Origin of the sequence: Rhodovulum sp. HP10 (assembly GCF_047553435.1) — a bacterium.
Taxonomy (GTDB): Bacteria; Pseudomonadota; Alphaproteobacteria; order Rhodobacterales; family Rhodobacteraceae; genus Rhodovulum.
The window spans coordinates 1,521,169-1,576,286 of record NZ_CP180201.1; the positions used below are offsets into that span (position 1 = coordinate 1,521,169).

Annotated in this window: 54 protein-coding genes and 1 other RNA gene (2 of these 55 only partly in view); 16 read left to right on the top strand and 39 right to left on the bottom strand. The window is 66.6% G+C overall.

Annotation, left to right across the window (positions count from 1 at the left end):
- The 5 genes from ccoG to ccoN form a co-directional block, all read right to left on the bottom strand.
- Window positions 1-1,147 carry the 5' portion of a cytochrome c oxidase accessory protein CcoG gene (gene ccoG / locus ACK8CO_RS06985; RefSeq protein WP_414898653.1) on the bottom strand. It extends 287 nt beyond the left edge of the window, so the window shows 1,147 of its 1,434 coding nt (coding positions 1-1,147); its start codon is at window positions 1,145-1,147; its stop codon lies beyond the left edge, outside the window.
- A gap of 355 nt (window positions 1,148-1,502) precedes the next feature.
- Window positions 1,503-2,390, bottom strand: coding sequence for a cytochrome-c oxidase, cbb3-type subunit III (gene ccoP / locus ACK8CO_RS06990; protein WP_080615163.1), 888 nt, complete (start codon window positions 2,388-2,390; stop codon window positions 1,503-1,505).
- A complete protein-coding gene (locus ACK8CO_RS06995) occupies window positions 2,387-2,593 on the bottom strand; it encodes a cbb3-type cytochrome c oxidase subunit 3 (protein WP_080615162.1) in 207 nt (68 codons plus the stop codon). The genes ccoP and ACK8CO_RS06995 overlap by 4 nt, the downstream gene beginning before the upstream one ends.
- 11 nt (window positions 2,594-2,604) lie before the next feature.
- The gene (ccoO, locus tag ACK8CO_RS07000) at window positions 2,605-3,333 is read right to left on the bottom strand and encodes a cytochrome-c oxidase, cbb3-type subunit II (protein WP_080615161.1); all 729 of its coding nucleotides are present in this window, start codon (window positions 3,331-3,333) and stop codon (window positions 2,605-2,607) included.
- 12 nt (window positions 3,334-3,345) lie between these two features.
- Window positions 3,346-4,947 carry a cytochrome-c oxidase, cbb3-type subunit I gene (gene ccoN / locus ACK8CO_RS07005; protein ID WP_414898654.1) on the bottom strand — a complete coding sequence of 534 codons (1,602 nt, stop codon included), beginning with the start codon at window positions 4,945-4,947 and terminating at the stop codon, window positions 3,346-3,348.
- Between the two features lie 212 nt (window positions 4,948-5,159).
- Between ccoN and ACK8CO_RS07010 the strand changes: the two genes are divergently transcribed.
- Window positions 5,160-5,999, top strand: a complete 840-nt coding sequence (locus ACK8CO_RS07010; protein WP_080615159.1) for a universal stress protein — start codon at window positions 5,160-5,162, stop codon at window positions 5,997-5,999.
- Between the two features lie 54 nt (window positions 6,000-6,053).
- Here ACK8CO_RS07010 and fnrL read toward each other — a convergent pair whose 3' ends face one another.
- Window positions 6,054-6,800, bottom strand: coding sequence for a transcriptional regulator FnrL (gene fnrL / locus ACK8CO_RS07015; RefSeq protein WP_080615158.1), 747 nt, complete (start codon window positions 6,798-6,800; stop codon window positions 6,054-6,056).
- Window positions 6,801-6,862: 62 nt separating this feature from the next.
- Here fnrL and hemN point away from each other — a divergent pair, with 62 nt between their 5' ends.
- Window positions 6,863-8,218, top strand: coding sequence for an oxygen-independent coproporphyrinogen III oxidase (gene hemN / locus ACK8CO_RS07020; protein ID WP_414898655.1), 1,356 nt, complete (start codon window positions 6,863-6,865; stop codon window positions 8,216-8,218).
- 5 nt (window positions 8,219-8,223) lie between these two features.
- Here hemN and ACK8CO_RS07025 read toward each other — a convergent pair whose 3' ends face one another.
- The 8 genes from ACK8CO_RS07025 to ACK8CO_RS07060 all read right to left on the bottom strand — a co-directional run bounded on the left by ACK8CO_RS07025 (window position 8,224) and on the right by ACK8CO_RS07060 (window position 17,205).
- Window positions 8,224-9,834, bottom strand: a complete 1,611-nt coding sequence (locus ACK8CO_RS07025) for an ABC transporter ATP-binding protein (RefSeq protein ID WP_414898656.1) — start codon at window positions 9,832-9,834, stop codon at window positions 8,224-8,226.
- The gene (locus ACK8CO_RS07030) at window positions 9,831-10,940 is read right to left on the bottom strand and encodes an ABC transporter permease (RefSeq protein ID WP_414898657.1); all 1,110 of its coding nucleotides are present in this window, start codon (window positions 10,938-10,940) and stop codon (window positions 9,831-9,833) included. Before ACK8CO_RS07030 ends, ACK8CO_RS07025 begins: the two co-directional genes overlap by 4 nt.
- A gap of 1 nt (window position 10,941) precedes the next feature.
- Window positions 10,942-12,045: a microcin C ABC transporter permease YejB gene (locus ACK8CO_RS07035; RefSeq protein ID WP_414898658.1), complete on the bottom strand. Its 1,104-nt coding sequence runs from the start codon at window positions 12,043-12,045 to the stop codon at window positions 10,942-10,944.
- A gap of 7 nt (window positions 12,046-12,052) precedes the next feature.
- A complete protein-coding gene (locus ACK8CO_RS07040; RefSeq protein ID WP_414898659.1) occupies window positions 12,053-13,993 on the bottom strand; it encodes an extracellular solute-binding protein in 1,941 nt (646 codons plus the stop codon).
- Window positions 13,994-14,118: 125 nt separating this feature from the next.
- Window positions 14,119-14,715, bottom strand: a complete 597-nt coding sequence (gene recR / locus ACK8CO_RS07045; RefSeq protein ID WP_080615152.1) for a recombination mediator RecR — start codon at window positions 14,713-14,715, stop codon at window positions 14,119-14,121.
- Window positions 14,712-15,029, bottom strand: coding sequence for a hypothetical protein (locus ACK8CO_RS07050; RefSeq protein ID WP_414898660.1), 318 nt, complete (start codon window positions 15,027-15,029; stop codon window positions 14,712-14,714). Before ACK8CO_RS07050 ends, recR begins: the two co-directional genes overlap by 4 nt.
- A 44-nt stretch (window positions 15,030-15,073) precedes the next feature.
- On the bottom strand, window positions 15,074-15,418 hold the full coding sequence (locus tag ACK8CO_RS07055; RefSeq protein WP_080615151.1) for a YbaB/EbfC family nucleoid-associated protein: 345 nt from the start codon (window positions 15,416-15,418) through the stop codon (window positions 15,074-15,076).
- A 26-nt stretch (window positions 15,419-15,444) separates the two neighbouring features.
- Window positions 15,445-17,205, bottom strand: a complete 1,761-nt coding sequence (locus tag ACK8CO_RS07060) for a DNA polymerase III subunit gamma/tau (protein ID WP_414898661.1) — start codon at window positions 17,203-17,205, stop codon at window positions 15,445-15,447.
- Window positions 17,206-17,569: 364 nt separating this feature from the next.
- On the opposite strand from ACK8CO_RS07060, the gene ACK8CO_RS07065 reads away from it, so the two are divergent.
- On the top strand, window positions 17,570-17,998 hold the full coding sequence (locus ACK8CO_RS07065; protein WP_060833959.1) for a nuclear transport factor 2 family protein: 429 nt from the start codon (window positions 17,570-17,572) through the stop codon (window positions 17,996-17,998).
- A gap of 500 nt (window positions 17,999-18,498) precedes the next feature.
- Here ACK8CO_RS07065 and ffs read toward each other — a convergent pair.
- Both ffs and ACK8CO_RS07075 read right to left on the bottom strand, forming a co-directional pair.
- An RNA gene (gene ffs / locus ACK8CO_RS07070) (signal recognition particle sRNA small type) lies at window positions 18,499-18,597 on the bottom strand.
- Between the two features lie 73 nt (window positions 18,598-18,670).
- Entirely contained in the window at window positions 18,671-19,504 is an 834-nt protein-coding gene (locus ACK8CO_RS07075) for a prephenate dehydratase (protein ID WP_414898662.1), read from the bottom strand.
- 120 nt (window positions 19,505-19,624) lie between these two features.
- Between ACK8CO_RS07075 and ACK8CO_RS07080 the strand changes: the two genes are divergently transcribed.
- Window positions 19,625-20,131 (top strand): c-type cytochrome, encoded by a 507-nt coding sequence (locus ACK8CO_RS07080; protein WP_080615148.1) that lies wholly within the window; start codon window positions 19,625-19,627, stop codon window positions 20,129-20,131.
- A gap of 95 nt (window positions 20,132-20,226) precedes the next feature.
- Here ACK8CO_RS07080 and ACK8CO_RS07085 read toward each other — a convergent pair whose 3' ends face one another.
- Window positions 20,227-20,991, bottom strand: a complete 765-nt coding sequence (locus ACK8CO_RS07085; protein ID WP_080615147.1) for a DUF1013 domain-containing protein — start codon at window positions 20,989-20,991, stop codon at window positions 20,227-20,229.
- 130 nt (window positions 20,992-21,121) lie between these two features.
- Between ACK8CO_RS07085 and ACK8CO_RS07090 the strand changes: the two genes are divergently transcribed.
- Entirely contained in the window at window positions 21,122-21,787 is a 666-nt protein-coding gene (locus ACK8CO_RS07090) for a ribonuclease T2 family protein (protein WP_414898663.1), read from the top strand.
- Between the two features lie 110 nt (window positions 21,788-21,897).
- On the opposite strand, the gene ACK8CO_RS07095 is transcribed toward ACK8CO_RS07090, so the two are convergent.
- The gene (locus tag ACK8CO_RS07095; protein ID WP_414898664.1) at window positions 21,898-22,887 is read right to left on the bottom strand and encodes an NAD(P)H-quinone oxidoreductase; all 990 of its coding nucleotides are present in this window, start codon (window positions 22,885-22,887) and stop codon (window positions 21,898-21,900) included.
- Window positions 22,884-23,603 carry a COQ9 family protein gene (locus ACK8CO_RS07100; protein ID WP_414898665.1) on the bottom strand — a complete coding sequence of 240 codons (720 nt, stop codon included), beginning with the start codon at window positions 23,601-23,603 and terminating at the stop codon, window positions 22,884-22,886. The genes ACK8CO_RS07095 and ACK8CO_RS07100 overlap by 4 nt, the downstream gene beginning before the upstream one ends.
- A 109-nt stretch (window positions 23,604-23,712) precedes the next feature.
- On the opposite strand from ACK8CO_RS07100, the gene rpsU reads away from it, so the two are divergent.
- Window positions 23,713-23,919: a 30S ribosomal protein S21 gene (gene rpsU / locus ACK8CO_RS07105; protein WP_042458983.1), complete on the top strand. Its 207-nt coding sequence runs from the start codon at window positions 23,713-23,715 to the stop codon at window positions 23,917-23,919.
- 115 nt (window positions 23,920-24,034) lie between these two features.
- Here the strand turns inward: rpsU and ACK8CO_RS07110 are convergent, their stop codons facing one another.
- Both ACK8CO_RS07110 and nudC read right to left on the bottom strand, forming a co-directional pair.
- A complete protein-coding gene (locus ACK8CO_RS07110) occupies window positions 24,035-24,499 on the bottom strand; it encodes an SRPBCC family protein (protein ID WP_080615143.1) in 465 nt (154 codons plus the stop codon).
- Window positions 24,500-24,530: 31 nt separating this feature from the next.
- The gene (gene nudC / locus ACK8CO_RS07115; RefSeq protein WP_414898666.1) at window positions 24,531-25,481 is read right to left on the bottom strand and encodes an NAD(+) diphosphatase; all 951 of its coding nucleotides are present in this window, start codon (window positions 25,479-25,481) and stop codon (window positions 24,531-24,533) included.
- Window positions 25,482-25,726: 245 nt separating this feature from the next.
- Between nudC and ACK8CO_RS07120 the strand changes: the two genes are divergently transcribed.
- Window positions 25,727-27,640 (top strand): bifunctional 2',3'-cyclic-nucleotide 2'-phosphodiesterase/3'-nucleotidase, encoded by a 1,914-nt coding sequence (locus ACK8CO_RS07120; protein WP_414898667.1) that lies wholly within the window; start codon window positions 25,727-25,729, stop codon window positions 27,638-27,640.
- Between the two features lie 315 nt (window positions 27,641-27,955).
- Here ACK8CO_RS07120 and ACK8CO_RS07125 read toward each other — a convergent pair whose 3' ends face one another.
- Both ACK8CO_RS07125 and ACK8CO_RS07130 read right to left on the bottom strand, forming a co-directional pair.
- Window positions 27,956-28,612: a class II aldolase/adducin family protein gene (locus tag ACK8CO_RS07125; protein WP_414898668.1), complete on the bottom strand. Its 657-nt coding sequence runs from the start codon at window positions 28,610-28,612 to the stop codon at window positions 27,956-27,958.
- 27 nt (window positions 28,613-28,639) lie between these two features.
- Window positions 28,640-29,098 (bottom strand): Lrp/AsnC family transcriptional regulator, encoded by a 459-nt coding sequence (locus ACK8CO_RS07130; RefSeq protein ID WP_080615140.1) that lies wholly within the window; start codon window positions 29,096-29,098, stop codon window positions 28,640-28,642.
- A 131-nt stretch (window positions 29,099-29,229) separates the two neighbouring features.
- On the opposite strand from ACK8CO_RS07130, the gene ald reads away from it, so the two are divergent.
- Window positions 29,230-30,348 (top strand): alanine dehydrogenase, encoded by a 1,119-nt coding sequence (ald, locus tag ACK8CO_RS07135; protein WP_080615139.1) that lies wholly within the window; start codon window positions 29,230-29,232, stop codon window positions 30,346-30,348.
- An 802-nt stretch (window positions 30,349-31,150) separates the two neighbouring features.
- Window positions 31,151-32,731, top strand: coding sequence for a gamma-glutamyltransferase family protein (locus tag ACK8CO_RS07140; protein WP_414898669.1), 1,581 nt, complete (start codon window positions 31,151-31,153; stop codon window positions 32,729-32,731).
- 32 nt (window positions 32,732-32,763) lie between these two features.
- On the opposite strand, the gene hspQ is transcribed toward ACK8CO_RS07140, so the two are convergent.
- Entirely contained in the window at window positions 32,764-33,090 is a 327-nt protein-coding gene (hspQ, locus tag ACK8CO_RS07145) for a heat shock protein HspQ (protein ID WP_080615137.1), read from the bottom strand.
- A gap of 84 nt (window positions 33,091-33,174) precedes the next feature.
- On the opposite strand from hspQ, the gene ACK8CO_RS07150 reads away from it, so the two are divergent.
- The gene (locus ACK8CO_RS07150; RefSeq protein ID WP_414898670.1) at window positions 33,175-34,056 is read left to right on the top strand and encodes an AEC family transporter; all 882 of its coding nucleotides are present in this window, start codon (window positions 33,175-33,177) and stop codon (window positions 34,054-34,056) included.
- A gap of 116 nt (window positions 34,057-34,172) precedes the next feature.
- Entirely contained in the window at window positions 34,173-34,745 is a 573-nt protein-coding gene (locus ACK8CO_RS07155; RefSeq protein WP_080615135.1) for a lytic transglycosylase, read from the top strand.
- A gap of 35 nt (window positions 34,746-34,780) precedes the next feature.
- Here ACK8CO_RS07155 and ACK8CO_RS07160 read toward each other — a convergent pair whose 3' ends face one another.
- From ACK8CO_RS07160 to ACK8CO_RS07175, 4 genes are all read right to left on the bottom strand, one after another.
- Window positions 34,781-35,383 carry a LolA family protein gene (locus ACK8CO_RS07160; protein ID WP_080615134.1) on the bottom strand — a complete coding sequence of 201 codons (603 nt, stop codon included), beginning with the start codon at window positions 35,381-35,383 and terminating at the stop codon, window positions 34,781-34,783.
- A gap of 69 nt (window positions 35,384-35,452) precedes the next feature.
- Window positions 35,453-38,245: a DNA translocase FtsK gene (locus tag ACK8CO_RS07165; protein ID WP_414898671.1), complete on the bottom strand. Its 2,793-nt coding sequence runs from the start codon at window positions 38,243-38,245 to the stop codon at window positions 35,453-35,455.
- Between the two features lie 13 nt (window positions 38,246-38,258).
- A complete protein-coding gene (locus ACK8CO_RS07170) occupies window positions 38,259-39,440 on the bottom strand; it encodes an aminotransferase class I/II-fold pyridoxal phosphate-dependent enzyme (RefSeq protein WP_414898672.1) in 1,182 nt (393 codons plus the stop codon).
- 139 nt (window positions 39,441-39,579) lie between these two features.
- On the bottom strand, window positions 39,580-40,911 hold the full coding sequence (locus tag ACK8CO_RS07175) for an amidase (RefSeq protein ID WP_414898673.1): 1,332 nt from the start codon (window positions 40,909-40,911) through the stop codon (window positions 39,580-39,582).
- Window positions 40,912-40,997: 86 nt separating this feature from the next.
- On the opposite strand from ACK8CO_RS07175, the gene ACK8CO_RS07180 reads away from it, so the two are divergent.
- A complete protein-coding gene (locus ACK8CO_RS07180; RefSeq protein ID WP_414898674.1) occupies window positions 40,998-42,224 on the top strand; it encodes an FAD-dependent monooxygenase in 1,227 nt (408 codons plus the stop codon).
- Window positions 42,225-42,325: 101 nt separating this feature from the next.
- Here the strand turns inward: ACK8CO_RS07180 and tspO are convergent, their stop codons facing one another.
- Genes tspO through ACK8CO_RS07195 form a run of 3 tightly spaced genes read right to left on the bottom strand, consistent with a single transcriptional unit; the run spans window position 42,326 to window position 45,424 of the window.
- The gene (gene tspO / locus ACK8CO_RS07185) at window positions 42,326-42,802 is read right to left on the bottom strand and encodes a tryptophan-rich sensory protein TspO (RefSeq protein ID WP_414898675.1); all 477 of its coding nucleotides are present in this window, start codon (window positions 42,800-42,802) and stop codon (window positions 42,326-42,328) included.
- Window positions 42,803-42,810: 8 nt separating this feature from the next.
- On the bottom strand, window positions 42,811-43,866 hold the full coding sequence (gene crtB / locus ACK8CO_RS07190) for a 15-cis-phytoene synthase (RefSeq protein ID WP_080615130.1): 1,056 nt from the start codon (window positions 43,864-43,866) through the stop codon (window positions 42,811-42,813).
- A 1-nt stretch (window position 43,867) separates the two neighbouring features.
- The gene (locus ACK8CO_RS07195) at window positions 43,868-45,424 is read right to left on the bottom strand and encodes a phytoene desaturase (protein WP_414898676.1); all 1,557 of its coding nucleotides are present in this window, start codon (window positions 45,422-45,424) and stop codon (window positions 43,868-43,870) included.
- Between the two features lie 132 nt (window positions 45,425-45,556).
- Between ACK8CO_RS07195 and ACK8CO_RS07200 the strand changes: the two genes are divergently transcribed.
- From ACK8CO_RS07200 to bchO, 4 genes are read left to right on the top strand one after another with little or no spacing between them, the layout of a single operon-like run.
- Window positions 45,557-46,387 carry a hypothetical protein gene (locus ACK8CO_RS07200; RefSeq protein ID WP_080615128.1) on the top strand — a complete coding sequence of 277 codons (831 nt, stop codon included), beginning with the start codon at window positions 45,557-45,559 and terminating at the stop codon, window positions 46,385-46,387.
- On the top strand, window positions 46,384-47,397 hold the full coding sequence (gene bchI, locus ACK8CO_RS07205) for a magnesium chelatase ATPase subunit I (RefSeq protein WP_080615127.1): 1,014 nt from the start codon (window positions 46,384-46,386) through the stop codon (window positions 47,395-47,397). The genes ACK8CO_RS07200 and bchI overlap by 4 nt, the downstream gene beginning before the upstream one ends.
- Window positions 47,390-49,090, top strand: coding sequence for a magnesium chelatase subunit D (locus ACK8CO_RS07210; RefSeq protein WP_414898995.1), 1,701 nt, complete (start codon window positions 47,390-47,392; stop codon window positions 49,088-49,090). Before bchI ends, ACK8CO_RS07210 begins: the two co-directional genes overlap by 8 nt.
- A gap of 10 nt (window positions 49,091-49,100) precedes the next feature.
- Window positions 49,101-49,964: an alpha/beta fold hydrolase BchO gene (gene bchO, locus ACK8CO_RS07215; RefSeq protein ID WP_414898677.1), complete on the top strand. Its 864-nt coding sequence runs from the start codon at window positions 49,101-49,103 to the stop codon at window positions 49,962-49,964.
- 83 nt (window positions 49,965-50,047) lie between these two features.
- Here bchO and ACK8CO_RS07220 read toward each other — a convergent pair whose 3' ends face one another.
- The 8 genes from ACK8CO_RS07220 to ACK8CO_RS07255 form a co-directional block, all read right to left on the bottom strand.
- A complete protein-coding gene (locus tag ACK8CO_RS07220; RefSeq protein ID WP_155773900.1) occupies window positions 50,048-50,491 on the bottom strand; it encodes a c-type cytochrome in 444 nt (147 codons plus the stop codon).
- A gap of 219 nt (window positions 50,492-50,710) precedes the next feature.
- On the bottom strand, window positions 50,711-51,532 hold the full coding sequence (gene puhE, locus ACK8CO_RS07225) for a putative photosynthetic complex assembly protein PuhE (protein ID WP_414898678.1): 822 nt from the start codon (window positions 51,530-51,532) through the stop codon (window positions 50,711-50,713).
- The gene (gene acsF, locus ACK8CO_RS07230; RefSeq protein ID WP_080615124.1) at window positions 51,529-52,644 is read right to left on the bottom strand and encodes a magnesium-protoporphyrin IX monomethyl ester (oxidative) cyclase; all 1,116 of its coding nucleotides are present in this window, start codon (window positions 52,642-52,644) and stop codon (window positions 51,529-51,531) included. Before acsF ends, puhE begins: the two co-directional genes overlap by 4 nt.
- The gene (locus ACK8CO_RS07235; protein WP_080615123.1) at window positions 52,641-52,937 is read right to left on the bottom strand and encodes a hypothetical protein; all 297 of its coding nucleotides are present in this window, start codon (window positions 52,935-52,937) and stop codon (window positions 52,641-52,643) included. The genes acsF and ACK8CO_RS07235 overlap by 4 nt, the downstream gene beginning before the upstream one ends.
- Window positions 52,938-52,988: 51 nt before the next feature.
- Complete coding sequence (gene puhC / locus ACK8CO_RS07240) at window positions 52,989-53,453, bottom strand: photosynthetic complex assembly protein PuhC (RefSeq protein ID WP_080615122.1); 465 nt, start codon at window positions 53,451-53,453, stop codon at window positions 52,989-52,991.
- A 3-nt stretch (window positions 53,454-53,456) separates the two neighbouring features.
- Window positions 53,457-54,089 carry a photosynthetic complex putative assembly protein PuhB gene (gene puhB, locus ACK8CO_RS07245; protein ID WP_080615121.1) on the bottom strand — a complete coding sequence of 211 codons (633 nt, stop codon included), beginning with the start codon at window positions 54,087-54,089 and terminating at the stop codon, window positions 53,457-53,459.
- A gap of 12 nt (window positions 54,090-54,101) precedes the next feature.
- Window positions 54,102-54,884: a photosynthetic reaction center subunit H gene (puhA, locus tag ACK8CO_RS07250; protein ID WP_080615120.1), complete on the bottom strand. Its 783-nt coding sequence runs from the start codon at window positions 54,882-54,884 to the stop codon at window positions 54,102-54,104.
- 18 nt (window positions 54,885-54,902) lie between these two features.
- Window positions 54,903-55,118, bottom strand: the final stretch of a protein-coding gene (locus ACK8CO_RS07255) for a PucC family protein (protein WP_414898679.1). It continues 1,227 nt past the right edge of the window; 216 of the gene's 1,443 nt are visible here — the last part of the coding sequence; the start codon falls outside the window, past its right edge; it ends in the stop codon at window positions 54,903-54,905.

Genomic DNA, 55,118 nt, shown 5'->3' on the forward strand with positions numbered 1-55,118 from the left:
GGATCGAGCCGTCCGACATGGTGACGAAGATCGGGTTTCGGACCGGCGCGACGGTCATGCCGATATCGGGCCGGATGAACAGCGCCACAACAAGCCCCACGCCCACGGCCGACCAGAGCAGCGTGTAGAAGATGGTGCGGACCCGGAAGATATGCCGCCAGACCGCCTTCGCGGGCGTGCCCGCGCGCTCGCGCGCCTCGTCCGACAGCGCCATGTAATCGATCAGGCCGCGCGGCTTGCCGACCTTGTCCATCACGTCATCACAGGCGTCGATGCACAGCCCGCAGGTGATGCAGGCCAGCTGCTGGCCGTCGCGGATGTCGATCCCCATCGGGCAGACATTGACGCAGGCATTGCAATCGATGCAGTCGCCGAGCTGCGCCGCGCCCTCGGCCTTGCGGTGCTTGCCGCGCGGCTCGCCCCGCCATTCGCGATAGCCGATGGTCAGCGTGGCCTCATCCATCATCGCCGCCTGGATACGCGGCCAGGGGCACATGTAGACGCAGACCTGTTCGCGCATGAAGCCGCCCAGGATGAAGGTCGTGAGCGTCAGGACCAGGATCGTCGAATAGGCCACCGCATGGGCCTGAAAGGTGACGAGGTTCCACATCAGGGTCGGCGCGTCGGCGAAATAGAAGACCCAGGCCCCGCCGGTGGCCACGGCGATCGCGAGCCACAGCCCCCATTTGGTCAGCCTGAGCCGCCATTTCCTGACATCCCAGCGCGCGTTCCAGAGCTTGACACGCTTGTTCCGGTCGCCCTCGACCCAACGCTCGACGAGGATGAACAGGTCGGTCCAGACCGTCTGCGGGCAGAAATAGCCGCACCAGACCCGACCCAGCGCCGAGGTGAAGAGAAACAGGCCGAGACCCGCCATGATCAGCAACCCGGCGACGAAGTAGAATTCGTGCGGCCATATCTCGATCGTGAAGAAGAAGAAGCGGCGGTTGGCAAGGTCGATCAGCACCGCCTGATCGGGCAGGTTCGGACCGCGATCCCAACGGATCCAAGGCAGCAGGTAATAGATGCCGAGACAGATGGCGAGAAGCCACCATTTCAGGCTGCGGAACTTCCCCGACACACGTCGCGGAAAGATCGGTTCGCGGGCAGAATAAAGGCGGTCGGGGGTCTGGTCTGTCGAGCTCACGCGCTCTCTCCGTTCGGGCTGCGGGCCGGGGCCTGCGGCGTGCCTCTCGCGGGGTCGCGTCGCGCTCCGGGCCCTCGTTCTGCGATAGCTAGATCCTGTCTGGCCCCAAGGAAAGCGCCGAGGCGTTCACTTCTGGGGCAGATTGCAGTCTGGCAGACGGCGAATCAGACAAGAGGATTCATGAGAACTGGAAAAACTCTAATTCTGTGCGCGGACGCACAGGGCTCTGTCAGGGAACGCGCTGGACGCTTGATCGGGGGTCGGCGACTATAGACACCGGCCCCCGTGGAAACGCGCGAACAGGATGGGGGCCGGTGCCATCGACCGGGGGCCACGGCCCCCGGAAGACGTTTAGTCACTCGCCGCCGCCCAACTGGTGGACATAGACCGCAACGGCCTTGCGCTCCGTCTCGCTGAGACGTTCCTTCCAGGTCGGCATGACCCCGAAGCGCGCTTTCGTCACCGTCTCGGTCAGCGTCGCGACGTCCCCACCGTAAAGCCAGATCGCGTCCGTCAGATTCGGCGCGCCTACGGTGCGGTCGCCGTGGCCGTCCTCGCCATGGCATGCAGCACAGTTATCAAGGAACACCGTTTCACCCTGACTTGCCAATGCGGCATCATGTTCCTGTCCGGAAATTTGCCGGACATATTGCACCACCTCGTCGATTTCCTCGCTGCTCAGCAGCCCGTCGGTGCCGAACGAGGGCATCTGCGACCAACGCGCATCCGGATTGTCCTCGTTCCGCACGCCATGGGTCACGGTGAAGTAGATATCCTCAAGCTTACCGCCCCAGAGCCAGTCATCGTCCAGCAGGCTGGGATAGCCCTGCCCCTGCACGCCGGCCGCGCCCGAGCCGTGGCACTGGGCGCAGTTGGTGCGGAACACCGAAGCGCCGCCCTGCACCGCGTAGTTGTAAAGTGCAGGATCGGCCTCGATCGCCGCCGGATCTTCCATCGAGGCCGCAGCCAGCCGGCTCGAAAGCTCGGCATTGCGGTCTTCGAATTCCTTGATCTCGACCTCGACATTCGCCCGGGTCGAATAGCCCAGAAGCCCGGGTGTCGCCCCGTTCACCAGCGGCCAGGCCGGGTAGAGGATCGAGTAGATCAGGGCATAGGCGACGCAGGCATAGAAGGTCCAGAGCCACCAGCGCGGCAGCGGATTGTTCAGCTCTTCGATGCCATCCCAGCTATGGCCGGTGGTGCCGACCTCGCCGGGCTTGGTGTTGTGATCGCTCGAACTCATGTCCGCGCCTCCTTATGGCACGTCGCACCGTCCTCGGTGCCTGCAGGTTGGTCTTCATACCGGAACGGGATGTTGGCCGTATCGTCGTGGCCCTTGGCGCTGCCCGGGCGGAACGCCCAGACAACCACGCCGATGAAGAACAGGGTGAGTGCCAGCAACATCCAGCTGTCGGCGAATTCGCGCATGAGGGAATAGGTTTCCATTGGCCTCCCCCTCAGCGGCTCGCATCCGGCTCGAAGGTCGAGAAGTCGACCAGCGTGCCCAGCATCTGCAGATAGGCGATCAGCGCATCCATCTCCGAGATGCCCTCATTGCCGTCGAAATTGCGCACCTGCGCCCCCGGATAGCGTTCGAGAAGACCGTCCACGCCATCGGCATAGGGGTCGATCTGAGCGTTGAAGTCCGAAACCGCGTTCTCGATCATCTCGTCGGTATAGGGCACGCCCACTGCACGATGGGTGCGCAGCTTGTCGGCGATATGCTCGGGGTCGAGCATGCGCCGTTCGAGGAAGGCGTATTTGGGCATCACCGATTCCGGCACCACCGATTGCGGATCACGCAGGTGGTGGACATGCCAGGCATCGGAATAGCGCCCGCCGACCCGGGCCAGGTCGGGCCCGGTCCGCTTGGACCCCCACTGGAACGGGTGGTCATACATCGACTCGGCCGCCAGGCTGTAATGGCCGTAGCGTTCCACCTCGTCGCGCATCGGCCGGATCATCTGGCTGTGGCAGACATAGCAGCCTTCGCGCACGTAGATGTCGCGCCCCTCCAGCTCCATCGGCGAGTAGGGGCGCATGCCCTCCACCTTCTCGATGGTGTTCTGCAGGTAGAAGAGCGGGGCGATCTCGACCAGACCGCCCACGGTCACGACAAGGAAGCTGAACACCAGAAGCAGCGATGCGTTCTTCTCAAGGATCTTGTGTTTTTCGAGAATTGCCATTGGCTGCGTTCCTTATTCAGCCGGGGCCGCAACGGGCGCCGGCTGCTTGACGGGCGCGGAGGTCGCGGTCTTCCAGATGTTGTAGCACATGATGACACCGCCAGCGACATAGAGGGCCCCACCGAGGGCGCGGACGATATACATCGGGTGCTTGGCCGCGACGGTGTCGGCGAAGGAGTTCACCAGGAATCCTTGCGCGTCGACTTCGCGCCACATCAGGCCTTCCATGATGCCGGTGACCCACATCGAGGACGCGTAGAGCACGATGCCGATGGTCGCGAGCCAGAAGTGCCAGGACACCAGCGCGGTCGAGTAGAGCCGCTCCTTGTTCCAGAGCCGCGGCGCCAGGAAGTAGAGCGCGCCGAAGGTGATCATGCCGTTCCAGCCCAGCGCGCCGGAATGCACGTGACCGATGGTCCAGTCGGTATAATGCGACAGCGAGTTGACCGCGCGGATCGACATCATCGGACCCTCGAAGGTCGACATGCCGTAGAAGCCGACGGCGACGACCATCATCCGGATGATCGGGTCGGTGCGGATCTTGTCCCAGGCGCCCGACAGCGTCATCAGGCCGTTGATCATGCCGCCCCAGGAGGGCATCCACAGCATGACCGAGAACACCATGCCCAGCGTGCCGGCCCAGTCCGGCAGAGCGGTGTAGTGCAGATGGTGCGGACCGGCCCAGATATACATGAAGATCAGCCCCCAGAAGTGGATGATCGACAGTTTGTAGCTGTAGACGGGACGCTCGGCCTGCTTCGGCACGAAGTAGTACATCATGCCCAGGAAGCCTGCGGTCAGAAGGAAGCCCACCGCGTTATGGCCGTACCACCATTGCGTCATGGCGTCCTGCACGCCCGAGAAGACCTGGACCGATTTCGAGCCCCAGATCGACACCGGAAGGCTGAGATTGTTGACCAGGTGCAGCATCGCCACGGTGACGATGAAACTGAGATAAAACCAGTTGGCGACGTAGATATGCGGCTCTTTCCGCTTGACGACGGTGCCGAGGAAGATCGCCAGATAGACCAGCCAGACGACCGTCAGCCAGATGTCGACATACCATTCGGGTTCGGCATATTCCTTGGACTGGGTCGACCCGAGCACATAGCCGCTCGCAGCCAGCACGATGAAGAGCTGATATCCCCAGAACACGAACCAGGCGAGGTTGCCGCCCCAGAGCCGCGCCGCGCTGGTGCGCTGCACGACATAGAACGAGGTGGCCAGAAGCGCGTTGCCCCCGAAGGCGAAGATCACGGCCGAGGTGTGCAACTGACGCAGCCGGCCGAAATTCATGTACCCGCTGGCCCATTCGAAATTCAGGCCCGGGAAGGCCAACTGGCTGGCAATGAACGTGCCGGCGGCAAAGCCGACCACGCCCCAGAAACAGGTCGCGATGACACCCGCCCGCACGACGTCATCCATGTAGCCGGTCGTGTCGACAACCGGCTTCGGCGCACCGAGTCCCCGCACCGTCCAGGCGGCAAGACCGCCGGCGACGAGCAGGATGATCACCGCGTGCACCATGTATGCCATGTCGCGGGCCATGAACGCGGCAACCGCGGCGAGCACCGCGATCACGCCCAGGGCGGCGATCTTAACGTAGTCCCACATTGAGAGTCCCTTCGTCTTTCGCCGACCGAACCGCCTTCGGCCGACTCCCTCACGATACCGTGACGTATTCTATGGTATGCACGGATATGCTTTGATCCAAATCAATCTCTCTTTAGCTTGTCCAATTCAAGCTTGATCTTGGTCAAAGCCTTGGAAGATCGTGGCGATTTAATGTCGCCGCGACGTCACTACCGACGCGAAGGAGTATTGCGGTGGGCTACAAGACCATCCTAACCATCATTACCGAAACGGACATTGCCGACTCGGCCCTCGAACCGGCGATCACCCTGGCGGCCCGCGAGGAAGCGCATCTCGACATTCTCTGCCTCGGTGTCGACCGAACCCAGACCGGTTATTACTACGCAGGCACCAACGCCTTCATCCAGCAGGAGACCCTGCACAAGGCGCAGGAAGAGGCCTCTGCGATCGAAGCAGCGGTCAAGGCCCGGATGGCCCGCGAAAGCGTCACCTGGAGCAGCGAGGCCGCAGTGGCCCAGATCGCCGGGCTCAGCCATCTGGTCGCGCAGCGGGCGCGGTTCTCCGATCTCGTGATCATGCCCCGCCCCTATGGCGAAGGCCGCGGCATCGAGGATGAGGCGGCAACCGAGGCGGTCCTGTTCGACGGTCATGCGCCGCTTCTGGTGGTTCCGGCCGGGGCCGATACCGCCCATATCGGCCGCAAGATCGTGATCGCCTGGAACCAGAGCCAGGAAGCGATGGCCGCCATCAAGGAAGCCCTGCCGCTGATGCAGGCCGCCGAGGTGGTCAATATCGCGGTGGTCGATCCGCCGAAACACGGCCCCGACCGCTCGGACCCCGGCGGCGCGCTGTCGCAGATGCTGTCGCGCCATGGCGTCAAGACCGAGATCTCGGTGCTGGCCAAGACCATGCCCCGGGTCTCGGACGTGCTGCAGCGTCACGCGACGGATATCGAGGCCGACATGATGATCATGGGCGCCTACGGTCACTCGCGGTTCCGCGAGGCGATCCTGGGCGGCGCGACCCGCGGCATGCTTGAAAAGACCGCGATCCCGGTCCTGATGGCGCACTGAGCCGACGCGGAAAGTACCGGCCTGGGACAGGGTCTCAGGCCGGGTATCAGAATATCACACCGGCATGCCGCCGTCATTGTCGTCGCCGGTCTCGCCCAGCAACATGTCGAAATCGGGAACCGTCACATGGCGCTTGCCTTCCAGCACGATCACCCCGTCGCGCTTCAGCGCCGAGATCTGCCGGCTGACGGTCTCGAGCGTGAGGCCGAGATAGTCGGCCATCGCCTCGCGCGTGAGCGGCAGGTCGAACACGATCCGGCCACGGGTCGGCCCCAGCCGCAGCACGGCGTCGCGCCGGGCGATGATTGCCAGCAGGCTCGCGATCTTCTCGCGCGCGGTCTTGCGGCCCAGAAGCAGCATCCATTCCCGCGCCGCATCCAGTTCGTCCAGCGTCATTTCAAGAAGCCGCTGGCCGATATGCGGCGTGCGGATCATCAGCTCTTCGAACGGCTTGCGCCGGAAGCAGCACATCGTGAGCTGCGTCGTCGCGGTCACGTCATAGGCGGCAAGGTCGCGCCCGGGCCGGCCGACGAAATCGGAAGGCAGCAGAAGCCCCACCATCTGGGTGCGGCCATCCTCCATGGTCTGGGTCAGGGTGGCGATGCCCTCCACGACCGAGCCCACGAAATCCATGCGGTCGCCGGACCAGACCACGCTCTGGCCGGCATCGAAGGTGCGGTAATACTTGATGGCCTCAAGCGCCTCCAGTTCATCGGCTTCGCAGCGCGCACAGACGGCACGATGGCGAATCGGACACTCGAAACACTCGGTATTCACAACGGAGGTGTCGGTAACGGCCATTCCGTTTCCCATTTTGACTTCGATCAAGGAGAGGTTCCTTGGGTAGACTTAACGCTAGTCGAATGAGCACAGAATCGCAACTCACCCGTCTCGGTCTATTCGACGCCAAGGTGCCACGGTACACCAGTTACCCCACGGCACCGCATTTCAACGCGTCGGTAGACGATGGAGACTTCGCCGGCTGGATCGGCCAGATCGAGCCCGGTTCGCAGATTTCCCTGTATCTCCACGTACCGTTCTGCCGCCGGCTGTGCTGGTTCTGCGCTTGCCGGACCCAGGGCACCCGGTCCGACGCGCCGGTCGAAGCGTATCTCGAGACGCTGAAGACCGAACTCGCGATGCTGGGCAAGCGGTTGCCCGAGGGCGTCACGCTGTCGCGCCTGCACTGGGGCGGGGGAACGCCGACGCTGCTGTCGGCCGACATGATGAAACAGCTTACCGAGGCGATCTTCACCGTCGCGCCGATGCACGAGCAGGGCGAGTTCTCGGTCGAGATCGACCCGAACGAGATCGACGAGGCCCGGCTCGACGTGCTGGCCGGGGCAGGCATGAACCGCGCCTCGATCGGCATCCAGGACTTCGACCCGCAGATCCAGTCGGTGATCGGCCGGATCCAGAGCTATGACATCACCCGCGACGCGGTCGATCTGATCCGCTCGAAGGGCATCAGGTCGCTCAACGCCGACATCCTGTACGGCCTGCCGCATCAGTCGAACGAGCGGATCGCGGAATCGGTGCAGAAGCTGATGTCGCTCTCGCCCGACCGGGTCGCGCTTTACGGCTATGCCCATGTGCCCTGGATGGCCCGGCGCCAGTCGATGATCCCGACCGAGGCGCTGCCGACGCCGGAAAGCCGGCTGAAGCTTTACGAGACCGCCAAGGAACTGTTCCTGTGGGACGGCTATCGCGAGATCGGCATCGACCACTTCGCGCGGCCCGAAGACGGGCTGGCCCGGGCGCTGGAGGCCGGCGAGCTGCGCCGGAACTTCCAGGGCTATACCGACGACACCGCCGCGGCGCTGATCGGTCTGGGCGCCTCCTCGATCTCGCGCTTCCCGCAGGGCTATGCGCAGAACCTGTCGGGCACCTCGGATTACACTGCGCGCATCCGCGACGGCCGCTTCGCCACCGGCCGGGGGCATGTGTTCACCGAAGAGGACAAGATGCGTTCGCGCATGATCGAGGCGCTGATGTGCGACTTCCACATCTCGACCGCCGAGATCACCGAGACCTTCGGCATCTCGAAATCCGAGCTGAACGCCATGTTCCAGGAGGTCGCCGACCGCTTCGCCGGGTTCATCGACCTCACCAATGACGGGCTGACGGTGCCGGAACACGGCAAGCCGCTGACCCGGATGATCGCCCGCGGCTTCGACGCCTACGACCTGTCGAAAGCCGGCCACAGCTCGGCGATCTGACGCTTTCAGGCGGCGCCCGGGTCTTCCCCGGGCGCCGCGAAGGCCGCCCGCATCAGGGTGCGCGTATACTCCGTCTTCGGCGCCTCGAAGACCTCGTCAACCTCCCCCGCCTCGACGATCTCGCCCAGCCGCATCACGGCCACCTTGTGCGACATCGCCCGCACCACGCGCAGGTCGTGGCTGATGAAGAGATAGGCCAGATCGTATCTGCGCTGCAGATCGCGCAGCAGGTCTACGATCTGCACCTGCACGGTCATGTCCAGCGCCGAGGTCGGCTCGTCCAGCACCACCATGCGCGGCCGCAGGATCATCGCCCGGGCGATGGCGATGCGCTGGCGCTGCCCGCCCGAGAATTCATGCGGATAGCGATGCATCATGGCAGGATCGAGCCCGACCTCGGTCAGGATCTGCGCCACTTCCTCGCGCGGGCTGCGCCCGGATTGCGCGCCGTGCACGCCCAGCCCCTCGGCCACGATCTGTTCGACCGTCATCCGCGGGCTGAGGCTGCCGAACGGATCCTGGAACACGATCTGCATGTCGCGCCTCAGCGGCCGGATCTGGCGCGATTTCAGCTCGTCGATGGCGCGCCCCAGAAAGACGATCCGCCCCTCGGACGAGATCAGCCGCATGATCGCCAGCGCCAGCGTGGTCTTGCCCGAGCCCGATTCGCCCACGATCCCCAGCGTCTCGCCCGCCCGGACCGCGATATCGGCGCCGTTCACCGCCTTCACATGGCCCGTGGTCCGGCGCATGAAACCGCGCTGGATCGGGAACCAGACCTTCAGCCCTTCGGTCCGCACCACCTCGGGCGCGTCTCGCTTCAGCGGATCGGGGCCGCCCACCGTCGCCGCGGCCAGCAGCTTGCGCGTATAGGGATGCTGCGGCGCGCGGAAGATCTCGGCGGTGGGGCCGGTCTCGACGATCTCGCCATCCTTCATCACGCAGACCCGGTCGGCAATGCGGCGCACCACGTTCAGATCATGGGTGATGAAGAGAAGGCTCATGGTCTCTTCGCGCTTGAGCTCGGCCAGCAGCTCGAGGATCTGCGCCTCGATGGTGACGTCGAGCGCCGTCGTAGGCTCGTCCGCGATCAGCAGGTCGGGGCCGTTGGCCAGCGCCATGGCGATCATCACCCGCTGGCGCTGCCCGCCCGACAACTGGTGCGGATAGGCGCCCAGCCGGCTTTCGGGATCGCGGATACCGACCCGCTCCAGAAGCTCGAGCACCCGCGCGCGGGCGGCGGCACCCGTCAGTCCCTGATGCAGCGCCAGGCTTTCGGTGATCTGCTTTTCCAGCGTGTGCAGCGGATTGAGCGAGGTCATCGGCTCCTGGAAGATAAAGCTGATATCGTTGCCCCGGACCTGCCTCAGCCGCTTCTCGGGCGCCTTGGCGAGTTCTTCGCCCTCATAGATCACCGAACCCGAGACCGTCGCCGCGCCGGGCAGCAATCCCACGGTCGAAAGCGCCGTCACCGACTTGCCCGAGCCGGATTCGCCCACCAGCGCCACCGTCTCGCCGCGCCCGACCTCGAAGCTGACGCCCCTGACCGCGACCTGCTGGCGGCCGTCCTGCTGGAACGAGACGCGCAGATTGTCGACCTTGAGAACCGGGCTCATTGGAAGGTCTTTCGGGGATCGAAGGCATCGCGCACGCCCTCGAAGATGAAGACCAGCAGCGACAGCATGATCGCGAAGGTGAAGAAGGCGGTGAAGGCAAGCCAGGGCGCCTGCAGGTTCTCCTTGGCCTGCAGCGTCATCTCGCCCAGCGAGGGCGCCGAGGCGGGCAGGCCGAACCCGAGGAAATCGAGGCTCGCGAGCGTGCCGATGGTGCCGGTGATGATGAAGGGCAGCATGGTCAGCGTCGCGACCATGGCATTGGGCAGCATGTGGCGGAACATGATCTTCCAGTTGGAGACGCCCAGCGCGCGGGCGGCGCGGACATATTCGAAATTGCGCGCGCGCAGGAACTCGGCCCGCACCACGCCCACCAGGGCGGGCCAGCCGAACAGCGCGGTGAGAAACACCAGCAGCCAGAAGCTTCGCCCCAGCACGGCGAAGAGGATGATGATGATGTAAAGCTGCGGCGTCGAGGTCCAGATCTCGATGAAGCGCTGAAAGATCAGGTCGGTCAGGCCGCCGAAAAAGCCCTGCACCGCCCCTGTCACGACTCCGATGACCGAGGCGATGCCGGTGACCATCAGCGTGAACAGGATCGACAGCCGGAAGCCGTAGATCACCCGGGCCAGCACGTCGCGCGTGGTGTCGTCGGTGCCCAGCCAGTGCTGCGCATCGGGGGCCGAGGGCGCGGTGCCGTCGATATTGTTGACGGTGTCGTAGCTGTAGGGGATCGGCGGCCAGAGCATCCAGCCCTTCTCGATCGTCTCACCGTCGACGACGCCGTCCTGCGCATCTTCGATCACGCCCTCGGGGTCGTCCCAGCAGGCCTCGAGCCCGCCCGAGACGATCAGGCACTGGATCTCGATATCGCGATAGACCGCCTCGGTGCGCAGGTCGCCGCCGAAATCGGTCTCGGGATAGAAGCTGTAGACCGGAAAGAAGCTATCGCCGCGATAATTGACATAGATCGGCTTGTCATTGGCCAGAAGCTCGGCAAAGAGCGACAGCCCGAAGATCACGACGAAGATCATCAGCGACCAGTGGGCGCGGCGGTTGCGCTTGAAGTTGCGCCAGCGCCGCTGGTTCAGGGGTGAAAGCCAGGCCATGTCAGGTCTCCCGGCTTTCGAAATCGATCCGGGGATCGACCAGCACATAGGTCAGGTCGGACAGGATGCCGACCAGCAGACCGATCAGCCCGAAGACGTAAAGCGTGGCGAAGATCACCGGATAGTCGCGCGCCACTGCCGCCTCGAAGCCCAGACGCCCCAGCCCGTCGAGCGAGAAGATCGTCTCGATGATGATCGAGGCGCCGAAGAAGACGCCGATGAACATGCCCGGAAAGCCCGCAATCACGATCAGCATCGCGTTGCGGAAGACATGGCCGTAAAGCACCCGCCCCTCGGACAGGCCCTTGGCCTTGGCGGTGACGACATATTGCTTCTTGATCTCGTCGAGGAAGGAATTCTTGGTCAGAAGCGTCAGCGTGGCAAAGCTGGAAATCGTGGTGGCGACGACCGGCAGAGTGATGTGCCAGAAATAGTCGAGGATCTTCGCAGGCCAGCTGAGCTCGGCCCAGTTCTCCGAGACCAGCCCCCTCAGCGGGAACCATTGCAGGTAGGAGCCGCCCGCGAACAGCACCAGCAGAAGCACCGCGAACAGGAAGCCCGGGATCGCATAGCCGATGATGATCGCCGCCGAGGTCCAGGTATCGAAGGATGTCCCGTCCCGCACCGCCTTGCGGATGCCCAGCGGGATCGAGACCATATAGGCGATCAGCGTCGACCAGAGCCCGAGGCTTATCGAGACCGGCATCTTCTCCAGCACCAGATCGACCACCGAGACCGAGCGGAAATAGCTTTGCCCGAAATCGAACCGGGCATAGTTCCAGATCATCGTCAGGAAGCGTTCCAGCGGCGGCTTGTCGAAGCCGAATTCCTTCTCCAGCTCGGCGATGAAATCGGGCGGCAGGCCGCGCGCGCCGATATATTTGTCGGTCGGGCTGCCGCCGCCACCGCCCCCGCCAAGCGCGGCACCGGTATCGCCGCCGCCGCCGGCAAAGCCCGAAAACACATCGCCCTGGCCCTCGATCTTGGCGATCACCTGTTCGACGGGCCCGCCCGGCACGAACTGGGTCAGGGTGAAGTTGATGATCATGATGCCCAGAAGCGTCGGTACGATCAGCGCGAGACGACGCAGGATATAGGCGCCCATGCCCGGCCTACCTCAACGCGCCAGAGGCATGCAGCCGGTCCGCCGCCGCCTGATCGAACCACCAGAAGTCAAGCTCGCCCACCTGCAGCGGCGGCAGCGTCTCGGGATGGCGGTACATGTCGTAATAGGCGACCCAGCTCTTGTCGTTGAACCAGAGCGGAATGTCGAAATGCTGCGACCGCAGAACCCGGTCGAGCGCATGGACGCGGGTCTTCATGCCCTCGAGCGTATCGGCCGCGACAACCTCGTCGATCAGCCGGTCGACGGCCGGGCTGCGCAGCCGCATCAGGTTGCGCGAGCTGTTATCGGCGGTCTTCGAGCCGAACCATTGCGACAGCCCGCTCGACGGTTCGAACCCCATCACGAAGCCCTGATTGGCAAGATCGAACATCCCGGCGCGCCGCCGTTCGACATATTGCGCGGTATCGACGCGCTCCAGGCGGCCGTTCACGCCCAGCATCCTGAGATTCTCGAGGAAGGGGTTGATGGCGCGGTCAAATTGCGGATCGCGCTGGATGATGACCAGCTCCAGCGGCTGGCCGTCCTTGCGCCTTATGCCATCGTCGCCCGCAACCCAGCCCGCCTCGTCCAGCAGTTTCGAGGCCGCGCGGATGATCCGGCGCGAGGGGCGGTAGGTATCGGCGTCATGATCGGGCGGGCTCGCCACCTCCTCGGTCAGGATCGACGGCTCCAGCAGACCCTCCTCGACCAGCGGCTGCAGGATCGCGGCCTCGTCGGCCCCGGGCGTGCCGGAGGCCGCCAGATCGGTGCCCGACCAGAACGATACCGGCTGGGTGAAATAGCCGTAGAACAGCGTCTTGTTCGACCAGGCGAAGTTGAACATCATCTCGACGGCGCGACGCACCCGGATATCCTGCCACTTGGCGCGGTCGAGGTTGAAGACCCAGCTCAGCCGGGTGCCGACATTGCCGTCGGGAATTGGCTCGCGCAGCACGTCTCCGCGCTCGATGCCCGGGAAGTCATAGCCCGTGGCCCAGGTCTTCGAAGAGTTCTCGGTCCGGAAGGTATAGGCGCCCGACTTGAAGGCCTCGAAGGCGGCATTGCTGTCGGCAAAATACTCGACCCGGATCCGGTCGAAATTGTAGCGCCCGATATTGAAGGGCTGTTCGGCCCCCCAGAAATCGGGATTGCGGCGATAGACGACGCGGCGGTTGTAATCGAAGCTGTCCAGCACATAGGCGCCGGTCGCCATGAAGGGCGTCTTGGTGCTCTGGTCGAGCCGGGCGCCGGTTTCCTCGAACCAGGCCTTCGAGAAGGCCGGGGTGCCGCCCGCCAGCCCGATCCGGTCGCGCATCGGGGTCACGTCGTTGAAGGTGAACTTGATCCGGTGCGGGCCCAGCACCTCGATCGGGCCGAAATAGGCCTCGACCAGACGGCGGTATTCGATGATCCCCTGTTCCAGGAACAGCTTCTGGGTGAAGGCGATGTCCTCGGCCGTCATCGGCGTGCCGTCCTGGAAGGTGACGTCGTCGCGCAGGTTGAAGATCACCCAGGACAGATCCTCGGGATATTCGATCGAGGTGCAGAGATAGCAATACATCGCATAGGGGTCGTCGGCGGTCGAGGTCATCAGGCTTTCGGTGCCGATGGTGTTCAAAGCCGCCGGCACGCCCATGCGCGAATACTGGTTGAAGCTGTCGAAGGTGCCCGGCGCCCAGATCGAGATCTCGCCGCCCTTGGGCGCGTCGGGATTGACGTAATCGAGATGGGCCATGTCGGGGCCGTATTTCGGCGCGCCCAGCGCCGAATAGGCGAAGCTCTCGACGACCTTGCCGCCCGACATGCCGGTCGCGACCTCCTCGGCCGGGGCCCGACCGGCGCCAAAGGTCAGAACCAGCGCCAGAACGGGCGCCAGAAGCGGCCTCGGGACCGGTCGGGCGGCGGCGGCCCGGGCGGCACGGTGCGGATGGCGGCGGGGCGTGGGCATCGGCAAACTCCCTGTCTTCTGCGGTCGGACGGACGCAAGACCTTGCCCTAGCTAATGGCCCCGGCACCGCAGGTTCAAGTTGAGAATACGTGAGAGCGCTGCAATCAACCGGGGCGGGCCGAGGCTCAGAACCCGCGCCGGGCCTTCAGCGCCGCGCTGATCGTGCCATCGTCGAGATAGTCGAGCTCGCCCCCGATCGGCACGCCCTGCGCCAGCGAGCTGAGCCGGATCCCGGTCCCGGCCAGCTCGTCGGCGATGTAATGGGCCGTGGTCTGGCCGTCGACGGTGGCGTTGAGCGCCAGGATCACCTCCGAGATGCCCTCGCGCCCGACCCGTTCGACCAGCTCGGGAATGCGCAGATCGTCGGGCCCGACCGAGTCGAGCGCCGAGAGCGTGCCGCCCAGCACGTGATAGCGACCCCTGAAGGCCCCGCCCCGCTCCATCGCCCAGAGATCAGCCACATCCTCGACGACGCAGATCTCGCCATTGCCGCGAACCGGATCGGCGCAGATCTCGCAGGTATCGGCGGTGGTGATATTGCCGCAGACGGCGCATTCATGCACCGCCTCCCCGACCTTGCGCATGGCCTCGGCCAGCGGCAGCAAGAGGACTGCGCGCTTCTTGACCAGATGCAGCACCGCACGACGGGCCGACCGGGGCCCAAGCCCCGGCAGCCGCGCCATCAGCTCGATCAGCCTGTCGATCTCGTCCGGGCGACTCATTTCCAGGCCATCGGAAACAGATCGGAGTAACAACGCCAAAACAAATCTGGATCCTTCTTGTGCTGAGCTGCTGGCAAAATGTCTCCCCGAATACGCTTTGCGTCGCGGAAATGACCTGCAAGAAAGCAGTAGAACGCGACAAAAAGGAAGATGAGCCCTAGCCCAGCTATACTATTCACCACCTGCGCTGCAGGTCCGCTCGAGCTATGACCAACCCATCCAAAGAGAAGAGAGATCCCCAAGTACGCGCAAATCTGTTCCAGATATGCTTTGCGCGCCTCGGAGATCACCACTTCAGCAATCTCTCCACTCATAAGGAAGCTTGGAGGCATCCTCTGGGCCGTAGAGAAGCATTTAGTCAGACCGGCAGGCCCAGGCCCGGAGGCAGACCCATTTCCTCGGTCAGCTTGCGGGTCTCTTCTCTGGTCTTTTCCATCGCCTTTTCCTGGGCGTCCTTGATCGCCGCCAGGATCAGGTCCTCGACCACTTCCTTCTCGTCGGCATTGAAGATCGACGGATCGATCGACAGCGCGGTCAGCGTGCCCTTGGCGGTCGCCGTGGCCTTCACGAGGCCCGCGCCGCTTTCGCCCTCGACCATCGTGGTCGCCAGCGTTTCCTGAAGCTGGGCCATCTTGCCCTGCATCTCGCCCGCGGCCTTCATCATCTTGGCCATGTCGCCAAGACCGCCCAATCCCTTCAACATGCGTGTCTCCTTCGCCTGTTATGCGTTCAGTCGTCGTCCTCGAACGGGTCCCATTCCTCTTCGACCTCGGGCAGGGCCTCGGCCGCCGCCTCGGCCGCCAGGACCTCGGGCGGCTTTATGTCGATGATTTCGGCCCTGGGAAAGGCGGCAAAAACGGCGCGGACCAGAGGATGCTCGGCGGCCTCGGCGCGACGCGCGGCCTCGGCCGCGTTGCGGACCTCGTCGATGCTGGGCGCGCCGCCCCTGGCCACGACCGAAACCGCCCAGCGCGCGCCGGTCCAGCTCTGCAGCCGCTGCCCCAGCCGCTGCGCCAGATCGGACGGTGCAGAAGGCCCGGGTTCGAACTCGATCCGGCCGGGCGAATAGCTGACCAGCCGCACCCCCGCCTCGACCTCGACCAGAAGCACCATGTCGCGATTGGCGCGGATCAGATCGACCACCGCCTCGAAGCTCGGGTAATGCGCAAGCGTCTGCTCGGGCGCGCGGGCCAGTGCGGTGACGGCACCGCCGCCCGAGGGCGCGGCATGGACCGGGCCGCTCCGGACCTGACCCTGCATCCCGCCGCCGCCATTGTCACCGCCGCCCGAGGGCGCGGGGCCCGAGGGGGCCGGACCGGTGGGAGGGTTCTCCTGCAGCTTCCGGACCAGATCCTCGGGGCTTGGCAGGGTCGAGACATGGGTCAGCCGGATCACCGCCATTTCGGCCGCCATCATCGCGTTGGGCGCCATCGAGACCTCTTCCAGCGCCTTCAGCAGCATCTGCCACATCCGCGTCAGAACCCGCATCGACAGCCGCTCGGCCATGGTCCGGCCGCGGGCACGCTCATCGGGGCCGACGGTCGGATCGTCGGCCGCCTCGGGGGTGATCTTGATGACGCTGAGCCAGTGGCTGATCTCGGCCAGATCGCGCAGCACCGCCAGCGGATCGGCACCATCGGCATATTGCCCGGCCAGTTCGCCCAGCGCGCCGGCCGCATCGCCCGCCATGATCATGTCGAACAGATCGAGCACCCGTCCCCGGTCCGCGAGCCCCAGCATGGCGCGGACCTGATCGACCCCGGTCTCGCCCGCGCCGTGAGAGATCGCCTGATCGAGCAGGCTCATCGCGTCGCGGACCGAACCCTCGGCGGCGCGGGTGATCAGCCCCAGCGCCTCGTCGGTGATCGGCGCGTTCTCGAGCCCCGCGATCTTGCGCAGATGGCCGATCATCACCTCGGGCTCGATCCGGCGCAGGTCGAAGCGCTGGCAGCGCGACAGCACCGTCACCGGCACCTTGCGGATCTCGGTCGTGGCGAAGATGAACTTCACATGGGCGGGGGGTTCCTCGAGCGTCTTCAGCAGCGCGTTGAACGCGCTGGTCGACAGCATGTGAACCTCGTCGATGATGTAGATCTTGTAGCGCGCCGAGGCCGCCCGGTAGGCCACGCTGTCGATGATCTCGCGGATGTCGTTCACGCCGGTGCGCGAGGCCGCGTCCATCTCCATCACGTCGACATGGCGCCCCTCGGCGATGGCCCGGCAATGCTCGCATTCGCCGCAGGGCTCGGTGGTCGGGCCGCCCTGCCCGTCCGGGCCGATGCAGTTCATGCCCTTGGCGATGATCCGGGCCGTCGTCGTCTTGCCGGTGCCCCGGATGCCGGTCATGATGAAGGCCTGCGCGATCCGGTCGGCGGCAAAGGCGTTCTTGAGGGTGCGCACCATCGCATCCTGGCCGATCAGATCGGCGAATGTGGCGGGGCGGTATTTTCGCGCCAGCACCTGATAGGCGGTGCCCTCTGTCTCGGCCATGGATCCCCTCGAAGTCACGTATTCGCGCCACAGGGTAGGCTCTGGCCCCGGCCGCGTCCAGCGGATCACGGAGCCGACCCCGCTCAAGGGGCCGTTGGACGGCATCACATAGCTCTGCCCTTTTAGTCAGAAGCGTTGCCTCTGACCGGGCGACCTACGCCGAAGCGGCCATTCCCTGCGGCTGGCGCGAGCGTCGGCAGTGCGGGACGAAGCTGCCGTTCTCGCTGCAAATCGTCATGTCCGCTTCCGGTCGTTCGAGGGAAAGCAATCGGGAACAGGTTTTGGAGGAACAAAAGCTCTGGGAAAACTGATGACAGCGCGGCTCGTGCTTGTCTGTAGATCGGTCAACACATAGGTTGGTGTCATGAAAGAGATCGACTTGAGTGCGCGACGGCGCGAGATCATCCGTCAATACTTCCGCTACGTCGATACAGGCGACGGTCGTATCCTTGACCTTTACACTGACGATGTAGAGTTGCTGTTCCCCAAGTTTGGTCGAACACGCGGGAAGGACGCGATGCGCACCTTCGGTGCGCGAATGTCTGCAATGCTTGGTAGACTGGAGCATGACATCGAGGGCTTGGCCTTTGTAGAGGCCGGTAATACGATTGTCGTTGAGGGTCGGGAGTGGGGCGAAATGGCAGATGGAACGCCGTTTCCTGATGGCGAAATTTCACAGGGCCTGTTTTGCAACGTCTTCGAATTCGAGGGTGAGCTTATTAAGGCGGTTCGGGTTTACGTGGACCCTGATTTCACAAGCGCGGATCAATCAAGGATCAGTGCTTTGCGCTGATCCTTGAGTATCGCTCCCATTTTTCAAGCGTCTGCGGAAAAGGTCGTTGCGATTACGAATCGCCAGCCTGTCGCCAATCTGGTCCGCAAGCGGACCGGAAGCGCTGCCACCCATAGCAGACCTAGCTTCCTCGCGCAGCGTCAAACGGTAAGGGCTCGCTGCCGACCTTCGCCGCACGCTGCCTGAACGGCAGCTTCGGGCGCTGACGAGCGCCACGCGACCCGTGAGAGGCAAACCTTTCTGACGAGAGAGGTAATCTCGGCGCGGAGCCGAGCTTCCGCATTTCTGTTTTCAAACGATATTTCCCCCGCCTGAGAGGCAGGACTTTGTGCCTCCTGCCAGCTGTCGGCGTTCCTCCCGCTGCCCTCACCGATGGCGCAGGCGATGGGGCACGGCAAGATCCCCCGCAACAGCTTGTCCATCAGCTCAGGCGGGGCAGATACCACATCCGCCACTTGCGACGGAGATCCGAGCGGTACCCGAGATGCGAAGGGAAGAGAAGGTGAGAGGCTGGACAGCGGCCCGAACGGGGCTCGTTACGGCTGCTTCCTTCCGGACCTGACCGGGTTGGCGAGGCGCTCGCCCGCGCCAACCTCTCGGGGCTTTACATAGACGTCACGATGCGGATTCGCAAGCCCCGGGCCGCGGCGGGCCGCCGCAGGAAAGACAGGATCAGCTGCGTTTGCGGTCGGCCGGATAGACGCCCAGGATGTCGACATGCGAGGTGAAGTAGTCGAGCTCCTCGAGCGCGCGGGCGACATGAGGATCGTCGGGATGGCCCTCGATATCGGCATAGAACTGGGTGGCGGTGAAGGAGCCGTCGACCATGTAGCTTTCCAGCTTGGTCATGTTGACGCCATTGGTCGCGAAGCCCCCCATCGCCTTGTAAAGCGCGGCGGGAATGTTGCGCACCCGGAAGACGAAGGTGGTCATCATGCCCAGATCGCCCCGGCGGCTGCGGTCGGGCGCACGTGACATCAGCAGGAAGCGCGTGGTGTTCTTGTCGTGATCCTCGATATGGCGGGCCAGAACGTCGAGCCCGTAGATCTCGGCCGCCAGATCGCCCGCCAGCGCCGCGACCGTGGGATCGCCCGCCTCGGCCACCTGACGGGCCGAACCCGCGGTGTCGGCCGCGGTCACGCGGTGGATGTCATGCGCCTGCAGGAAGTCGCGGCACTGGCCCAGAAGCACGGTATGGCTCATCGCGCGGCGAATATCCGCCAGCGCCGCGCCCTGCACCGCCAGCAGGTTGATATGAACCCGCACGAAGGCCTCGCCGACGATATGCAGACCCGAATCCGGCAGCAGCTGGTGGATGTCGGCGACCCGCCCATAGGTCGAGTTCTCGACCGGCAGCATCGCCATTTCGGCCGCGCCGCTGCGCACCGCCTCGATCACGTCCTCGAAGGTGCGGCAGGGCAGCGCCTCCATGTCGGGACGGGCATCGTGGCAGGCCTGATGCGAATAGGCCCCAGGCTCACCCTGAAACGCGATACGACTGCTCATCGAGGACTTTCCCCTGGACCGGACGACTTAATGGTCATGCAATACCTTCGGGGAATACTGCTTGCCAAGACTGAGGGGAAGCACATAGGAACGTCCCCGGGAAAACATGGGAATATTCTAATGCTGAAGAAGGTGAGCTTCACGAAGCTTCTGGGCTCGGCCTCGGGGGCTCTCTTGGTGTTCGCGCTCGTCGATCGCGCGGGCGGACTTTATTTCTCGAATCCCGGGCTGGACAAGCCGGCCTATGTGGTGATCGAGGAAGAGCCCGCGACCCCGGCCGAACCGGAGCAGGAGCTGACCTTCGAAGAGCGGATGGCCCAGGCCGACGCGGCCGCGGGCAAGCGCGTCTTCAACCAGTGCAAGTCCTGCCACCGTGTCGAAGAGGGCGCGAATGCGGTCGGACCGTCGCTTTACGGCGTGGTCGGGCGTCCGGTCCATAGCGCCGAGGGCTTCTCTTATTCCGACGCCTTCGCCGGGCTCGAGGGCAGCTGGACGGCCGAGCGTATCGACGCCTTCATCACCTCGCCGCGCGATGTGGTTCCGGGCACCGCGATGACCTTTGCCGGGCTCAAGGATCCGCAGGACCGCGCCAATGTGATCGCCTATCTCGAATCCGTGGTCGAGTAGACCGTCCCCGGACGGCCCTGCCCCGGCAGGGCGCCAGAAATGCGAACGGGCGGCCCGCGATGCGGTGCCGCCCGTCTTCATTCGAGCGCTCCGGCTCAGCGGCGCGGATCGTCGTCGTCCTCGTCTTCCTCGTCGTCGCGGTCGGGCAGGTTGAAGAAGCTGTCGGCATCCGGCACCGAGCGGTCCTCTTCCTCGTCCGGATCCGGACGCGTCAGCGAGAAGGTCTCGAGCCCGGAAATCGCGGTCGGCAGCCGCGGCTCGGTGCCCATCTCCAGCGACTGCTCGGTCGAGACCAGCTTGCGGCGCTCGTCATCGGTCATCAGATCGCCCTCGGCGGCCCGTTTGCGGGCGGCTTTCTGCACCGCCGAGTCAAGCTCGGACTGCTTGCAGAGGCCCAGCGCCACCGGATCGATCGGCTGGATGTTCGAGATGTTCCAGTGGGTGCGCTCGCGGATCGACTGGATCGTCGGCTTGGTGGTGCCGACCAGCTTGGCGATCTGGCCATCGCTGAGCTCGGGGTGGAACTTCACCAGCCACAGGATCGAGGCCGGACGGTCCTGCCGCTTGGACAGCGGCGTATAGCGCGGGCCGCGACGCTTTTCCTCGCCGACCGCAGCCGGGTTGAACTTGAGCCGCAGCTTGTAAAGCGGGTCCTTCTCGGCCTTGTCGATTTCGGACTGGTCGAGCTGATTATTCGCGACCGGGTCGAAGCCGCGCACGCCGCCCGCCACGTCGCCATCGGCGATGCCTTGCACTTCAAGCTCGTGCAAGCCGCAGAAATCGGCAATCTGCCGGAAGCTCAGCGTCGTGTTGTCGACCAGCCAGACAGCAGTGGCCTTGGCCATGATCGGTTTGTTCATCGGCCTTCTCCTCTCGTGCGACGATAGCGCTCCCCGGGCCGGGAAACGGCTGCGCCGGATTGGCGCGGTTCCTCGTTTTCGGGGAAGTTTGAGCGTATATAGTGGCCGACGCGCCCGGAGAAAAGAGAAAATGCGCTGTCTGGCCATACTGCTCCTGTCTGCGACCCTGGCCCGCGCCGAGGAGGACGTGGCCGGGCGTTTCGATTATTACCTGCTGTCGCTGAGCTGGGCACCAAGCTGGTGCGCGGCCGGGGAAGCCACCGGGGAAGCCTCTGGGGAAGCTTCCCAGAGCGCATCGCGGCAAAGCCCGCATTGCGCGCCGGGCGGCGGCGCGGGCTGGGTTCTGCACGGGCTCTGGCCGCAATACGAACGCGGCTGGCCAAGCCATTGCCGCAGCACAGAGGCCGATCCGTCGCGCCGCCAGATCGCGCGCCTGGCCCGGCTGACCGGCAGCTCCCGCGCCGCCTGGCATCAATGGAAAAAGCACGGGCGCTGCTCGGGTCTCTCGGCGGGCGACTATGTCGCTGCGGCAGGCCGGGCCAATGCCGCCGTGTCGCGTCCTGTGGCCTTTGGCAGGCTGACCGCCCCGGTCAGGCTTCCGGCCGGGGTGGTGGAAGAGGCCTTCCTGCAGGCCAATCCGGGCCTTCTGCCCGACATGCTGACCGTGACCTGCAAGGCCGGACGCATCCAGGAGGTCCGGATCTGCCTGACCAAAGAGCTGAAACCCCGGCTTTGCGCCCCGGACACGGTCGAGGATTGCGACCTGCGCGACGCGCTGATGCCGCCGCCGCGCTGATGCGCGCGCAGCCGGGGAAACGGCCCTGAAACGCGGCATGACAAGGTCTTTCCCATGGCGGCACGCCCGGGCCTTGCGGGTCCGGGGCGCAGCGGCCCGGGCCTCAGCCCTCAGGCGATCTTCAGGACGATCTTGCCGATATGCGCGCTCTGCTCCATCCGGGCATGGGCAAGCGCGGCCTCGGTCAGGTCGAATTCGCTGTCCATCACCGGGGCGACGCGGCCAGAGGCCAGAAGCGGCCAGACCTTTTCGCGCAGCTCGGCGGCGATCCGAGCCTTGGCAAGATCCGATTGCGGGCGCAGGGTCGATCCGGTGATGGTCAGCCGCCGCATCATCACATGGGCGAAGTTGAGCGTGACCTTGGGCCCCAGCAAAAAGGCGATCTGCACCAGACGGCCCTCATCGGCCAGCGCCCGTACATTGCGCGGCAGATAGTCGCCCCCGACCATGTCGAGAATCAGATCGGCCCCACCCTCGGATTTCAGCACCTCGACGAAATCCTCGGCCCGGTAGTCGATCGCCCGTTCCGCGCCCAGCGCGCGGCAGGCCGCGCATTTCGCCGGGTTACCGGCGGTGGCGAAGACCCGCGCCCCGAAGACAGCGGCAAGCTGGATCGCGGTGGTGCCGATCCCGGACGAGCCGCCATGGACGAGAAACCGCTCGCCCGCCCTCAGCCCACCGCGCATGAAGACATTCGACCAGACGGTGAAGAAGGTCTCGGGCAGGCAGGCGGCCTGTTTCAGCCCCATCCCCTCGGGCACCGGCAGCGCATGGGCCGCGGGCGTCGCGACATAATCGGCATAGCCCCCGCCCGGCAGCAGCGCGCAGACCTTGTCGCCGGGTGCAAGCCCCGTCACCCCCTCGCCCAGCGCCACGACCTCGCCCGCCCCTTCCAGACCGGGCAGATCCGAAGCCTGCGGCGGCGGCGCATAGGAGCCCGCGCGTTGCAGCGCGTCGGGCCGGTTGACCCCGGCATAGGCCAGCCGGATCAGCACCTCGCCCGGCTGCGGCACCGGCACCGGGCGCTCGGTCGGGCGCAGCACCTCGGGGCCGCCGGGCTCGGCGATCTCGACCGCCCGCATCACGGGGGGCAGCATCATGTGCGCCCCGTCACGCGCGCACCCAGCGCGCCGGGAAGCCCGCCCTTGCGCTTCGGCACCTGTGGCGGGCGGATCTGGCGGGCAAGCCAGTTCGGCCCCAGCAGGAAGGGCTTGAGAAGGGGCGACTTGTTGACCTGCGCCTTTACCTTCTCGACCTGCATCACATCGCCGATGCGGCGGTCGAGGAAGGCGCTTGTCTCGGCATGATCGGGGCTTTCATCGCCCAGCCAGTACAGCACGGTCGCGCCATAGACCGCCGCCAGCGAGGCACGCTTGGTGTACCAGTTGACATCCTCCGAGCTGTCGCCGAGCGCCGTCCAGATCCGGTCGGCGGTGCCCCAGACGAGGCGCGAGCCCTCGGCGGCATGAAGCGGCAGCGCAAAGAGCGTGGCGCCCCGGCGCACCGCTTCCTTGTCCTCGGCCGCGTCCAGCCGGCAGCGCACCGCCAGTGCCACCCGGTCGCGGAAGCGCATCGCCGACAGATCGGTTTCGGTCAGGCGGCGCACCATCTCATCGTCGCCGCGCAGATGATAGGCCACCGCCAGATCGACCGCGCCGCGCGGGCAGGCAGCCCGTGCCAGGGCCGGATCGACGCCGGACTCGGCGACCGCGGCGCGGAAGGCAGCCTCGCTCCAGCCATCGAACGGAACGTGGATCAGCGCGGCATCCAGAAGCTCCTGGGTGATGGTGTCCATGCCTCGGGGCGTGTCGGTCATGCTGGGCCTCCTTTCGACGGCCCCTCTATAGACAAGTTCGCCCGCTTTTGCTATACGGACCCTTCCTGCAGAATTCGGAAACTCTAGCAAGAAAGGTGGTGACAACCACATGCAGGTCAGCGTTCGCGACAACAATGTCGACCAGGCGCTTCGGGCTCTGAAGAAGAAACTTCAGCGCGAAGGCGTGTTCCGCGAAATGAAGCTCAAGCAACATTTCGAGAAACCGTCCGAGAAGAAGGCGCGCGAGAAGGCGGAAGCCGTCCGCCGTGCGCGCAAACTGGCGCGGAAGAAGGCCCAGCGCGAAGGTCTTCTCTAAGACCGTCGACAATGGCGAACCGGGGTTTCGGCCCCAGTGCGACGACCCCCGAGGCCCTGCCCGGGGGTTTGTTGTTTCCGGCGGGCCGCTCAGCCCGCAGCCTCAAGTCACCCCCTCAACCCGCCGCCTCGGCCTCGATCCGGCGGGCGAGCCGGGCCAGCCCTGCCTCCATCTCCTCGGCCAGTTTGCCGCGGGCAAGTTTCAGCGTCTGCATCAGCACCCGCCCGCCCAGCGTCCTCGGCCCGAGATCGATGGCGACGCTCAGCCGGGTCAGCCCCTCGGCCAGGGCCGCAAGCTCGACGATCCCCTCGGCGCCAAGCCCGCTCGAGGCCGCACCGAGACGCAGCGCGCTGGGCGGCGCGTAATCGGTCAGCTCGGCCTCGATCTCGCGATGCGCACCATGAAAGTGAAGCCGGATCGTCCAGGCAAGGCCCGGCCCCGGCCCCTCGGGCGCGCCCTCATGGCGGGCAACATCGCCGCCGCGGGTCTCGATGGCCCGCTCGAAGCGGGCGAAATCCGTCAGGCGGGCAAACACCTGCTCGATCGGTGCCGAAATGTCTTCCTGGCAGCTCAATATCATCTGCGGGCGCCCCCTTCGCGCGCTCTTTGGCTCAGTCCAGCCGGTCGGCCAGCCACATCCGGATCAGGAAACCGGCAATCGCCCCCGGCCGGGGCGGCAGCATGTCGGTCCGTTCGCCCGCCAGCACCGCCAGCATCTCCTCGCGGCTGACCCAGCGGGCGTCGTCGATCTCGGCCGGATCGGGCGTGATCCGGTCGGTCTCGGCCTCGGCCCAGCAGCCCAGCATCAGCGAGGCGGGAAACGGCCAGGGCTGGCTTGCAAGATACCCCACCTGCCCGATCCTGACACCGGTTTCCTCCGCCACTTCGCGTCGCACCGCCGCCTCGACCGTCTCGCCCGGTTCGACAAAGCCAGCCAGCAGCGAGAACATGCCCTCGGGCCAGCCCGGCGACCGCCCCAGCAAGACCCTGTTGCCGCGCCGGACCAGCATGATGACCACCGGATCGGTGCGCGGGAAATGCGGCGCGCCGCAGCCCGGGCAATGCCGCTGCCAGCCCGCCTCGGCCGGCCGGCTCGGCTGACCGCAGCGCGCGCAGAAACCATGCCCGCGATGCCAGTCGAACAGGCCCTTGGCGGTGGCGGCCAGTTCGGCCTCAACCGGCGCAAGCGCCGTCATCCCGCCCCGCAGCTCGCGGAAGCTCAGATCCTCGGGAAGCTCGGGATGGCGCTGTTCGGACGGGTCGCGAAACAGCCCCAGCGTTTCGGGCATCTCGGCAGGCACCCAGTCCGACAGGTCGAGCGCGAATCTCGCGCTCCCACCGGACAGCCCCAGAAAGACAGCCTCCGCGCGCCGCGCGTCCAGAAGCGGATGCGCCGAAGGCACCCAGCCCAACCCCTCCGGGCCGAACAGCGGCTTGTCGCGCCAGAGCGGCAGAACCTGCGCCCCGGACCAGGCCCCGGCAAGCCAGGCGTCATCGCCGCGCCGATGGGCGGCACGGTCAAGCCCGCCCCCTCCGAATGTCACCTGTTCGGCAAGACGCATTCATGCTCCTTCATTCCGGTCGGACAAGAGCGGGATAGCCGCGCGAAAACCGGGCGCGTTGCAACCGCATTGCGTGAATTCTGTGTCCCCACGCCTCCGGTATCCCTATAGTGGCTCTGGCCGGTGATGGTTGCATTCCATCCCCGTGTCAAAGCCATATCCCGGCCGGCCGCAGAGGCGGCCATTCCGGCGTCGCGTCGCATCCCCGCGCCCGCTGACCGGCCGGCCTATCTGCAGGGGCCTCCTTGATCGCGCCGCACACCTTCTCTGTTCCTCCCGCCGCCGATCGCGTGCATCTGCGGCTGCTGGAGACGTCCGACCTGCATGTGCATGTCTTTCCCTATGACTACTATACGGACCGGCCCGTCGACACGGCCGGTCTGGCGCGTACCGCGACGCTGATTGGCGCGCTGCGCCGCGACGCCCCCAATGCGCTTCTGTTCGACAATGGCGATTTCCTGCAAGGCAATCCGATGGGCGATTACATCGCCCATGAGCGCGGCCTGCGGCCGGGCGAGCTGCATCCCGTGATCGCGGCCATGAACACGATCGGCTACGATGCCGCGACGCTTGGCAATCACGATTTCAATTACGGGCTCGAGTTTCTCCTGAACGCCATCGCCGAGGCGCAATTCCCGGTGGTCTCGGCCAATCTGCTGCCTGGCCCGCTGGCCCCGCCCGGGCTGACCCGCCTGCCGCGTCATGCCCTGCTCGAGCGAAGCGTGACCGATGGCGCGGGCCGCAGGCACCGGCTTCGGATCGGCGTGATCGGATTTCTGCCGCCGCAGATCGCGATCTGGGACCGCAGGCATCTGGAAGGCCGGGCCGAGGGCGGCGACATCGTCTCTGCCGCGCGCGAGCTGGTGCCGCGGATGCGGCGCGACGGGGCCGATCTGGTGGTGGCGCTGGCCCATTCGGGCATCGGCGAGCCAACGCATGTCGCCCGTCAGGAAAATGCCTGTCTGCCGCTGGCCCGCATCGAGGGCATCGACGCGATCCTGAGCGGGCATCAGCATCAGGCCCTTCCCGGCCCGGATTTCGCGGGCATCGCCGGTGTCGACAGCGAGACCGGATCGATTCACGGCAAGCCCGCCGTGATGCCCGGCTTCTGGGGCTCGCATCTCGGCGTGATCGACCTTCTTCTCGAACATGCAGCCGGGGGCTGGCGCGTGGCCGAGCATCGCAGCGCGCTTCATCCCATCGCCAGCCGCCGGACCGACCGCGGCGCCGGGCCCGCCGCCCCCCGGGTACCCAGCGACCCGGCCGTGCTGGCCGCCGCCGCGCGCGCCCATGCCGAAACCCTGGCCTATACCCGCCGTCCGGTCGGCCGGACCGAGATCCCCCTGCACAGCTATTTCGCGCTGGTGGCCGAGGATGCCTCGGTCAAGATCGTCGCCGATGCCCAGCGCTGGTATGTCGCCAAGAAGCTGAAGGGCACCCGTCATGAGGGTCTACCGCTTCTGTCGGCGGCGGCGCCCTTCAAGGCCGGCGGCCATGGCGGCCCCGATTACTACACCGATGTCCCCGCGGGCGATATCGCGATCCGCAATGTCGCCGATCTCTACCTCTATCCCAACATGGTCCGCGCCCTGCGGGTGAGCGGGGCGCACTTGCGCGGCTGGCTCGAGCGCTCTGCCGGGATCTTCAACCGCATCCAGCCCGGCTCTGCCGACCAGCTTCTGCTCGACCCCGACTTTCCCTGCTACAATTTCGACGTGATCGACGGGCTGGAATACCGGATCGATCTCAGCCAGCCGCCGCGATACGGCCCGCATGGCCGTTTGCTGAACCCGCGCGCATCGCGCATCGCCGGACTTACCTGGAACGGCAGCAGGGTCACGGACGGTATGGAATTCGTGATTGCCACCAACAGCTTCCGCGCCGGCGGCGGAGGCGGGTTTCCGGGCACCGGCCCCGGGACCGTCATCCTCGAGGCGCCCGACACCAATCGCGACGTGATCGTGCGCTATATCGCCGAGCGGGGCAGCGTGGCGCCGCGGACGGTTCCCACCTGGCGCTTTGCCGACATGCCCGGCACCAGCGTGCTGTTCGATACCGGCCCCGCCGCGCGCCGCCATCTCGGCACGCTAGACCGGCTTGCGCTGAGCCCGGCGGGCACAAGCCCCGACGGTTTCGCCCGGTTCCGGATCAGCCTGTGACAGCGCAACGCCCACGACCTGCGGCGATTGCAGAGGATCGGGCGCGCGCGATCACCGCCGCCCGCCGTTCCGGGCAGGCCACCTGCATGCCCTGCCGGCCCGTCCCCATGCGCAAAAGTCCCAACGGCATTGGGCGCGCCCGCAACCGGCCGTCCGGAGCCCCCTTGTCGGGGTCCTGCCCGTCGGCTCTTGCACGGGAGAGCACTTGCGGCAGGGACGCGCAACCGCCGCAACAGATCTTCGGCACGATGACGGAGAGCCGGTGCGGGCAGTCGACGCTTTTCCGCTCGGGCGGCCACGCCTGCCTCCGGGAGATCACGCCTCTTTCGGTTCGCCCTGACCATAGCCGCCCGAGAATTGCGCAATCGCCTCGGCCAGTTCGGTCTCGCTCAGCACCGGCGGGGGGGCGATCGTGAGCGCGCCGTGATATTGCCGGGCCAGGGCCTCGACCTCCACGGCCAGCCACATCGCCTTGTCGAGATCGGCCTCGGCCGCGATCATGCCGTGATGCGCCATCAGACAGGCCTTGCGCCCCTCGAGCGCCTCCAGCACCAGATCGGACAGCGCCTGGGTCCCGAAGGTCGCATAAGGCGCGCAGCGAATGTCGCCACCGCCCGCCGCCGCCACCATGTAATGCACCGCCGGGATTGGCTTGTGCAGAATGGCCAGCATCGTGCAATAGGGCGCATGGGCATGCACCACCGCATTCAGATCGGTGCGGCTGCGCAGGATATCGAGATGGAAGCGCCATTCCGAGGAGGGCCTGCGCGTGCCATGGGCGGTGCCGTCCATCTCCAGGAAGACGATGTCATCGGACCCCAGCACGTCATAGGGGATCGAGCTCGGCGTGATCAGCAGTCCCGACCCGTGGCGGACACTGATATTGCCCGACGTCCCCTGGTTCAGCCCGACCGTATTCATCCGGCGGCAGGCCGCGACGATCGCCGCGCGCTTGTCCTTCTCGTCGTTCATCCCGCTCTCCTGCTTTCTGCCCCTGCCCTATAGCGGCAGCGCGGTGGTCTTGAACACCGTCCGCAGCGCAAAGGAGGATTGCATCCGCGCCACGCCGGGCAGCCGGGTCAGGTAGCGCCGGTGGATGCGGGCGAAATCCTCGCTGTCCTCGGCAGCAACCTTCAGCAGGTAATCCGCATTCCCCGCCATCAGGTGGCATTCCAGCACATCGGGCACCCGCGCCACCGCCTTCTCGAAGGCGGCCAGCGTCTCGTCGGCCTGCCCAGACAGCGTGATCTCGACAAAGACGGTGGTCCGGCGGCCCATCTTTCGGGCATCGAGCAGCGCGACATAGTCGCGGATGAAGCCGCCCTCCTCCAGCCGCTGCACCCGGCGGTGACAGGCCGAGGCCGAAAGGTTCACCCGCTCGCTCAGCTCGGCATTCGAAATCCGGCCCTGCTTCTGCAGGACCCGCAGCAATCGAAGATCGGTCTCGTCCAGCGCCATCTCTTGCATGATCCTTCGACGATCTGGCAGGATAATGCGCGGATCTTGCATCAAGAGCAGGGGCACTGCACGCAAAACCGATGCGATCCGGTCCGACCTGCGGCATTCTGCCCCGAGGAGAAGGAGACCTTATGCATATCGGATGCCCCAGAGAGATCAAACCCCAGGAATTCCGCGTCGGCCTGACGCCCGATGCCGCCCGCGAAGCCAGGGCGCATGGCCATGCCGTTCTGGTCGAGACCGGTGCCGGGCTCGGCGCGGGCTTCGAGGATGCCGATTACATCGCGGCCGGCGCCGAGATCGCGGCGACCGCCGAAGAGGTCTTCACGCGCGCCGAACTGGTGGTGAAGGTCAAGGAGCCGCTTGCCGAGGAACGCCGGCACCTGCGCGAGGGACAGGTCCTGTTCACCTATCTGCATCTCGCGCCCGACCCCGCCCAGACCCGCGATCTGCTCGCCAGCGGCGTCACCGCCATCGCCTATGAGACAGTGACCGACGACCGCGGCGGGCTGCCCCTGCTGGCGCCGATGTCCGAGGTCGCGGGACGGCTCGCGCCGCAGATGGGGGCCTGGGCGCTGCAGAAGGCCAATGGCGGGCGCGGCGTGCTGATGGGCGGCGTGCCCGGCATCGGTCCGGCCGAGGTGCTGGTCATCGGCGGCGGCGTGGTCGGCACCCATGCGGCGCGGATTGCGGCCGGGATGGGCGCCCATGTCACCGTGCTCGACAAGTCGCTGCCCCGGCTGCGCCAGCTCGACGAGATCTTCGGCGGCCGGGTGACGACCCGGCATTCATCGGCAGCCACGCTGGCCGCGCTTCTGGACCGGGCCGACATGGTCGTGGGCGCAGTGCTGATCCCCGGGGCGACGGCGCCCAGGCTGGTAAGCCGGACCGATCTGGCGCGGATGAAGCCCGGCGCGGTGCTGGTCGATGTGGCAATCGATCAGGGCGGCTGCTTCGAGACCTCGCGCCCGACCACCCATGACGATCCGGTTTTCGAGGTCGACGGCATCCAGCATTACTGCGTGGCCAACATGCCCGGCGCGGTGCCGCGCAGCGCGACGCTGGCGCTGGGCAATGCAACCATGCCGTTTCTGCTGGCTCTGGCCGACAAGGGATGGCGCGAGGCCTGCACCGACGATGCCCATCTGCTGGCCGGGCTCAGCGTCCATGCCGGGCATCTGACCTGTTATGCGGTCGGAAAGGCACAGGGCATCGACGTGCTGTCGCCGCATCTGGCGCTGAAAGCCTGATCCCCCACGCGCAGTCGGGCGCGCCCCGCAGGCGCACCGGCCCCCATGGCATCGTTTGCGCGAATGGACTGTGTGTGGGGGGCGGTCATTCCCCCGAACAGAGGTCTTCGGCGACCTCTGTGACCGGTCTGCTCGGTCGGTAGCGATGGAAGACGGCGGGGCGGAGCAGGCGTTCCGCCCGCCGCTCGATGCCCCGCACCCCTGCCGCCGGAACGCCCGGCCCGGCCATGGCGGCGCGTTGCCCCCCCCGATCCGGGCCATTGCGCCGATCACAGGCGTCGCCTGCGTCCATCGCCCCGATCTCCCGCTTGGGCGGGACCCTGACCGGGCCGCTCCGGCAGCATCGGCGCGGTGCTGGCTCGGCCGGTGCCGGACCCGGCCGCGACAGCCCGGACAGAGGCATGGCGGCTCTTGTCGCGGCAGAGCAGGCTGACCTCCGGCGCCGCCGGGCCGCCGTTGCCGAGCAGGCCTGCCGCCCGGCGGCGGCTCCCGGACCGTCCCGGGATCGAGCCCGGGTCGCGCGCGGCCTCAGGCCGGAATTGCGAAACGACCGGGGCGCGATCCTGCATGTGGCACCCGCCCGGTGCCCCCGGCCTTCCCGCCATCCCGCGGAATTTGCGACCTCCCGTCAGCCCTCATGGCCCGCGGAAGCCCGTCACCGGGCCAGAAGCCCCTCAGTCCGGAGACCATCCTGCCGCGTGCCTCCGGCCGGTCGGGCGCTTCCGGCATGGCACACTTTCAGCATTGGCATGGCGGGCGGCAGCTTCTACCCTGCGGGTCGGTATCGGTTCGGGAGGGGTTCATGCGCGATTTCCAGTTGCCGGGGCGTTCGGCGGTATTTGCAACGAACGGGATGTGCGCGACCTCCCATCCGCTGGCGGCCAAGGTCGCGGTGCAGATGCTCGAGGCAGGCGGCAATGCCGTCGATGCGGCCATCGCGGGCGCGGTCCTGCTGGGGATCTGCGAGCCGCAGATGACCGGTATCGGCGGCGATTGTTTCGTGCTGGTCAAACCCGCAGACGAGGACCGCATCATCGCGCTGAACGGCTCGGGCCGGGCGCCGGCAGGGCTGGAGGCCGCCCGGCTTCGCGACCGGGGCCTTGGCGCCATGCCGACCGACAGCGCCGATGCGGTGACGGTGCCGGGCGCCGTCGATGCCTTCTGCCGGTTGTCGAAGGACTGGGGCCGGATCGGGCTCAAGGCCAGCCTCGCCCCCGCCATCCATTATGCCGAAACCGGCGTGCCGGTCGCGCCCCGCACTGCCTTCGACTGGGCCCGCGCCGCCGACCACCTGACGGGCGCCGCCCGCGATTTCTACCTGCTGGGCGGCCAGGCGCCCCGGCCGGGGCAGATCTTCCGGGCGCCGAAACAGGCAGAGGTGCTGCGCCGGATCGCGATGGACGGCCGCAAGGGCTTTTACGAGGGCGAGGTGGCCGAGGACATGGTGGCCTCGCTGTCCGCGCTGGGCGGCTGCCATACGCTGGAGGATTTCGCCGCCACCGCCTGCGATTACGGCAGCCCGGTCAGTGGCAGCTACAAGGGCGTCGAACTGGTCGAGCATCCGCCGAACGGCCAGGGCGCGACCGCGATCCTGATGGCGAACATCCTGGCGAATTTCGATCTGCCCGCGATGGACCCTCTCGGCGCCGAGCGCGCCCATATCGAGGCCGAGGCGGCAAAACTTGCCTATGACGCGCGGAACCGCTTTGTCGCCGATGCCGCCCATATGAGCCGGCTCGATCACATGCTGGCCCCCGACACGGCGGCCAAGCTCGCCGCGCTGATCGACCCCGACCGGGCGATGGCGAGCCCGGCGCAGCTCTCGGAATCGGTCCACAAGGAAACCATCTACATCACCGTGGTCGACCGCGACCGGATGGCGGTGTCGCTGATCTATTCGATCTTCCACAGCTTCGGCTCGGGCCTCGCCTCGACGAAATTCGGCATCAATTTCCAGAACCGGGGCGCGGGCTTCAGCCTGACCGAAGGCCATCCGAACGAGGCCGGAGGCGGCAAGCGGCCGATGCATACGATCATCCCGGCGATGCTGAAGAAGGACGGCAAGCTGATAATGCCCTTCGGGGTGATGGGCGGGGCCTATCAGCCCAACGGCCATGCAAGGGTGCTGACCAATATCGTCGATTACGGCATGCATCCGCAGCAGGCGCTGGACGCGCCCCGCAGCTTTGCCGATCAGGGCGAGCTGCTGGTCGAGCGCGGCTATGCCGACGCGGTCCGCGCCGCGCTGGCCTCCAGGGGCCATGCCGTGGCGATGCCGCCCTCGGCCATCGGCGGGGCGCAAGCGATCCTGATCGACGACGAAACCGGCGTGCTGCAGGGCGCCTCCGACCCGCGCAAGGACGGCTGCGCGCTGGGATACTGATCAGATGAGACAGGCGTGCCAGGCGGCGACGGTCAGTTCAGCTGGAATTGCAGCGGATACTGCCCGTCCTCGAATTCGCCGAACAGGTCCGAGAGGTCGGGATGATCGACCGGCTCGCCGGTCTCGTCAGCCACGAGGTTCTGCTCCGAGACATAGGCCACGTAATAGCTGTGATCGTTCTCGGCCAGCAGGTGATAGAAGGGCTGGTCCTTCGCGGGACGACCTTCCTCGGGAATCGCGGCATACCAGTCCTCGGTATTCGAGAACATCGCATCCACGTCAAAGACCACGCCACGAAACGGATGCTTCCGGTGACGGACCACTTGACCCAGATGATATTTCGCGTGCGCTTTAAGCATGCCGTTGGAACCCCCGACTGTGCACCATAATCCCGCCGATACGCCCTTGTCCATGCGGCACCGCGCTACCCGGGGAAACAGTCCGTGAACCTTTTACTTACAGTGCTCGAGATTGTCGCCCCGGTTTTTCTACTGGCATCAGTGGGTTTCCTATGGGTCCGGTTCGGAAACGAGTACCGTGTCCAGTTCGTGACTCAACTCACGATGACCCTGTCGGTTCCCTGCCTGATCTTCACCGCGCTGATGAAGACCGAGATCGAGCCGCAGGCCCTGACCGCGATGTCGCTGGCCGCAGCCGCCGCCTATGGTGCGGTGACGATCCTCTGTCTCGCCGTCGTGCGGCTTGCCCGGCTTGACCGGCGGACCTATCTCGCGCCGGTCATCTTCGGCAATACCGGCAATATCGGCCTGCCGCTTGCGCTGTTCGCCTTCGGCGAGCGCGGCTTCGACTATGCGGTCGTCGTCTTCGCGGTGATGGCGATCTATTCCTTCACCTTCGGGGTCTGGCTGGTTGCGGGCGGCGGCTCGCCGCTGAAGGCGCTGAAAGAGCCGCTGGTCTGGGCCACCGCGCTGGGCGGACTGTTCCTGTGGCAGGGCTGGCAGACCCCGGCCTTCCTGACCAATGCGCTGAGCCTGATCGGACAGATCGCGGTGCCGCTGATGCTGATCACCATGGGCGTGGCCATTGCCCGGCTGCATCCGGGGCACCTGCCCCGCGCGGTCTGGCTGAGCCTCGTCAAGCTTGCGATCTGCCTCGGCGTCGCGGCCGGGATCGGGCTGTGGTTCGGGCTCGACCGCGTGGCTCTGGCCGTGCTGGTGCTGCAGATCTCGACCCCGGTAGCGGTCACCTCCTATCTTCTGGCCGAGAAATACGGCGCCGATGCCGATGCGGTGGCCGGGCTGGTCGTGGCCTCGACACTGCTCTCGGTGCTCGCGCTGCCGCTGACGCTGGCGGTTCTGCTCTGAGCCCGCCCGGCTGCGCGAGGCTCCGCTTAGGCGTTTTACGCCCCGTGGAATTACTCTATGATGGGACAAAACAAGACCACCACGGCAGAACATACATACGGGCAAACGAGAGGCAGATGGGCAGGTTCCTCCTCATCGCTGCATGTCTTTTTCTTGTGGCATGCGGCGACAAATCTCCGCCACGCAATCTGGAAGACGCCTGCGCCATCGCGCGCGAGCGGCCGAAATACATGCGCGCGATGGAGCGCAGCGAGCGCCGCTGGGGCGTTCCGGTACCGGTGCAGATGGCGGTCATCCACCAGGAAAGCAAGTTCGTGGGCAATGCCCGCACGCCGCATCGCTTCGTGCTGGGGATCATCCCGATGGGGCGGCAGAGCTCGGCCTATGGCTATGCCCAGGCCATCGACGGCACCTGGGACATGTACCGGACCGGCACCGCCAATCGCGGCGCGCGGCGCGACAACATCGCCGACGCGACCGATTTCATGGGCTGGTACATGTCCGAATCGCGCAAGAAGCTGGGCATCCCGCTCAGCGATGCGCGCAACCAGTACCTTGCCTATCACGAGGGCCATGCCGGCTTTGCCCGGCGCAGCTACCAAAGCAAGGCCTGGCTGATGGCGGTCGCCAACCGGGTCGAGGACCGGGCCCAGCTTTACTACGCCCAGCTCATCACCTGCCGCCGCTGACAGGGCGGGGCGCGCCCCGCCCCGGCGGGGCTGCCTCAGCGCTTCATCCGGTCGGCGGTTTCCTGGACGATGTTGAACATCCGCGCGCCAAGCGGCATGCCGGTCTTCAGCTCGCCCAGAACCACGGTGGTCTGGCTTCCGGTCTCGTCGGTGATGATCCATTGCCGGAGCTCGACCGGGTCATTGGTGAAGACCAGCGTGATGGTGCCGTAATCGGGATGCTCGGGATCCTGCGCGACGACGCGGGTCGAGCTGCCGTCCTCCTCATGGCCCACCACCATCCGGGCGCGGCCCAGATCGACATTGCGGTCGAGGATCAGGTTCAGCGGCGTGCGCTTCAGCGGATACTGTTCGGGCGGCTGGTTCGACTTGTCGTCATAGACCGCGACCTGCCCGCCGCCTGCCAGCACCAGCGCCTTTTCGGGCGGCGCATATTCGAACCGCGCCCGGCCCGGGCGCTTGATCGAGAGCGTCCCGGTCGAGATCGAGCCATCGGCATTGATCTGGGTGAAATCGGCCTGCGCGGTCTGGAAGCCGTTGAGATAGGCCGAAAGCGTCGAGAGCGGGATCGGTGCGGCAAGCGCGGAACTGGCCGACATCAGGGCCGCGAGGGCCAGGGAAAGACGAAGCGGTTTCATGGCTGCCAATCTAGAGCGCCCGGCCGGGCATTTCACCCGCCCGGCCGTCACGATCAGGCGATCCGCCGCTCATGCCTGCTCGGGCACGAGGATCTCGCGCTTGCCGACATGGTTGGCGGCGCTGACCACGCCCTGATCCTCCATCTGCTCGACGAGGCGCGCGGCCTTGTTGTAGCCGATGGCCAGTTTGCGCTGGATATAGGAGGTCGAGCATTTGCGATCCTTGATCACGATCGCCACGGCCTGATCGTAAAGCGCATCCTCGCTGTCGGTATTGCCGCCCAGCCCCAGCACCAGGTCAATATCGCTTTCCTTGTCCTCGTCCGGTCCCTCGACCACGCCACCGACATAATCCGGCGGGCCGAAAGCCTTGAGGTAGTTGACGATCTCCTCGACCTCCTCGTCGCTGACGAAGGGCCCGTGCACGCGTGACAGGCGTCCGCCGCCGGCCATGTAGAGCATGTCGCCCATGCCCAGAAGCTGTTCGGCGCCCTGTTCGCCCAGGATCGTGCGGCTGTCGATCTTGCCGGTCACCTGGAAGCTGATCCGGGTCGGGAAGTTGGCCTTGATCGTGCCGGTGATGACATCGACCGAGGGCCGCTGGGTCGCCATGATCAGGTGGATGCCCGAGGCCCGCGCCATCTGCGCCAGGCGCTGGATGCAGGCCTCGATCTCCTTGCCCGCGACCATCATCAGGTCGGCCATCTCGTCGACGATGACGACGATATAGGGCAGCGTCTTGGGCAGGAATTCCTCGGTCTCGAAGACGGGCTCGCCGGTCTCGTCGTCAAAGCCGGTCTGCACCGTGCGCTTGAACATCTCGCCCTTGGCCATCGCGTCGCGCACGCGGCCGTTATAGCCCTCGATGTTGCGCACGCCCATCTTGGACATCTTGCGATAGCGTTCCTCCATCTCGCCCACCACCCATTTCAGCGCGACGACGGCCTTCTTGGGGTCGGTGACGACCGGCGAGAGCAGATGCGGGATGCCGTCATAGACCGACAGTTCCAGCATCTTGGGGTCGATCATGATCAGCCGGCATTCATCGGGCGTCAGCTTGTAGAGCAGCGACAGGATCATGGTGTTGATCGCGACCGACTTGCCCGACCCGGTCGTCCCAGCGATCAGCAGGTGGGGCATCTTGGCCAGATTCGTCACCACCGGATCGCCGCCGATATCCTTGCCCAGCGCCAGCGGCAGCCGCATCGCGCTGTCGCCGAAATCACGCGCCGACAGGATCTCGCGCAGCACCACCTTCTCGCGGCGGGCATTGGGCAGCTCGATCCCGATCACGCTGCGCCCCGGCACGGTCGAGACCCGCGCCGACAGCGCCGACATGCTGCGCGCGATGTCGTCGGCCAGGCCGATCACCCGGCTGGCCTTGAGGCCCGGCGCCGGTTCCAGTTCGTACATGGTGACCACGGGGCCGGGCCGGACCGAGACGATCTCGCCCTTCACGCCGTAATCGTCCAGCACGTTCTCCAGCATGCGCGCATTCTCTTCCAGCGCCTCTTCGCTGAGATAATGCCGCTCGATGGTCTCGGGATTGGTCAAAAGCGACAGCGGCGGATGCTGGTAGCCCTCTTCCGATTCGTCGAATTGCAGCCCCGGCTGGGCCTCTTCGCGGGCGCGGCGCGACGACACCACCGGCTTGCGCAGGCTCTGCTCGACCACCCGGCGCGGCTCGGGCAGCGGGATCGCGGGGGCCGGAGCGGCAGGAGCGGCCGGGGTGGAGGGGGCGGCGGCGTAATCCGCGGTGGGCAGACCGGTCTCGAACGGGTCCTCCTCGTCGAAATCGTCGATCTCGGGTACATCGATCCCCATGCCCGGATCGGGCGCCTGCGGCACGGTCAGGGCGGCCGGGCTGCGCACCACCGGCGGCTCGGGACGGAACCCCGTCGGCGGCACCGGCGCAGCGCGGCCCGAGCGCGCGCGGACGACATCGGCGATGCGCGCCCGGATGCGCTCTTCGGAGGCCGGGGTCATCGCCACCTCGTCATCCTCATCGTCGATCAGATCGGGATCGGCGCGACGGCGGAACACCGGCAGCCGCGCGAACAGACCGGAACGGGCGGGCGCCCCGTCCTCATGACGGTCGTCGTAATCGTCGCAATCCTCGGGTTCCGCGACAGTCTGGCGGCGCCCGGCGCGCGCGCTCCGGCGCGCCTGCAGATCCTCGCCATAACGCACCGCGCCCTGCAGCGCCCCGCGTACCCCGCGCCCGGTTGCGGCCCGCACCGCGGCATAGCTGAGAATGAGGCCCAGCAGCACAGCCCGGCCAAAGCGCCGGATCTCGTCGCGGTCGACACCGCAGACGAACAGCCCCAGCGCCAGCGTGCCCAGCCAGACCAGCGCCGAGACCAGCTTGAGCCCGACGATGGTGCCGATCGGGACCAGCCCCAGCACCGCGCCCAGCACGGTATCGCCGAACAGCCCGCCCATGCCGAAGCTGTGGGTCCAGTCCGGCGTCGGCACATTGGTCGCGGCATAGACCGAGGCCAGGCAGACGAGGAAGGGCGCGAAGATCACCCGCGACAGCGCCCGTTCCTCGCCCCAATGGGTCACGAGACGCAGCCCCCAGGCCGCGGGCACCGCGACCAGCGCCCAGCCGCCATAGCCCACGACGATATAGACCGGCGAGGCGATCGAGGCGCCGAACCGACCCAGAAGGTTCCGGGCCGGGGCGTCGGTGGCCGAGAACCAGCTCGGATCGTCGGTGACGTAAGATCCCAGCGTCAGCGCCAGCAGCACCGCAGCCAGCATCAGCCCGATGCCCAGCAATTCCTTGCCCCGGCGCTCGATGGCGGCCTGGGTGGTCTGGTCGAGAAGGGGTTCGCGCCGTTTCATCTGATAGGAAGCCATGCCCTCGCCCTTTTCAATCGTACAGACAGCCGCGCAGCCGGACCAGCGCGGCACGCATTTCATCTTCGGCGGCAACCATGGCCACGCGGATATGGCCCGCGCCCGGGTTGGTGCCGTCGACATCCCGCGCCAGATAGGCGCCGGGCAGGACCCGCACCCCGGTCTCGCGCCAGAGTTTCAGCGCCGCCGCCTCGCCATCGGCGACCGGCAACCACAGGAAGAACCCCGCTTCCGGAGCCCGATACCCCGCCACGCCTCCGAGGATATCATCGGCAATGGCATATTTGTGCTGATACCGCGCCCGGTTCGCCACGACATGGGTCTCGTCGGCCCAGACCCGTTCGGCCACCCGCTGCAGCGGCAGGGGCAGCGGAGCCCCGGCATAAGACCGAAGCTGCTTGATCCGGCCGATGCTGCCCGGCCCGCCGGCAGCAAAGCCCGAACGCAGCCCCGGCAGGTTCGAGCGTTTCGACAGGGAATGGAACGCGACCAACCGCTCGGGATCGGCGCCAAGCTCGGCCGCCACGCTCAGCGCGCCCGGCGGCGGGCTGTCGCGGTAGATCTCGGAATAGCACTCATCTGCGAAGATCCGGAAATCGTGTTTCTCGGCCAGCCGGATCAGATCGGCCCAATAGCCGCGGTCGGCCACGGCGCCCTGCGGGTTCGAGGGCGAACAGAGATAGGCGATGGCGACACGGTCCAGCAGCTCGGGCGCGAGCGCGCCGTAATCGGGCAGAAAGCCGGTTTCGGCGGTCGCGGGCACATAGACCGGCTCGGCCGCCACTGCCAGCGCGGCCACCGCATAGACCTGATAGAACGGGTTCGGCGTCAGGATCACGGGCCGGGCGCCCGCTTTCGTCTCGGGGCAAAGCGCAAGCGCGGCGTTGAACAGCCCCTCGCGGGTACCGTTCAGCGTGGTGACCTGGGTCCCGGGGTCGAGTGTCACGCCATAGCGGCGCCCCACCCAGCCCGCGATGGCCGCGCGCAGCTCGGGCGTGCCCTCGTTCGGAGGGTACTTGCCGAATTCATGGGCATGCTCGGCGACGATACCGGCGACCCATTCGGGAAAGGCGTGCCGGGGCTCGCCGATGGTCATGTGCACCGGCACGCCGCCGGGCTCATGGACGTCGAGAAGACGCCTGAGTCGCGGAAACGCGTAATCCGGTAGGTTCGAGAACCGCTCGGGAAAGGTCATGGACCCCTGTCTTGTCTGTCTTACTGCCTCGGTTCGAAGTCGTCTGAGCGCTCCGATTGCGGATCACGATAGCCCCTCGCCGCGCCGGGGTCCAGAAAGCCCGGCGCGCGCAACCCGTTGCCGGGCAAAGTTGTGGCATTTAGGTCAGGGCACGTTCCGCCGCCGCGCCGATCCGCAACAACCGCTCTTCCGACATCGGCAGCCCCATGAAGGAGATCCCCGTCGCCGGCACCCCGGTCGGCAGGGTAAGAACCGCGCCGCCCATCAGGTTCCCGATCCGGGTGTTGCGCAGCGCCAGAAGGTTCTCGGCCATGAAGAAGTCGGGATCGGCCAGCAGCCGCTCGACATCGGGCGGCAGGATAGTGCAGGTCGGCATCAGCACCGCATCGAAGCCGGACACCCGCCGGGCCCATGTCGCGCGCAACCCCTCGAGCGTCTGCCAGGCGGCAACGTAATCGGCGCCCGAGAAGGCGCGCCCGCTGCGGAAGCGGTCCAGGACCGGCGGATACATCTTGTCGGGGTCGGCCTCGATCCTGTTGCGCCAGGTGCCATAGGCCTCGGTCGCGAACAGCACCCCGGCCAGCGCCAGCGCCTCGGCCACCTCGGGCGCCTGCTGCCGGACGATGGTCGCGCCCTCCTCGGCGAGCCGCTCCAGCGCATGGTTGAACCCGGCCCGGGGCGCATCGCGCAGACCGTCGAAGGCCGCCGTTTCCAGCACCATGAACCGCAGGCCCTCGAGACGCGCCCCGGCCAGGTCGGCAGCCCGGCCGCCCTCGAGCGCCGCCAGCAGCAGCGCCGCATCCCCGACATTGCGCGCGAGCGGACCCACGGTATCGAATTTCGGGCAGAGCGGCACGACGCCCTTCAGCGAGATCCGCCCGGCGGTGGTCTTGAGCCCGACCAGGTCGTTCCAGACCGCCGGGATGCGCACCGAGCCGCCGGTATCGGACCCGATCGCGCCCGCCGCCAGACCGAAGGCCACCGAGGCCGCCGCCCCCGAGGAGGATCCGCCCGGCGCCCCCTTGGGCGCGTTGATGCAGGGCGGCGTGGCCGTGACCGGATTGACGCCGAGCCCCGAGAAGGCCAGTTCGGTCATATGGGTCTTGCCAAGGCAGACCAGCCCGCCCGCACTCGCCGTCGCCAGCACCTCGGCATCGCGCCCGGGCACCCGCCCTTGCAGCAACGCCGCGCCCGCCTCGGTCGCGATGCCCGCGCTGTCGAAGAGATCCTTCCACGAAATCGGCACCCCGTCGAGCGGCCCGAGCCGCATTCCCGAGCGCGCCCGTTCGCGCGCCGCCCCGGCCTCGGCCAGCGCCCGTGCCCGGGTCGTACGGGCATAGATCCGCTCGCCAAGCGGATGGCCAGAGATCCCGGCGAGAAAGCACTCCGTCAGATCGACCGGGTCGATTTTGCCCATCCCGATACCGCGACCAAGATCGCCCGCACTCATCCCCAGCCAGTCACTCGCCATCCGCAATCTCCCTCACCCGATATCTGCGCGACGCTAACGGCACCGGGACTTATGGACAATCCCGGGAGGACCGCCATATTCACGCCATGACCTACGATTCCGAGATCCTGATCGTCGGCGGCGGGCTCAACGGCCCGGCGCTTGCGCTGGCCCTGGCCCGGGCCGGGCTGACCGTGACCGTGATCGACGCCCTGCCCAACGCCGAGCGGACCGATGACCGCTTCGACGGGCGCTCCTATGCGCTGGCGCTGGGCTCGACCCGGCTGCTTTCGGCCATCGGAATCTGGCCAGGACTCGCCCATCGCGCCCAGCCGATCCTCGAGATCATCGCCTCGGACGGGCGCGCGGGCGGAGGTGCTGCGCCCTTCTTCCTCGATTTCCACCATGGCGAGATCGAGGAAGGCCCGATGGGCCACATGATCGAGGACCGCCATCTGCGCCGCGCGATGCTGGAGGCGCTGGAGGCCGAGCCCCGGATCACGACCCTGTCGGGCGAGACCGTCCTGGCGCAGGAGACCGGCGCGACCGGGGCGACGGTGACGCTGGCCTCGGGCCGGCAGCTTCGCGGCCGGGTGCTGGTCGGCTGCGACGGGCGCCGCTCGGGCACCGCCCGGCGCGCGGGCATCCGCCGCACGGGGCATGATTACGGCCAGACCGCGCTCGTTTGCGCCATCGCCCATGAGCACCCGCATAACGGCACCGCGCATCAGTTCTTCATGCCGCCGGGGCCGCTGGCGATCCTGCCGCTGCCCGGCAACCGCAGCTCGATCGTCTGGAGCGAGCGCCACGCCCAGGCCGCCGCGATCCAGGCGCTGGATGACGACGCCTATCTCGAGGTGCTGCGCCCCCGCTTCGGCGACTTCCTGGGCGAGATCGCGCTGGAAGGCACGCGCTTCACCTATCCGCTGAACCTGACGCTGGCCAATGCCTTCTGCGCGCCGCGGCTGGCGCTGGTCGGCGATGCCGCGCATGGGGTGCATCCCATCGCGGGCCAGGGGCTCAATCTGGGGCTTCGCGACGTGGGCGCGCTGGCCCAGGTGCTGGTCGAGGCGAAACGGCGGGGCGAGGATATCGGCGCCATCGACGTGCTCGAACGCTACCAGACCTGGCGGCGCTTCGACACCACCCTGATGGCGGCCGGGACAGATACAGTCAACGCACTGTTCTCGAACGACAACCCTCTGCTGCGGCTCGGCCGCGATCTGGGTCTGGGTGCGGTCGCGGCGCTGCCCGGCCTGCGCCGCCGCTTCATCCGCGAGGCGGCCGGGCTGACCGGCGGCCTGCCACGGCTGATGACCGGACGGCCGCTCTAGGCCGCGGCCGGTCCTTTTCCGAAGATCGAACGAACGAAAGCGCCCGGCCGAAAGGCCGGGCGACTGGTATCGGGTTTTGATCGGGCAGGTCTGTGTCTGGCTTACGCGGGCTGCGCCGCGCCGCGATTGCGCCGCCAGATCGAGAAGTTCAGCGCCCAGGCATAGCTGGTCCAGACCACATAGGGCGCGATCAGCAGCCCCGCGAACATGTCGGTCTGGTAGAACGAAACCGCCATGGCCAGGACCGAGATCCACATCCCGCAGAGAACGACCAGTGCCGCCCCCGGTCGGTGCAGGCCGAAGAAGACCGGCGACCAGAGCGTGTTGAAAGCGACCTGCAAGCCCCAGATCGCCAGCGCGTAGGCAAGCAGCGGGCTGCCCGAGATCGCGACGCGCGTCGCGGCATAGGCCATGCAGATGTAAAGCACGAACCACGCCACCGGAAAGAGCCAGTTCGGCGGAGTCCATTTGGGTTTGTAGATGCGGTCATACCAGCCGTCTGGCGAGAAGAACGCACCTGTCGCGCCCGCCGCATAGGTGGTCGCGAGGAATATTCCGAAGAGGGGCCAATCGATCATCATGTACCTTAAATAGCCTTGCGGCGATATTGTTCCAATGTGGCACCGCGTCTCGCGCGCTCGCGCGCCTCGAGCTGGGCCAGGATCGCGATGATCTCTCCGGCCCGGCCCTCGCCCCATGGGTTGTCCGATGGCCGCCGAATCGCGGTCGCCTCGACCAGATAGGCGCATTCGGGCAGCGGCTTGCCGTACAGCACCGCCGAGCGCGGCATCACGCTGGCCGTCAGGGCCTGGATCGAGGACCAGATCAGCCAGCCGAGCTTCTGCCTCTTGTTGGTATAGGCGCGGCGGGTGATGTTGTCGTAATCGGCGCGGCGCACCTCGCGGCCGATGGCGGCATAGATGTTGCGCGCGGCAAAGATGCCCGGACGGCAGGCGAAAGGCAGCTCGGCCACGCCCGGCTCGGACCGGAAATACAGCCGGTTGGCATCGGCCAGCAGCTTCTGGGTCAGGCGCCGGATGCTGGGCGAGGGCTGCGGCCGGGCCAGGAATTCCTCGACATCGAGCCCGACCTCGTTCATCCATTGCAACGGCAGGAAGAAGCGGCCCTCGGCCGCGTCCTCGCCGACATCGCGGGCGATATTGGTCAGCTGCATCGCGACGCCCAGATCGCAGGCCCGTGCCAGCGCATGCGGATCGCGGACCCGCATCAGCACCGCCATCATCACGCCGACCGCCGCCGCGACCCGGGCCGAATAGGCATAGACCCCCGACAGCGTTTCATAGCGCCGCCCCATCGCGTCCCAGGCCATGCCCTCGAGCAGCGCCTCGGGCAGGGTGCGCGGCATCTCGAACTCGTCGACCACCGCCGCGAAGGCCCGGTCGCAGGGCGCGTTCCGGGGCTGGCCGCGATAGATCAGGTCCAGCCGCTCGCCCAGCATCAGGACCGCAGCCGACTTGTCATGGGTCAGATCGACCGCATCGTCGGTCAGCCGGCAGAAGGCGTACAGCGCCAGCGACGGGTTGCGGACCCGCGCCGGCAGCAGCTTCGAGGCCGCATGGAAGGAATAGGACCCGGTCCGGATCGAGTCCTCGCAATGCTTCAGATCGGCCGGATCGATCATCTCAGCCTGCCGTGACGCTGCCCGCATCGGGCACGAGCTTGGCCATCACCTCGGCCGAGGTGACGACGCTGGGCAGGCCCGCGCCGGGATGGGTGCCCGCGCCCACCAGATAGAGGCCCTCGACCTCCTCGCTGATGTTGTGCGGACGGAAATTGGCGCTCTGGAAGATCCGGGGCTCCAGCGAGAAGCCCGCGCCATAGGGCGAGAGATAGCGCGCCTGGAAGGTGTCCGGGGTGAAGACGAGGCTGGTCGAGACATGCTGGCCGAGACCCGGCAGCAGCCTCTCTTCCAGAACCGCCTGCACCGATTGGCGGTAGCTTTCGGCCCGGGCCTTCCAGTCGACGGGCGTGTCGCAATGCAGGTTCGGCACCGGCGACAGCGCATAGAATGTGTCGTCGCCCTCCGGCGCGGCCGAGGGGTCGGTGACCGTCGGCCGGTGGATGTAAAGGCTCATGTCCTCGGCCAGCTCTTCGGGCCGGAAGAAGATGTCCTTCAAGAGCCCCTTGTAGCGCGGCCCGTTCATCACGGTGTGATGGCCCACATCGGCCCATTTGCCACGGGTGCCCCTGGTGCCGAAATACCAGACGAACAGGCCCATCGACCAGCGTTTCCTGGCCAGGCTCTCGTCGGTCCAGCGCCAGCGGCGGGTATTGCGCAGAAGGTGGCTGTAGGTGAAGCCCGCATCGGCATTCGAGACCACGACATCGGCGTCCAGCACCTCGCCCGAGGCCAGCCGGACACCGGTCGCGCGGTGCTTCTTGACGACGATCTCGTCGACCTCGGTCTTCATCCGCAGGGTGCCGCCCTGCCCCTCGATCACCCCGGCCATGGCCTTCGCGAGCGCAGCGACGCCGCCCATCGCGTAATGCACGCCGAATTCCTTCTCGAGATAGCTGACGAGGATGTACATCGAGGTGACGTTCAAGGGGTCGCCGCCGATGAACAGCGGATGGAAGGACAGCGCCATGCGCAAGCGTTCGTCCTTCACCCGGCTCGCGGCATGGGCATAGACCGAGCGGTCGGCGCGCAGCTTGCCGAAGATGTGCAGGACCTTCACCAGGTCCTTCCATTCGTTCATCGGACGGCGGCCGAGCCCCTCGAAGCCGAACCAGTAGCGCTTTTCGGCATCCTTCAGGAACCGGTCATAGCCCGCCAGGTCGTCGGGCGAGATCCGCGCCACCTCGGCCCGCATCTTCTCGGTGTCCTGCTGCGCCCGGAAACGCTCGCCATCGGCGAAGACGATCTCGTAGAACGGGTCCATCGGCGCCAGCGTGACATCCCGGTCGAAATCGCGCCCGCAGGCGGCCCAGAGTTCGCGGAAGACCTGCGGCACGGTGACGATGGTCGGCCCCAGATCGAAACGGTGCCCATCCTGCCAGATCGCCGAGCCGCGCCCGCCGGGCACATCGAGCTTGTCGACGACCGTCACCCTGTAGCCCTTGGCGCCAAGACGCATCGCTGCGGCCAGCCCGCCCAACCCGGCTCCGATTACAACGGCGTGCGGACGACCCGCCCGAACAGCTTCATCCGCCAGGGCGGGATCTACTCGTGTCATCATGTCGCTAGGTTAAACCTGTCTAGTTTAGTTTACAATGCTTCTACCGGATACGCGCCGGGGGCGGCAGGTTCCTTGCGGTCGCACCCCGAAGAGCCCAGAAGATGACCGACAGCCGGTTTAGGAGAGTCGCAAATGCAAGTCGTCACCATCAGTTTTTTCCGTTATGACAACTGGGCTTCGCGCCTCGAAGCGCTGAGCCAGATGGCCCGCGGGCGCTTCGCGCTGAAGGCGGTTCCGGGGCTGGAATTCTTCAAGCTTCTGGGCACCGGTTCGGATGAAGGTTTCAACCCCCGCCCCAATGTCGACGTCAACGCGATTCTCTGCGTCTGGCCCGACATGGCCACCGCCAAGGCGGGCCTGAAGGGCTCGATCACCCACCGGACGCTGCGCGACCATTCCTGCGAGACCTATACGATCTACCTCACCCCCACCTCGGCCCGCGGCATGTGGTCCGGGGTCGAGCCGCTGAAGGTGACCGAAAAGGCCGAAGAGGGCCCGCTGGCGGTCCTGACCCGCGCCACCGTCAAACTGCCGGTCGCGCTGCAGTTCTGGAAGCATGTGCCGCAGATCCAGAAGGAGGTCGCGGCCGATCCGACCTGCGTCTTCCACATGGGCCTGGCCGAAGTGCCCTGGGTGCAGCAGGTGACCTTCTCGCTCTGGCAGGGCACCGGCACCATGGCGGGCTTCGCCCATGGCCAGACCCCGCATGGCCACGCGATCCGGGCCGCCTATGGCGATCACTGGTTCAAGGAAGACCTTTATGCCCGCTTCAAAATCCTCGAGGAAGAGGGTACGTGGGAAGGCGGCAGCCCGATGGCCAAACTGAAATCGGACTCCAGACCGGCCGCTCCGGCCCCTGCCGAGCCCGCCGCGACCGAGAAACCCGCGGCCCAAGCGCCCGCGAAGCCCAAGAAAGCTCCCAGGAAGTCCCGGGGGTCCAAGAAATCGAAAGTGTCCGCATGACTCAACCCTTTCCCTTCTCCGCCATCGTCGGCCAGGAGGAGATGAAGCAGGCGATGATCCTCACGGCTATCGATCCGGGGATCGGTGGCGTTCTGGTGTTCGGCGACCGCGGAACCGGCAAATCGACGGCCGTCCGCGCGCTGGCCGCGCTGCTGCCGCCGATCCAGGCAGTGGCAAGCTGCCCGGTCAACTCGCCCGCGCTAGACCAGTGCCCGGACTGGGCGCATCTGACCTCGACCGAGATCGTCACCCGGCCGACGCCCGTCGTCGACCTGCCGCTCGGCGTGACCGAGGACAGGGTGGTCGGCGCGCTCGACATCGAGAAGGCGCTGACCAATGGCGAGAAGGCGTTCGAACCGGGCCTGCTGGCGCGCGCCAACCGCGGCTATCTCTATATCGACGAGGTCAACCTTCTCGAGGACCACATCGTCGATCTTCTGCTCGACGTCGCCCAGTCGGGCGAGAACGTGGTCGAGCGCGAGGGCCTGTCGATCCGGCACCCGGCGCGCTTCGTGCTGGTCGGCTCGGGCAATCCCGAAGAGGGCGAGCTGCGGCCGCAGCTTCTCGACCGCTTCGGGCTGTCGGTCGAAGTGACCTCGCCCAAGGATATCGACACCCGGATCGAGGTGATCCGCCGCCGCGACACCTACGAGATGGATTACGAGGGCTTCATGGAAAAATGGCGGCCCGCCGATGCCGAGCTGCGCGAGAAGATCATCGCAGCCCGTGCCCATCTCAAGACCATGGCGAGCGACGAGGCGGTTCTGCGCGACTGTGCCGAGCTGTGCCTGGCGCTGGGCTCTGACGGGCTCAGGGGCGAGCTGACGCTTCTGAAGGCTTCGCGCGCGCTGGCGGCCTTCGAGGGCGCCGATGCGGTCACCCGGGCGCATGTGCGCAAGGTCGCGCCGTCGGCGCTGCGCCACCGCCTGCGCCGCGATCCCCTGGACGAGGCCGGGTCCACCACCCGCGTGGGCCGTGTGGTCGAGGAGGTGCTGGGTGAGCCTGCCTGACGGCATCTGGACCCGGGTCGAGATCGGCCTGAACGCACTGGCCGTCGATCCGGCCGGGCTGGGGGGCCTGTGGCTCCGCGCCCGGTCGGGGCCGGTGCGCGACCGGGTGATCGAGGCGCTGCCCGCCCTGCCCCTGCCGCTCAAGCGCCTGCACCCCTCGATCGGCGACGAGCAGCTGTTCGGCGGCATCGACCTGACCGCGACGCTGTCCTCGGGCAAGCTGGTCGAGCGCGCGGGGATCCTGGCCGAGCCGGCGATCCTGGTCCTGCCGATGGCCGAACGCACCCAGCCCGGGCTGGCCGCAAGGCTGGCCGGGGCGATGGATCAGGGCAGCGGGCATTGCCTGATCGCCATGGACGAGGGCGCCGAGCCGCAGGAGACCCTGCCCGCGGCGCTGACCGACCGGCTGGCGCTGCATCTCGATCTCGACGCCCTGCCCTGGGGCCAGACCGAGCGCATCGCGATGGATACCGAGGCCCTGGCCGCGGCCCGCGCCCGGCTGCCCGGCGTTCGGGCCGGGACCAGCGTGCTGGAAGACCTGACCGTGCTGGCCGTGCGTCTGGGGATCGACTCGCTGCGCGCCCCGATGCTGGCCCTGAAGGCCGCCAAGGCACTGGCCGCGCTTGCCGGCAATGACGAGGTCGATCAGGACGACCTGACCGCCGCCGTCCAGCTGGTGCTGGCGCCCCGCGCGACGCAATTCCCCGAAGAGGAACCGGCCGAGGACGACCAGCCGCCGCAGGACGACCCGCCCCCGCCCGAACCCGAGCAGGGCGACAAGGACCAGGACGAGGGCGAAAGCCAGTCGCTGGACGAGTTGCCGCTTCAGGACATCCTGCTCGAGGCCGCAAAGGCCACGCTTCCGGCCGATCTTCTGGCCAATCTCGCCGCGCAGAAGGCGCAGCGTGCGGGCGGCGGCATTTCCGGCGCCGGCGCCAAGCGCAAGGGCAACCGGCGCGGCCGGCCGATCCCGGCCCGGCGCGGGCGGCTCGATACCGGTGCCCGGCTCGACGTGATCTCGACCCTGCGCGCGGCCGCGCCCTGGCAGACCATCCGCAAGCGCGAATCGAGCTTCGAGCGGTCCCTGCATATCCGGACCGACGACTTCCGGATCAAGCGCTTCGAGGAGAAATCCGACCGGCTCCTGATCTTCGTGGTCGATGCCTCGGGCTCGGCGGCGATGACCCGTCTGGCCGAAGCCAAGGGCGCGGTCGAGCTGCTGCTGGCCGAGGCCTATGCGCGGCGCGACCATGTCGCGCTGGTGGCATTCCGGGGCGAGGCGGCCGAGCTGCTGCTGCCGCCGACCCGCTCGCTGGTCCAGACCAAGCGGCGGCTTGCGGCCCTTCCGGGCGGGGGCGGCACACCGCTCGCGGCCGGGCTGAAGACCGCGCTGGAACTCGCGATCCAGTCCAAGGGGCGGGGCATGACACCGACCGTCGCACTCCTGACCGACGGGCGGGCGAATATCGCGCTCGACGGAACCGCAAACCGGACGCTGGCGGCCGAGGATGCGACGCGGATGGCGACCGCACTCCGGGTCAACGGCTATCCCGCCATGGTGATCGACATGGGCCAGCGGCCCGAACGGTCGCTGAAGGCGCTGGCCGAGACCCTGGGCGCGCCCTATATCCCGCTGCCGAGAGCCGATGCCAACCGGCTCTCGACCGCGGTATCGGCCGCGCTCGACGCCTGAGAGGGGACGCATGGACTGGGACCGGGACGGATATGACTGGCCGAACCGGGACTTCTCCCGGTTCGTGCGTCACCGCCCCCATTACTGGCACCTGCAGGAAGCGGGCGACGGGCCCGTCGTGCTGTTGCTGCACGGCACCGGCGGCGCGACCCATAGCTGGCGCGATGTCTTCCCGATCCTGGCCCGGCACTATCATGTGGTCGCGCTCGATCTGCCCGGTCAGGGCTTCACCAGGCTGGGCGCCCGCCAGCGCTGCGGGCTCGACGCCATGAGCCGGGACATCTCGGCGCTGCTCGACGGCGAGGGGCTGCTGCCCGACGCCATCGTCGGTCATTCGGCAGGTGGCGCCCTCGCGCTTCGGATGGTGCGCGACCTGAAACGACCGCCCCGGGCGCTGGTCGGGATCAACGCCGCGCTGGAAGGGTTCAGGGGGGCGGCGGGCTTCGTGTTCCCGATGATGGCGCGGATGATGGCGCTGAACCCGTTCTCGGCCTCGGAAATCTCGCGCTGGCTCGGCACGGCCGCCGGCGTCGAATACATGATCGCCGGGATCGGCAGCAGGATCTCTCCCGAGGGGCTCGCGCTCTACCGCCGGCTGGTGGCCGACCGCCACCATACCGACGCGACACTGGCCATGGTATCGCAATGGTCTCTGGACGGGCTCGGGCACGACCTGCCCGGGATCGACCTGCCGACGCTTCTGATCGTGGGAGAGGACGATCGCGCGGTGCCGGTCGCGGGCTCGGTGCGCGCGGCGGCACGGCTGCCGCAGGCCGAGCTTGCGCGCTTCCCCGGGCTCGGCCATCTGGCCCATGAAGAAGCCCCCGAGGCGGTCACCGCACGGATCGAGACCTTCCTCGCCAGCCGGCTCTGAGCGGCAGCGTTCCGCGCGACAGGCCGGGCGCAGCAAAAAGGCCGCCGGGGCGACCGGCGGCCGTTTCGCGTGATAGCGTGAGCTTATTCGTGGGTGCCGAAGCTCGCGATATAGGCGAAGACGTCACGGATTTCCTGTTCCTTGACGCGCTGGTTGGTCATCAGCCCGCGCCCCTTCGGATCCTCAGTGTAAGTGCGCAGGAAATCGGTCGGATTCGGCACGTATTTGACCAGTTCGTCCTCGGTCCAGACCAGCCCCTTTTCCCCGGCTTCCTGCATCAGCTTGGAATAGCGGAAGCCATCGATGGCGGCGGCATGGCGGCCGGGCATCTTGAAGAGGTTCGGACCAACCTTGGCATTGCGCCCCGCAACCACCTCGCCCGCATCGTTCTCGACGATATGGCAGGTCTGGCAGACCTTGTTGAAGACCTTCTCGCCGGCGGCCGCGTCACCCGTCACATCGACGGCCAGAGCCGGACCGGCGATCAGGGCCGCAGCAGCGGCAGCGAATGTGAATTTCGAAATCATGGGTCTCTCCCTGACTCAGCTGAACCGGTGCATACCATGGAACGCAGGTCTCGGAAGGTCAATCGATATGGGTTGCTAAAGAAAGGGTTTCCGATCAGTGGATTGGTCCCGAGCGGCCGTGAGCCCGCACAAGCCGGGCACGCGCCTTCGGCTTTCCTCCAGTTCCAGATCGGACGCGCCCGGAGGCCGCTCCGGGCCGATTCGCAAGCGACAGGCGAGTCAGGTCCGGCTCATGTCCTTCGAGGGCATCTTGTCCTCCCCGGCGCGCGGCTTGCGCTCGGGCAGCATCCAGCGCCAGAGCCGTTCGTCGGGCAACGGCAGTACCATCAGCCAGTGTTCCAGCAACGCCAGCGCCGTGATGGCGGTCAGCAGCGCAAAGCCCACCTTGTCATGCGGGTCGCCGACCGCGAACAGCCGCTCCATGAAACAGGCCACCGCGAAGGTCAGTCCCGAGATCGAGATCGGGAACAGCCAGTTCAGCCGCGAGATCTTGAAATGGCTGGGCAGATGCGCCAGCGGCGTCGGCAGGAACTCGACATTGATCTTGGGCACGCCGAGAAACAGGTTCAGCTTGGCCGAGATCCGCGCGAAGAACAGGATGATGAAGGTCCAGACCCCGACTCCGTTGGCCGAGTCGTGGCTGGTGACCAGCATCGCGAAGAGGATCACCACCAGCAGCGTCTCGTGATAGGCGATGGTGCCATAGGCGCGCATGAACCGCTCCCAGCCGCGCGCGTGCGGATGACAGCGGGTCGTGTTCGGCCCGGTGATGACGCCGGTGAGGAAGGCCAGCTCCACCCAGCCCCAGATCGCGATCGCTGCGAGAAAGCCCAGATAGGCGGTCGCCACGGTCTCGAAATGGCGGGTCACCTCGAACAGCCAGACCCCGCCGCCCAGAAGCGGCAGGGCCATGATCGTCGCCCGAAGATGCGCCAGGCGCCCCCGGTGCTCGGCGCGGCGCACGACGATCAGGATTGCCCCGGTCGAGAACCACCAGATGAAGAAGGCGGCCAATGCCGCGAACCACGCCGTTGCGATCAATAGACTGGCTCCAGACGGGTCGAGGCCGGCACCTCGTGCCTTTGCGCCGGAATGCTCAGAAGCGACAGGAACGCCCAGGCCGCCCGCGCCGAGCCCGCCCATTGGGCAAGCTTGCCGGCCGCGCCGCCGCGTTTGCGCGCGGCGTCGATGGCGACGCTGGCCTCCTGCAGCGCCGTCAGCCCCTTCGCCCAGCGCGGATGGTCGATATCGAGCGTGATCGGGAAGATCTGTTTCGACAGGTCCGAGGTCTTGCGGAACACCTCATGGCCGTACCAGTCGGTATCGACGCCCAGCGCCTTGTGGAAGGCGGGTCGCTGGTGATCGCGCACATGCATTGTGGCAAAGACCGCGGTCAGGAAGAACTTGATCCACAGGACGTTGACGCCCGAGGTCAGCTTGGGGTCGGTCTTCATCAGAAGCGCGAAGGCCTCGCCATGGCGGAACTCGTCATTGCACCACTCGCGGAACCACTTGAAGATCGGATGGAACCGCCTTTCGGGATGCTCTTCGAGATGGCGGAAGATCGTGATGTAGCGGGCATAGCCGATCTTCTCGCTGAGATAGGTGGCGTAGTAGATGAACTTGGGCCGGAAATAGGTGTATTTCTTCTTCTGGGTCAGGAACCCCAGGTTCACGGCGATCCCGGCCTCGCGCAGCGCGTCGTTGATGAAGCCCGCATGGCGCGCCTCGTCGCGGGCCATCAGCTGGAACAGCTCGGTCACGTCATGGTTCGAGCCGCGCCGCTTCATCTCCTTGTAGAGCACGCAGCCCGAGAATTCGGCGGTGCAGGAACTGATCAGGAAGTCGATGAACTCCTTCTTCAGCTCGGGTTCCATCCCGTCCCAGTCGACATGGTCCCAGGTTTCGTCCTTCCTGAAATGGCCCTTGTTGGGATCGGCTTCCATCTCGGCGATGAGCGCGTCCCAGTCGGCCCGGACCGGGCTGACGTCGATGGCGTCGAGCGCCTCGAAATCGGTGGTGTAGAAGCGCGGCGTCAGCAGCGTGTCCTGCATGGCGACGGCGGTCGCGGTCTCGCTGTCCAGAACGGCCTGCTGTTCCTGGATCGCAAGGCCTTCCTCGACGGTGGTGGCATCGGCGGTATGGACGTTCACAGCTTCACCTCCTCGGAAAAGGAGAATTCGCAAAGCTCCATGAATTCCAGATCGCCCGTCAGTCGCGTCCAGAGACGTTCAAGCGGGGTCGCCCGGGTGATGATGGCGGTGCGGTCCTCCCTGACCACCTCGCCATAGGGGGCCATGATCTCGGGGCCCTGCACCAGCACTTCGTCGCCCGGATGCACGACGGCTCCGTTATTGAACCGCACATGCGCATGCAGGCTTTCGAACTTGTGCGAGACCTCAACCGTACAAGGTGCGGTCTCCTTCCTTCGGGTGAAAATTCCCATCTTTCGGTTCCCTGTTTTTGAGTGTGGAGGGCATGTTCCCGATCCCTCCGGTCAGTCCAGCAGCCGCGCGAAGGCTGCGGTATTGTCGGCGCCGAAACCGACCAGTTCGGCACGCCATCCTGTCTGGTCGTCATACAGAGAAATGCGCCCGTCCTTGAACCGGACGAGGCGGACCGGCGCGTCGACCGGCACGCCGGCCTGCTTGCGTTTGAGCTCGAGCGCCCGCCAGACCCCGGCCACGAAGCCGCCCTCGTTGGGGGCGAATTCGAAGACCTGGTTGCCCTCGGTATCGTAGACCTTGGCCGAGCCGTCGATCCTGGCGTCGATCACGATCTGGCGCTCCACCGCCACCGGGGCCCCGGCATCGGGCAGCGCGTCGAGCGGCCGGTCGGTCAGCCGCGCATAGCTGACCAGGATCAGCGCGAAGAGGGCGACCCCGAACATACCCTTGATCAGGATCGGCGGGATCTTCTCTCCGTGGTCGTAAGGGCCTGTATGCCTGTTATTTCGCGCCATATTCTACTCCGCTGCAACCGTGTCATCGGCATCGACGCGCGTGAGACGGGGCTCGGAGAGCCGCGTCTGGGCCGCGTCGGCAATCAGTCGGGCGACCTTCGCCGCGTCAGGGATACAGCGGAACGCGGGCTCGGTGCGGGCCATCCGCCAGGGACGGATATGGGGCCAGCACAAGAGATACGAGAACTTGGTCGTTCCCATCAATTCGAAGGCGATGGTGCCGCTCCCGGACTTGCGCAGATCGAGATTGGCATTGCCGATCTGGGTATAGGGCAGGTTCAGCGTCATATCGAGCGCCGCCCCGATGCGAAGCGCCACACGACGGTTGGTGACGGTATAGACCGTGGCCCTTGCCTGGACGAAGGCCGTGACCACCAGCAGCAGGCAGACCACGGCCCCCAGGACCAGGAAGAACGAGGACGCGACCGCCGCCTGCGACCAGGGCATGGTCTCGGCGGCGACGATCATGCGCCACAGGAAGAGGATGACGAAATAGCCGCCCACCCAGTAGAGCGCGAGGCTCTCCCGGGCGAGCGCCCACCAGCCGGGTCGGCCCTGCCAGAGGATATGTTCCCCCTCGGGCAGGCGTTCCGGCAGTCCCTTGATGGGTTCGGCGGCGAAATCGTCGTCGGACATTGCGTCCCTTCCTCAGAATTGCGGTTCGAGCCGCTCGGCGGGGTCGGCATACAGCTTGCCGCCCGCGTAATAGGCACAGACCTTGTCTTCTTCGAGCTTGGTGATCTGGGTCGTCGACTTGATGGTCGGAACGGCGGCGAAATGCTTGCCGTAGATCGAATGGACCGAGACCTCGGGCTTGAACCAGCCGATCTTGGCCAGCTGCATCGGCAGCATCCGGCGACCGCCGCCATGCTCGGCGTCGAGTTCCAGCTCGAGATAGCGCACCAGCTGTTCGGGTTCGTCGACCCACATGTCGACCACGCTGCCGACCTTCTCGCCGTCGCCCGCGATCACCGGCATGCCGCGCGGGTCGCGACCGGCCGAGACCTTGAAGGTCTTCAGCGCCGAAAGCGGCTGGATCTTGGGATGGCCGCGGCCGTCAAGCTCGGGCTCGTCCTTGCGCGCGCACCAGGCAGCCGGGCCCACGCCGTCGACCATCGGGTCGCCGGTCGGCTCCAGCGGATAGCCGTTGCTCTTGGTGACCTTCTTCAGCGCCAGATCCGCGTTGCGCGGGTCGGTCTGCATGTCGGGCACGGTCTTTTCGCCCTGGCCATGCGGCAGCTTGAAGGTCTTGGCCGCGGGCAGCGGGAACATGCCCTGGTTCGGCGCGGCATTCCCCATCTCGTCTTCCAGCGGGTAGCCCTCATGCATGTTCATGCGTTGAAGGTAGAAGATCAGCCCAGCGAAGAACAGCCAGAACGCCCAGATGGACAGACTGGCGATATCGAAGTTTCCGAAAAAAGCGTTGACCATGGGTATCGGTCCTCCGGGTCAGGTTGGGAAGTCGGCCAGCCCGATCTTGGCCGAGGAATCCCTGTTGGGATGGTTGTTGCGGTCCTGTGGGCGCACAAGCGGCCCCAGAACCATGAGTGTCACGAAGAGAAGGACGATCTCAATGTGGTAGACCGCCGCGTATCCGGTGGCCGGCGTGTTGAGCCCCTCGCCCAGAACGCCCGCTGTCGCGAGATGCCCGATTCCGTCGCGCAG

What these genes read in the sequence shown, in the direction of transcription:
- ACK8CO_RS07140 (WP_414898669.1), top strand. Translation starts at nt 31,151, where the DNA reads ATGCGCGATTTCCAGTTGCCGGGGCGTTCGGCGGTATTTGCAACGAAC.
- ACK8CO_RS07075 (WP_414898662.1), bottom strand. Translation starts at nt 19,504, where the DNA reads ATGAGCAGTCGTATCGCGTTTCAGGGTGAGCCTGGGGCCTATTCGCAT.
- bchI (WP_080615127.1), top strand. Translation starts at nt 46,384, where the DNA reads ATGACTCAACCCTTTCCCTTCTCCGCCATCGTCGGCCAGGAGGAGATG.
- hspQ (WP_080615137.1), bottom strand. Translation starts at nt 33,090, where the DNA reads ATGCTTAAAGCGCACGCGAAATATCATCTGGGTCAAGTGGTCCGTCAC.
- ACK8CO_RS07220 (WP_155773900.1), bottom strand. Translation starts at nt 50,491, where the DNA reads ATGATTTCGAAATTCACATTCGCTGCCGCTGCTGCGGCCCTGATCGCC.
- ACK8CO_RS07085 (WP_080615147.1), bottom strand. Translation starts at nt 20,991, where the DNA reads ATGAACAAACCGATCATGGCCAAGGCCACTGCTGTCTGGCTGGTCGAC.
- ACK8CO_RS07090 (WP_414898663.1), top strand. Translation starts at nt 21,122, where the DNA reads ATGCGCTGTCTGGCCATACTGCTCCTGTCTGCGACCCTGGCCCGCGCC.
- ACK8CO_RS07110 (WP_080615143.1), bottom strand. Translation starts at nt 24,499, where the DNA reads ATGATATTGAGCTGCCAGGAAGACATTTCGGCACCGATCGAGCAGGTG.
- ACK8CO_RS07235 (WP_080615123.1), bottom strand. Translation starts at nt 52,937, where the DNA reads ATGGGAATTTTCACCCGAAGGAAGGAGACCGCACCTTGTACGGTTGAG.
- ACK8CO_RS07165 (WP_414898671.1), bottom strand. Translation starts at nt 38,245, where the DNA reads ATGGCTTCCTATCAGATGAAACGGCGCGAACCCCTTCTCGACCAGACC.
- ACK8CO_RS07130 (WP_080615140.1), bottom strand. Translation starts at nt 29,098, where the DNA reads ATGGCGCTGGACGAGACCGATCTTCGATTGCTGCGGGTCCTGCAGAAG.
- ACK8CO_RS07050 (WP_414898660.1), bottom strand. Translation starts at nt 15,029, where the DNA reads ATGAGTGGAGAGATTGCTGAAGTGGTGATCTCCGAGGCGCGCAAAGCA.
- ccoO (WP_080615161.1), bottom strand. Translation starts at nt 3,333, where the DNA reads ATGGCAATTCTCGAAAAACACAAGATCCTTGAGAAGAACGCATCGCTG.
- ACK8CO_RS07160 (WP_080615134.1), bottom strand. Translation starts at nt 35,383, where the DNA reads ATGAAACCGCTTCGTCTTTCCCTGGCCCTCGCGGCCCTGATGTCGGCC.
- tspO (WP_414898675.1), bottom strand. Translation starts at nt 42,802, where the DNA reads ATGATCGATTGGCCCCTCTTCGGAATATTCCTCGCGACCACCTATGCG.
- ACK8CO_RS07030 (WP_414898657.1), bottom strand. Translation starts at nt 10,940, where the DNA reads ATGGCCTGGCTTTCACCCCTGAACCAGCGGCGCTGGCGCAACTTCAAG.
- ACK8CO_RS07040 (WP_414898659.1), bottom strand. Translation starts at nt 13,993, where the DNA reads ATGCCCACGCCCCGCCGCCATCCGCACCGTGCCGCCCGGGCCGCCGCC.
- nudC (WP_414898666.1), bottom strand. Translation starts at nt 25,481, where the DNA reads ATGCGTCTTGCCGAACAGGTGACATTCGGAGGGGGCGGGCTTGACCGT.
- ACK8CO_RS07180 (WP_414898674.1), top strand. Translation starts at nt 40,998, where the DNA reads ATGACCTACGATTCCGAGATCCTGATCGTCGGCGGCGGGCTCAACGGC.
- fnrL (WP_080615158.1), bottom strand. Translation starts at nt 6,800, where the DNA reads ATGGCCGTTACCGACACCTCCGTTGTGAATACCGAGTGTTTCGAGTGT.
- crtB (WP_080615130.1), bottom strand. Translation starts at nt 43,866, where the DNA reads ATGATCGATCCGGCCGATCTGAAGCATTGCGAGGACTCGATCCGGACC.
- ACK8CO_RS07175 (WP_414898673.1), bottom strand. Translation starts at nt 40,911, where the DNA reads ATGGCGAGTGACTGGCTGGGGATGAGTGCGGGCGATCTTGGTCGCGGT.
- puhA (WP_080615120.1), bottom strand. Translation starts at nt 54,884, where the DNA reads ATGGTCAACGCTTTTTTCGGAAACTTCGATATCGCCAGTCTGTCCATC.
- ccoN (WP_414898654.1), bottom strand. Translation starts at nt 4,947, where the DNA reads ATGTGGGACTACGTTAAGATCGCCGCCCTGGGCGTGATCGCGGTGCTC.
- ACK8CO_RS07055 (WP_080615151.1), bottom strand. Translation starts at nt 15,418, where the DNA reads ATGTTGAAGGGATTGGGCGGTCTTGGCGACATGGCCAAGATGATGAAG.
- rpsU (WP_042458983.1), top strand. Translation starts at nt 23,713, where the DNA reads ATGCAGGTCAGCGTTCGCGACAACAATGTCGACCAGGCGCTTCGGGCT.
- ccoP (WP_080615163.1), bottom strand. Translation starts at nt 2,390, where the DNA reads ATGAGTTCGAGCGATCACAACACCAAGCCCGGCGAGGTCGGCACCACC.
- ACK8CO_RS06995 (WP_080615162.1), bottom strand. Translation starts at nt 2,593, where the DNA reads ATGGAAACCTATTCCCTCATGCGCGAATTCGCCGACAGCTGGATGTTG.
- ACK8CO_RS07025 (WP_414898656.1), bottom strand. Translation starts at nt 9,834, where the DNA reads ATGAGCCCGGTTCTCAAGGTCGACAATCTGCGCGTCTCGTTCCAGCAG.
- ACK8CO_RS07125 (WP_414898668.1), bottom strand. Translation starts at nt 28,612, where the DNA reads ATGAACGACGAGAAGGACAAGCGCGCGGCGATCGTCGCGGCCTGCCGC.
- ACK8CO_RS07080 (WP_080615148.1), top strand. Translation starts at nt 19,625, where the DNA reads ATGCTGAAGAAGGTGAGCTTCACGAAGCTTCTGGGCTCGGCCTCGGGG.
- ACK8CO_RS07170 (WP_414898672.1), bottom strand. Translation starts at nt 39,440, where the DNA reads ATGACCTTTCCCGAGCGGTTCTCGAACCTACCGGATTACGCGTTTCCG.
- hemN (WP_414898655.1), top strand. Translation starts at nt 6,863, where the DNA reads ATGAGCACAGAATCGCAACTCACCCGTCTCGGTCTATTCGACGCCAAG.
- ACK8CO_RS07060 (WP_414898661.1), bottom strand. Translation starts at nt 17,205, where the DNA reads ATGGCCGAGACAGAGGGCACCGCCTATCAGGTGCTGGCGCGAAAATAC.
- ACK8CO_RS07035 (WP_414898658.1), bottom strand. Translation starts at nt 12,045, where the DNA reads ATGGGCGCCTATATCCTGCGTCGTCTCGCGCTGATCGTACCGACGCTT.
- puhB (WP_080615121.1), bottom strand. Translation starts at nt 54,089, where the DNA reads ATGTCCGACGACGATTTCGCCGCCGAACCCATCAAGGGACTGCCGGAA.
- ACK8CO_RS07200 (WP_080615128.1), top strand. Translation starts at nt 45,557, where the DNA reads ATGCAAGTCGTCACCATCAGTTTTTTCCGTTATGACAACTGGGCTTCG.
- ACK8CO_RS07155 (WP_080615135.1), top strand. Translation starts at nt 34,173, where the DNA reads ATGGGCAGGTTCCTCCTCATCGCTGCATGTCTTTTTCTTGTGGCATGC.
- ACK8CO_RS07100 (WP_414898665.1), bottom strand. Translation starts at nt 23,603, where the DNA reads ATGACCGACACGCCCCGAGGCATGGACACCATCACCCAGGAGCTTCTG.
- ACK8CO_RS07195 (WP_414898676.1), bottom strand. Translation starts at nt 45,424, where the DNA reads ATGATGACACGAGTAGATCCCGCCCTGGCGGATGAAGCTGTTCGGGCG.
- ald (WP_080615139.1), top strand. Translation starts at nt 29,230, where the DNA reads ATGCATATCGGATGCCCCAGAGAGATCAAACCCCAGGAATTCCGCGTC.
- ACK8CO_RS07095 (WP_414898664.1), bottom strand. Translation starts at nt 22,887, where the DNA reads ATGATGCTGCCCCCCGTGATGCGGGCGGTCGAGATCGCCGAGCCCGGC.
- ACK8CO_RS07065 (WP_060833959.1), top strand. Translation starts at nt 17,570, where the DNA reads ATGAAAGAGATCGACTTGAGTGCGCGACGGCGCGAGATCATCCGTCAA.
- recR (WP_080615152.1), bottom strand. Translation starts at nt 14,715, where the DNA reads ATGAGTCGCCCGGACGAGATCGACAGGCTGATCGAGCTGATGGCGCGG.
- bchO (WP_414898677.1), top strand. Translation starts at nt 49,101, where the DNA reads ATGGACTGGGACCGGGACGGATATGACTGGCCGAACCGGGACTTCTCC.
- puhC (WP_080615122.1), bottom strand. Translation starts at nt 53,453, where the DNA reads ATGGCGCGAAATAACAGGCATACAGGCCCTTACGACCACGGAGAGAAG.